The organism is Litchfieldella qijiaojingensis (assembly GCF_014651875.1).
Lineage (GTDB): Bacteria > Pseudomonadota > Gammaproteobacteria > Pseudomonadales > Halomonadaceae > Litchfieldella > Litchfieldella qijiaojingensis.
This window is the reverse complement of the sequence record NZ_BMXS01000025.1, coordinates 1-56,052: the sequence shown is the minus strand read 5'-3', so window position 1 is coordinate 56,052 and position 56,052 is coordinate 1. Positions and strand designations below refer to the sequence as shown.

57 protein-coding genes (1 of these 57 only partly in view) are annotated in these 56,052 nt (G+C 61.7%); 26 read left to right on the top strand and 31 right to left on the bottom strand.

Annotated elements, in window-relative coordinates:
- On the bottom strand, positions 1–45 hold the beginning of the coding sequence (locus IE093_RS18775; RefSeq protein WP_229803744.1) for an ABC transporter substrate-binding protein. 963 nt of this gene lie to the left of the window's left edge; only the first 45 of its 1,008 coding nucleotides appear in the window; the start codon lies at positions 43–45; the stop codon falls past the left edge of the window.
- Positions 46–127: 82 nt separating this feature from the next.
- On the opposite strand from IE093_RS18775, the gene IE093_RS18770 reads away from it, so the two are divergent.
- Complete coding sequence (locus IE093_RS18770; RefSeq protein ID WP_189471888.1) at positions 128–1,081, top strand: Gfo/Idh/MocA family oxidoreductase; 954 nt, start codon at positions 128–130, stop codon at positions 1,079–1,081.
- A 7-nt stretch (positions 1,082–1,088) separates the two neighbouring features.
- Here the strand turns inward: IE093_RS18770 and IE093_RS18765 are convergent, their stop codons facing one another.
- A complete protein-coding gene (locus IE093_RS18765; protein ID WP_189471886.1) occupies positions 1,089–1,448 on the bottom strand; it encodes a hypothetical protein in 360 nt (119 codons plus the stop codon).
- A 193-nt stretch (positions 1,449–1,641) separates the two neighbouring features.
- Between IE093_RS18765 and IE093_RS18760 the strand changes: the two genes are divergently transcribed.
- The 11 genes from IE093_RS18760 to tal all read left to right on the top strand — a co-directional run bounded on the left by IE093_RS18760 (position 1,642) and on the right by tal (position 13,401).
- Entirely contained in the window at positions 1,642–2,598 is a 957-nt protein-coding gene (locus IE093_RS18760; protein ID WP_189471884.1) for a sugar-binding transcriptional regulator, read from the top strand.
- 175 nt (positions 2,599–2,773) lie between these two features.
- A complete protein-coding gene (locus IE093_RS18755; protein ID WP_189471882.1) occupies positions 2,774–4,090 on the top strand; it encodes an ABC transporter substrate-binding protein in 1,317 nt (438 codons plus the stop codon).
- Positions 4,091–4,154: 64 nt separating this feature from the next.
- Positions 4,155–5,045: a carbohydrate ABC transporter permease gene (locus IE093_RS18750; protein WP_189471881.1), complete on the top strand. Its 891-nt coding sequence runs from the start codon at positions 4,155–4,157 to the stop codon at positions 5,043–5,045.
- Between the two features lie 15 nt (positions 5,046–5,060).
- On the top strand, positions 5,061–5,957 hold the full coding sequence (locus IE093_RS18745; protein ID WP_422730997.1) for a carbohydrate ABC transporter permease: 897 nt from the start codon (positions 5,061–5,063) through the stop codon (positions 5,955–5,957).
- A gap of 13 nt (positions 5,958–5,970) precedes the next feature.
- Positions 5,971–7,116, top strand: a complete 1,146-nt coding sequence (locus IE093_RS18740; RefSeq protein WP_189471879.1) for an ABC transporter ATP-binding protein — start codon at positions 5,971–5,973, stop codon at positions 7,114–7,116.
- Between the two features lie 11 nt (positions 7,117–7,127).
- On the top strand, positions 7,128–7,826 hold the full coding sequence (locus tag IE093_RS18735) for an HAD family hydrolase (protein ID WP_189471877.1): 699 nt from the start codon (positions 7,128–7,130) through the stop codon (positions 7,824–7,826).
- A gap of 44 nt (positions 7,827–7,870) precedes the next feature.
- Positions 7,871–8,665 carry an L-iditol 2-dehydrogenase gene (locus IE093_RS18730; RefSeq protein ID WP_189471875.1) on the top strand — a complete coding sequence of 265 codons (795 nt, stop codon included), beginning with the start codon at positions 7,871–7,873 and terminating at the stop codon, positions 8,663–8,665.
- 31 nt (positions 8,666–8,696) lie between these two features.
- A complete protein-coding gene (locus IE093_RS18725; protein ID WP_189471873.1) occupies positions 8,697–9,320 on the top strand; it encodes a nucleoside triphosphate hydrolase in 624 nt (207 codons plus the stop codon).
- A 55-nt stretch (positions 9,321–9,375) separates the two neighbouring features.
- Entirely contained in the window at positions 9,376–10,851 is a 1,476-nt protein-coding gene (locus tag IE093_RS18720; protein WP_189471871.1) for a mannitol dehydrogenase family protein, read from the top strand.
- Positions 10,852–10,923: 72 nt separating this feature from the next.
- Positions 10,924–12,411, top strand: a complete 1,488-nt coding sequence (xylB, locus tag IE093_RS18715; protein ID WP_189471868.1) for a xylulokinase — start codon at positions 10,924–10,926, stop codon at positions 12,409–12,411.
- A gap of 30 nt (positions 12,412–12,441) precedes the next feature.
- On the top strand, positions 12,442–13,401 hold the full coding sequence (gene tal / locus IE093_RS18710) for a transaldolase (protein ID WP_189471866.1): 960 nt from the start codon (positions 12,442–12,444) through the stop codon (positions 13,399–13,401).
- Between the two features lie 14 nt (positions 13,402–13,415).
- Here tal and IE093_RS18705 read toward each other — a convergent pair whose 3' ends face one another.
- Together IE093_RS18705 and IE093_RS18700 are read right to left on the bottom strand one after the other, a co-directional pair.
- Positions 13,416–13,733 carry an AzlD family protein gene (locus IE093_RS18705; protein ID WP_189471864.1) on the bottom strand — a complete coding sequence of 106 codons (318 nt, stop codon included), beginning with the start codon at positions 13,731–13,733 and terminating at the stop codon, positions 13,416–13,418.
- The gene (locus IE093_RS18700; RefSeq protein ID WP_189471862.1) at positions 13,730–14,440 is read right to left on the bottom strand and encodes an AzlC family ABC transporter permease; all 711 of its coding nucleotides are present in this window, start codon (positions 14,438–14,440) and stop codon (positions 13,730–13,732) included. Before IE093_RS18700 ends, IE093_RS18705 begins: the two co-directional genes overlap by 4 nt.
- 132 nt (positions 14,441–14,572) lie before the next feature.
- Between IE093_RS18700 and IE093_RS18695 the strand changes: the two genes are divergently transcribed.
- Positions 14,573–15,718, top strand: coding sequence for an RNA-guided endonuclease InsQ/TnpB family protein (locus IE093_RS18695; protein ID WP_189471860.1), 1,146 nt, complete (start codon positions 14,573–14,575; stop codon positions 15,716–15,718).
- A 34-nt stretch (positions 15,719–15,752) separates the two neighbouring features.
- Here the strand turns inward: IE093_RS18695 and IE093_RS18690 are convergent, their stop codons facing one another.
- From IE093_RS18690 to IE093_RS18680, 3 genes are all read right to left on the bottom strand, one after another.
- Positions 15,753–15,899, bottom strand: a complete 147-nt coding sequence (locus IE093_RS18690; protein ID WP_189471858.1) for a hypothetical protein — start codon at positions 15,897–15,899, stop codon at positions 15,753–15,755.
- Positions 15,900–16,025: 126 nt separating this feature from the next.
- The gene (locus IE093_RS18685; protein WP_189471856.1) at positions 16,026–17,072 is read right to left on the bottom strand and encodes a patatin-like phospholipase family protein; all 1,047 of its coding nucleotides are present in this window, start codon (positions 17,070–17,072) and stop codon (positions 16,026–16,028) included.
- Between the two features lie 54 nt (positions 17,073–17,126).
- The gene (locus tag IE093_RS18680; protein WP_189471854.1) at positions 17,127–17,897 is read right to left on the bottom strand and encodes a 3-hydroxybutyrate dehydrogenase; all 771 of its coding nucleotides are present in this window, start codon (positions 17,895–17,897) and stop codon (positions 17,127–17,129) included.
- Positions 17,898–18,303: 406 nt separating this feature from the next.
- Between IE093_RS18680 and IE093_RS18675 the strand changes: the two genes are divergently transcribed.
- Entirely contained in the window at positions 18,304–18,468 is a 165-nt protein-coding gene (locus tag IE093_RS18675; protein ID WP_189471852.1) for a hypothetical protein, read from the top strand.
- 33 nt (positions 18,469–18,501) lie between these two features.
- Entirely contained in the window at positions 18,502–19,428 is a 927-nt protein-coding gene (locus IE093_RS18670; RefSeq protein WP_189471851.1) for a D-2-hydroxyacid dehydrogenase family protein, read from the top strand.
- Positions 19,429–19,431: 3 nt separating this feature from the next.
- Here IE093_RS18670 and IE093_RS18665 read toward each other — a convergent pair whose 3' ends face one another.
- Positions 19,432–20,298: a PhzF family phenazine biosynthesis protein gene (locus tag IE093_RS18665; protein ID WP_189471849.1), complete on the bottom strand. Its 867-nt coding sequence runs from the start codon at positions 20,296–20,298 to the stop codon at positions 19,432–19,434.
- Positions 20,299–20,473: 175 nt separating this feature from the next.
- Entirely contained in the window at positions 20,474–20,638 is a 165-nt protein-coding gene (locus IE093_RS18660) for a YjiS-like domain-containing protein (RefSeq protein ID WP_189471847.1), read from the bottom strand.
- A gap of 168 nt (positions 20,639–20,806) precedes the next feature.
- Between IE093_RS18660 and IE093_RS18655 the strand changes: the two genes are divergently transcribed.
- A complete protein-coding gene (locus tag IE093_RS18655) occupies positions 20,807–22,243 on the top strand; it encodes an aminotransferase-like domain-containing protein (protein WP_189471845.1) in 1,437 nt (478 codons plus the stop codon).
- A 9-nt stretch (positions 22,244–22,252) separates the two neighbouring features.
- On the opposite strand, the gene IE093_RS18650 is transcribed toward IE093_RS18655, so the two are convergent.
- The 10 genes from IE093_RS18650 to IE093_RS18605 form a co-directional block, all read right to left on the bottom strand.
- On the bottom strand, positions 22,253–23,524 hold the full coding sequence (locus tag IE093_RS18650) for an MFS transporter (RefSeq protein WP_229803742.1): 1,272 nt from the start codon (positions 23,522–23,524) through the stop codon (positions 22,253–22,255).
- A 304-nt stretch (positions 23,525–23,828) separates the two neighbouring features.
- Positions 23,829–24,953 carry a Gfo/Idh/MocA family protein gene (locus IE093_RS18645; protein ID WP_189471841.1) on the bottom strand — a complete coding sequence of 375 codons (1,125 nt, stop codon included), beginning with the start codon at positions 24,951–24,953 and terminating at the stop codon, positions 23,829–23,831.
- A 72-nt stretch (positions 24,954–25,025) separates the two neighbouring features.
- Positions 25,026–26,528: a CoA-acylating methylmalonate-semialdehyde dehydrogenase gene (locus IE093_RS18640; protein ID WP_189471840.1), complete on the bottom strand. Its 1,503-nt coding sequence runs from the start codon at positions 26,526–26,528 to the stop codon at positions 25,026–25,028.
- A 55-nt stretch (positions 26,529–26,583) separates the two neighbouring features.
- Positions 26,584–27,483, bottom strand: a complete 900-nt coding sequence (iolE, locus tag IE093_RS18635; RefSeq protein ID WP_189471837.1) for a myo-inosose-2 dehydratase — start codon at positions 27,481–27,483, stop codon at positions 26,584–26,586.
- A 49-nt stretch (positions 27,484–27,532) separates the two neighbouring features.
- Positions 27,533–29,383 (bottom strand): 3D-(3,5/4)-trihydroxycyclohexane-1,2-dione acylhydrolase (decyclizing), encoded by a 1,851-nt coding sequence (gene iolD / locus IE093_RS18630; protein ID WP_189471836.1) that lies wholly within the window; start codon positions 29,381–29,383, stop codon positions 27,533–27,535.
- A complete protein-coding gene (locus IE093_RS18625; protein WP_189471834.1) occupies positions 29,380–31,332 on the bottom strand; it encodes a bifunctional 5-dehydro-2-deoxygluconokinase/5-dehydro-2-deoxyphosphogluconate aldolase in 1,953 nt (650 codons plus the stop codon). The genes iolD and IE093_RS18625 overlap by 4 nt, the downstream gene beginning before the upstream one ends.
- 234 nt (positions 31,333–31,566) lie before the next feature.
- Entirely contained in the window at positions 31,567–32,412 is an 846-nt protein-coding gene (locus IE093_RS18620; protein ID WP_229803740.1) for a TIM barrel protein, read from the bottom strand.
- Positions 32,393–33,271 (bottom strand): ATP-binding cassette domain-containing protein, encoded by an 879-nt coding sequence (locus IE093_RS18615; RefSeq protein ID WP_229803738.1) that lies wholly within the window; start codon positions 33,269–33,271, stop codon positions 32,393–32,395. Before IE093_RS18615 ends, IE093_RS18620 begins: the two co-directional genes overlap by 20 nt.
- Position 33,272: 1 nt before the next feature.
- Positions 33,273–34,403, bottom strand: coding sequence for an ABC transporter permease (locus IE093_RS18610; RefSeq protein ID WP_189471833.1), 1,131 nt, complete (start codon positions 34,401–34,403; stop codon positions 33,273–33,275).
- Positions 34,404–34,453: 50 nt separating this feature from the next.
- Positions 34,454–35,389, bottom strand: coding sequence for a sugar ABC transporter substrate-binding protein (locus IE093_RS18605; protein ID WP_189471831.1), 936 nt, complete (start codon positions 35,387–35,389; stop codon positions 34,454–34,456).
- Positions 35,390–35,676: 287 nt separating this feature from the next.
- Here IE093_RS18605 and iolG point away from each other — a divergent pair, with 287 nt between their 5' ends.
- The 5 genes from iolG to IE093_RS18580 all read left to right on the top strand — a co-directional run bounded on the left by iolG (position 35,677) and on the right by IE093_RS18580 (position 39,108).
- Positions 35,677–36,672: an inositol 2-dehydrogenase gene (gene iolG / locus IE093_RS18600; RefSeq protein ID WP_189471829.1), complete on the top strand. Its 996-nt coding sequence runs from the start codon at positions 35,677–35,679 to the stop codon at positions 36,670–36,672.
- Between the two features lie 40 nt (positions 36,673–36,712).
- Complete coding sequence (iolB, locus tag IE093_RS18595; protein WP_189471827.1) at positions 36,713–37,516, top strand: 5-deoxy-glucuronate isomerase; 804 nt, start codon at positions 36,713–36,715, stop codon at positions 37,514–37,516.
- Positions 37,517–37,799: 283 nt separating this feature from the next.
- Positions 37,800–38,669, top strand: coding sequence for a MurR/RpiR family transcriptional regulator (locus tag IE093_RS18590; RefSeq protein WP_189471825.1), 870 nt, complete (start codon positions 37,800–37,802; stop codon positions 38,667–38,669).
- A gap of 15 nt (positions 38,670–38,684) precedes the next feature.
- On the top strand, positions 38,685–38,810 hold the full coding sequence (locus IE093_RS18585; RefSeq protein WP_422730998.1) for a 5-deoxy-glucuronate isomerase: 126 nt from the start codon (positions 38,685–38,687) through the stop codon (positions 38,808–38,810).
- Positions 38,811–38,931: 121 nt separating this feature from the next.
- Positions 38,932–39,108, top strand: coding sequence for a hypothetical protein (locus IE093_RS18580; protein WP_189471823.1), 177 nt, complete (start codon positions 38,932–38,934; stop codon positions 39,106–39,108).
- Positions 39,109–39,182: 74 nt separating this feature from the next.
- On the opposite strand, the gene IE093_RS18575 is transcribed toward IE093_RS18580, so the two are convergent.
- From IE093_RS18575 to IE093_RS18535, 9 genes are all read right to left on the bottom strand, one after another.
- Entirely contained in the window at positions 39,183–39,422 is a 240-nt protein-coding gene (locus IE093_RS18575) for a glycine zipper domain-containing protein (RefSeq protein WP_189471821.1), read from the bottom strand.
- A gap of 88 nt (positions 39,423–39,510) precedes the next feature.
- Complete coding sequence (gene aguA, locus IE093_RS18570) at positions 39,511–40,647, bottom strand: agmatine deiminase (protein WP_189471819.1); 1,137 nt, start codon at positions 40,645–40,647, stop codon at positions 39,511–39,513.
- Between the two features lie 8 nt (positions 40,648–40,655).
- On the bottom strand, positions 40,656–42,002 hold the full coding sequence (locus tag IE093_RS18565) for a Na+/H+ antiporter NhaC family protein (protein ID WP_189471817.1): 1,347 nt from the start codon (positions 42,000–42,002) through the stop codon (positions 40,656–40,658).
- A gap of 73 nt (positions 42,003–42,075) precedes the next feature.
- Positions 42,076–43,482: an aminotransferase gene (locus IE093_RS18560; protein WP_189471815.1), complete on the bottom strand. Its 1,407-nt coding sequence runs from the start codon at positions 43,480–43,482 to the stop codon at positions 42,076–42,078.
- 314 nt (positions 43,483–43,796) lie between these two features.
- Positions 43,797–45,023 carry a metal-dependent hydrolase family protein gene (locus IE093_RS18555; protein ID WP_189471813.1) on the bottom strand — a complete coding sequence of 409 codons (1,227 nt, stop codon included), beginning with the start codon at positions 45,021–45,023 and terminating at the stop codon, positions 43,797–43,799.
- Between the two features lie 20 nt (positions 45,024–45,043).
- A complete protein-coding gene (locus IE093_RS18550) occupies positions 45,044–46,351 on the bottom strand; it encodes a TRAP transporter large permease (RefSeq protein ID WP_189471811.1) in 1,308 nt (435 codons plus the stop codon).
- A 9-nt stretch (positions 46,352–46,360) separates the two neighbouring features.
- A complete protein-coding gene (locus tag IE093_RS18545; RefSeq protein WP_189471809.1) occupies positions 46,361–46,870 on the bottom strand; it encodes a TRAP transporter small permease in 510 nt (169 codons plus the stop codon).
- A complete protein-coding gene (locus IE093_RS18540; RefSeq protein WP_189471807.1) occupies positions 46,867–47,496 on the bottom strand; it encodes a TetR/AcrR family transcriptional regulator in 630 nt (209 codons plus the stop codon). The genes IE093_RS18545 and IE093_RS18540 overlap by 4 nt, the downstream gene beginning before the upstream one ends.
- Positions 47,497–47,555: 59 nt before the next feature.
- Positions 47,556–48,692 carry a C4-dicarboxylate TRAP transporter substrate-binding protein gene (locus IE093_RS18535; RefSeq protein ID WP_189471805.1) on the bottom strand — a complete coding sequence of 379 codons (1,137 nt, stop codon included), beginning with the start codon at positions 48,690–48,692 and terminating at the stop codon, positions 47,556–47,558.
- A 236-nt stretch (positions 48,693–48,928) separates the two neighbouring features.
- On the opposite strand from IE093_RS18535, the gene IE093_RS18530 reads away from it, so the two are divergent.
- From IE093_RS18530 to IE093_RS18510, 5 genes are all read left to right on the top strand, one after another.
- Entirely contained in the window at positions 48,929–49,591 is a 663-nt protein-coding gene (locus IE093_RS18530) for an AzlC family ABC transporter permease (protein ID WP_189471803.1), read from the top strand.
- A complete protein-coding gene (locus IE093_RS18525) occupies positions 49,588–49,896 on the top strand; it encodes an AzlD family protein (RefSeq protein ID WP_229803736.1) in 309 nt (102 codons plus the stop codon). Before IE093_RS18530 ends, IE093_RS18525 begins: the two co-directional genes overlap by 4 nt.
- A 134-nt stretch (positions 49,897–50,030) precedes the next feature.
- Positions 50,031–51,272 carry a M20 family metallo-hydrolase gene (locus IE093_RS18520; RefSeq protein ID WP_189471801.1) on the top strand — a complete coding sequence of 414 codons (1,242 nt, stop codon included), beginning with the start codon at positions 50,031–50,033 and terminating at the stop codon, positions 51,270–51,272.
- Between the two features lie 239 nt (positions 51,273–51,511).
- Positions 51,512–52,159 carry a DUF1326 domain-containing protein gene (locus IE093_RS18515; protein WP_308427214.1) on the top strand — a complete coding sequence of 216 codons (648 nt, stop codon included), beginning with the start codon at positions 51,512–51,514 and terminating at the stop codon, positions 52,157–52,159.
- A gap of 24 nt (positions 52,160–52,183) precedes the next feature.
- On the top strand, positions 52,184–52,966 hold the full coding sequence (locus IE093_RS18510) for a DUF2182 domain-containing protein (protein WP_189471797.1): 783 nt from the start codon (positions 52,184–52,186) through the stop codon (positions 52,964–52,966).
- Between the two features lie 12 nt (positions 52,967–52,978).
- Here the strand turns inward: IE093_RS18510 and IE093_RS18505 are convergent, their stop codons facing one another.
- From IE093_RS18505 to IE093_RS18495, 3 genes are read right to left on the bottom strand one after another with little or no spacing between them, the layout of a single operon-like run.
- Positions 52,979–54,256: a GGDEF domain-containing protein gene (locus IE093_RS18505; RefSeq protein ID WP_189471796.1), complete on the bottom strand. Its 1,278-nt coding sequence runs from the start codon at positions 54,254–54,256 to the stop codon at positions 52,979–52,981.
- Positions 54,253–55,011 carry a substrate-binding periplasmic protein gene (locus tag IE093_RS18500; protein ID WP_229803734.1) on the bottom strand — a complete coding sequence of 253 codons (759 nt, stop codon included), beginning with the start codon at positions 55,009–55,011 and terminating at the stop codon, positions 54,253–54,255. Before IE093_RS18500 ends, IE093_RS18505 begins: the two co-directional genes overlap by 4 nt.
- On the bottom strand, positions 55,008–55,748 hold the full coding sequence (locus tag IE093_RS18495; protein WP_189471794.1) for a substrate-binding periplasmic protein: 741 nt from the start codon (positions 55,746–55,748) through the stop codon (positions 55,008–55,010). The genes IE093_RS18500 and IE093_RS18495 overlap by 4 nt, the downstream gene beginning before the upstream one ends.
- Between the last annotated feature and the right edge of the window lie 304 nt (positions 55,749–56,052).

Genomic DNA, 56,052 nt, shown 5'->3' with positions numbered 1-56,052 from the left:
TGCCGGATATCGGCGATGTCGGCGTAGCGGCGGGGTTCTCATCATCCTTGGGAAACTCCCTTGAGAGTCGGAAGATAGCCTCCTATACCATTGACTTACGCACCGTATCTTGCAAGGAGACGAAAGCATGACCAGCATTCCCATTCGTCTGCTGCTGGCTGGTGAAGGGGCCATCGCCGGCATTCACATGCAGGCCTTGGAGCGTATCGAAGATGTCGAGGTGGCATGCCTGGTCGGTGGCGTCGACGAGGATGCACGAATTTTTGCCCACGAATGGAAGATCCCCGAAGTTTCTCTGGATTACGAGGCGAGTCTGGCGCGCGACGACATCGATGCCGTGATCCTGGCCACACCGAGCCAATTGCATGCCAGCCAGGCCGCGCAGGCCATAGATAGCGGCAAGCATGTGCTGGCCGAGATCCCCATGAGCCTCAATCTTGCCGATGCCGAGCGCCTCACCGAACGGGCCGAGCGCTCGGATCGGGTGGGCATGGTGGCCCATACCCGACGCTTCAATGCTCCGCATCGCGAGATCAAGCGGCGTATCCAGCGCGGTGAGTTCCATCTCCAGCACCTGGTATCGGAGACTTACTTCTTCCGGCGCCAGAATCTCAACATGCACGGCAATCCGCGCAGTTGGACGGACAATCTGCTGTGGCATCACGCCTGCCACAGCGTCGACCTGTTCGCTTGGCTGCTCGACGACTTCGATCTGGAGGTATGGGGCAGCGCCGGGCCGCCACATGCCGAACTCGGCATCCCCATGGACATGAATATCGGCCTGCGCTCACATGCCGGAGTGATGGCCACCCTGGTGCTGTCGTTCAACCACCATGGGCCCTTTGGCGGTTTCTATCGCTACATCGGTGAAGAGGACACCCTGCAGGCCTTCCGCGACGAATTGAAGGACCACCGCGGGGCAGTGGTGCCCTTGGAGGGCAGCGGTTTCGAATATCAGGACCGGGAATTCATCGCGGCGATATGCGAAGGCCGGCGACCCGAGGCCGCCTTTTCCGATTGTTTGCCGACCATGCGTTTGCTCGACCGCCTCGAGGCACTGATGGCCAACTCCGGCGGTTGACGCCCGGCTAGCGGTTGCGGTCGTCGTCCTTCACCTCGTACTGGCCCTCCAGCACATCCTGATGGCGGCCCCTGCGGTCGTGGTAGCGGTCAAAGCCGCCGATATCCTCGGCCTGCTCGGCACGCATGCGCTCCATGCGCTTTTTCATCCGGTGGCGTAGGAACGGCAACATGGCCCATCCGACAAGCAGGAAGAACAGCCCCAGCACGGTGCCGACGACCATCAGGACGCCGAACAGCAGCCAGGTCGCCAGTAGGCGAAACCCACCGACATTGCCTTGAGGACGAGCATGGCGCGCACGTTCACGCCATTGCTGGGCAGCGTCCCAGGCGGCATTGCGCTGTCGATCGTTGCGATGGTCGGTCATGGAAAGCTCCCGTGGGTCGGGTGATGGGTACCGCCATTCGATACCAATGAGCCCCGTGCGTTCAATGAAAACACTGACGAGTCGGTAACGGTTGGTAAGTGTCGGTCCACGGCGTTTCGAACATGACGTTGTGAATTTCCGACTTGCTTGCGATGATTTCCAGCATCGAGTGCAACCGGAACGGTCGGATCACGTGGATAAATTCGAGCTGAAATTGGATCAGGCGGCGCGCGCGGCCTGGCTGTCGTATGTCGGTGGGCGCACTCAGGATGAGATCGCCAGCCAGCTCGGCGTGTCGCGCCCTGGCGTACAGCGGCTGCTGGCCTTGGCGCGTCAGGAAGGACTGGTCAAGGTGCACATCGATCATCCGTTGGCCAATTGCATGGTGATGTCGGATGCCATCCTCAAACGCTTCGGCCTGGAGTTCTGCGATGTCGTGCCGGCCGACCCCGACGCCGCCGACAGCAGCGCCCACTACCTGGCGGTGGCCGGCGCCGAACGCTTGTCCCGCTACCTGGACCGTTCCGAACCCTTGACGCTGTCGCTTGGCACCGGTCGCTCGGTGCGGGCCATGGTGGAAGCCCTGAGCCGTATCGACCGACCGCAGCATCGCTTCGTGTCGCTGGTCGGCAATGTCGCCCGCGACGGCTCCGCCAACCGCTACGACGGGGTCATGGTGCTGGCCGACAAGACCGGCGGTGAGCGCTTCCTGCTGCCGGCGCCGGTGGTGGCCGGCTCGGTGGAGGAAAAGCAGGCCATGCTCAGCCAGCACCTGTTCCAGGCCATCGCCGAGGTCGCCAAGCAGGCCGAGGCCGCCTTCATCGGCATCGGGCGCATCGATCGCCAGGCGACCCTGTTTCAGGATCACTTTATCAGTGAGACCGAACTCGAGGAGTTGTTGTCGCTTAGTGCGGTAGGCGAGCTGCTGGGTTGGCCGCTGAATCAGGCCGGCGAGGTGATCGACTGTTCCATCACCCGCCGCGTCACCAGCTTGCCGTTGGAGATGTTTCGCGACCAGTCGCTGGTGGCGTTGGCCGGTGGTCGTGACAAGGGCCCGGCGATCCTGGCTGCGCTGCGCGGCGGCTGGCTCAAGGGTTTGATCACCGACGAGAACGCGGCGCGCTTTATCATCGAGTCGGAAAATCTCTGACTGTCAGCGTTTCTCTAATCCGTTGGCCTAAAGTCTAATACCAGTTCCTTTGCGTTTTTTTGGTTCCTGTCCGATCATTTGATCGATCGATGAGTAAATTGATCAAAACAAGAATCCGGCTTTCTACAACAATGCCAAGCCCGAATACAGGGCAAGCCTCTAAAGGAGCCAACCGATGAAGCTCACAAGAGCACTCCCCCTTGCCGGCATCGCGGCCGTCGGCGCCACCGCTACGGCTGCCTATGCCGAAACCATCACCGTGGCCACGGTCAACAACAACGACATGGTCATCATGCAGAGCCTGACCGATGAGTTCGAGGCGGCGCATCCCGATATCGAGCTGGACTGGGTGATTCTCGAGGAGAACGTGCTGCGTCAGCGGTTGACCACCGATATCGCTACCGACGGCGGTCAGTTCGATGTGATGACCATCGGCACTTACGAGGCTCCCATCTGGGCCGAGCGCGGGTGGTTGGTACCGCTGAATGACCTGCCCGAGGACTATCGGGCCGACGATCTGCTCAAGCCGGTCCGCGACGGCCTGAGTCATAACGGCACCCTGCATGCCCTGCCGTTCTACGGCGAGAGCTCGATGATGTTCTATCGCAAGGACCTGTTCGAGCAGGCAGGAATCGAGGTCTCCAAGCAGCCGACCTGGGAGGAAGTCCGCGACTGGGCAAGCCGGGTCCACGATCCGGATAACGGCGTCGCTGGTATCTGCCTGCGTGGCAAGCCGGGCTGGGGCGAGAACATGGCCTTCGTCTCGACGCTGGTGAATACCTTCGGTGGGCGTTGGTTCGACGAGGAATGGAATCCGCAGATCAATTCGCCGGCCTGGCAGGAGGCGATCCAGTTCTACGTCGACCTGCTCAACGACTATGGCCCTGCCGGCGCCAGCTCCAATGGCTTCAACGAGAACTTGGCGCTGTTCTCGCGCGGCAACTGCGGGATCTGGGTCGACGCCACCTCGGCGGCGGGCAAGCTCTACAACCCCGGTGAGTCCTCGGTGGCCGACCAACTGGGCTTTGCTCCGGCGCCGATCGCCGAAACCCCCAAGGGCTCGCACTGGCTGTGGTCATGGGCGCTGGCCATCCCCTCCTCCTCGGAGAAGCCCGAGGCAGCCAAGACCTTTATCAGCTGGGCGACCTCCCAGGAGTACATCGAGCTGGTCGGCGAGACCCAGGGCTGGACCAGCGTGCCGCCGGGTACCCGCGAGTCGACCTACGCCAACGAGAACTACCAACGCGAAGCGCCCTTCGCCGACTTCGTGCTCCATGCCATCCGTAACGCCGATCCCACCGACTCGACCCTGGAGCCCAGCCCCTACATGGGCGTGCAGTTCGTCGGCATTCCCGAGTTCCAGTCGATCGGCACCCAGGTCGGTCAGATGGTGGCCTCGGCGCTGACCGGCGACTCCACGGTCGAGCAGGCCCTGCAGTCCGCCCAGCGCGCCACCGAGCGCACCATGCAGCGTGCCGGTTACCTGGATTGATCGGTCCCGGCTGGCCGGGGTTCACCCCGGCCACTCCCTTTCTCACGTTTTGCGGTAAACGACCATGAACAAGACACGAGCCTCCGGGCGGACCGTCGGTGGATGGCGAAACCTGTCACTGCAGGGACCCGCGGTCACCCTGTTGTTGCTGTGGATGCTGGTACCGCTGGGCATGACCCTGTGGTTCTCCTTCCAGCGCTACAACCTGCTGATGCCCGGCATGACCGGTTTCGCCGGGCTGGAAAACTACCAATACCTGTTCACCGACCCGGCGCTATGGACGGCCATGGGCAATACCTTGCTGCTGGTGGGCTCGGTGCTGGCGATCACCGTGATCGGCGGGACCCTGCTGGCGGTGCTCTTCCAGCAGGAGTTTCCGGGACGCGGCGTGGCCCGGGTACTGGCGATCTCGCCGTTCTTCGTCATGCCCACGGTCAGCGCCCTGGTGTGGAAGAACATGATGATGCACCCCGCCAACGGCGTGCTGTCCTGGGTGGCCGAATCGCTCGGCTTGCCTGCCCTCGACTGGTTTTCCTCGCTGCCACTGACCTCGATCGTGATCATCGTTGCCTGGCAGTGGCTGCCGTTCGCACTGCTGATCCTGCTTACCGCCATGCAGTCGCTGGACGACGATCAGGTGGAGGCCGCGCGCATGGATGGCGCCGGGCCGGTGGCGATCTTCTTCTTCATCACCCTGCCGCACCTCAAGCGGGCGATCAGCGTGGTGATCATGATCGAGATGATCTTCCTGCTGACCATCTTCGCCGAAATCTTCGTCACCACCTCCGGTGGTCCAGGGCTGGCGACCACCAACCTGGCCTACCTGATCTATATCCGGGCCCTGCTCGACTTTGATGTGGGCACGGCCTCTGCCGGTGGGGTGATCGCCATCATCCTGGCCAATATCGTCGCCATTTTCCTGGTCCGCATGGTGGCCAAGAACCTGGAAAACTGACGCGAGGAGACTCCCATGACTACGGCAAGAACCAAACCCCTCGCCTCGACCAGCAACCAGGCGGCGATCAAGGAAGGGCGCCACGCGGCCTTCATGAACACTGCCGCGCGTCGCCGCCTCGGGCTGACGGTGCTCGGCTGGACGATCGCCGGCGTGATCTTCTTTCCGATCTTCTGGATGGTGCTGACCGGCTTCAAGACCGAGGCCGCGGCCATCGCTGAACCCAGCCTGATCTTCTCGCCGACCCTGGAAAGCTACACTGCCGTCCATGGCCGTGCCGACTATTTCAAGTTTGCCATGAACAGCGTGGTGGTAGCCTTCGGCTCGACGTTGTTGGCACTGCTGATCGCTATTCCTTCGGCTTATTCCATGGCTTTCCTGCCCACCAAGCGCACCAAGGGCACGCTGCTGTGGATGCTGTCCACCAAGATGCTGCCGCCGGTCGGGGTGCTGGTGCCGATCTACCTGCTGTTCCGCGATGTCGGCCTGCTCGACACCCGTACCGGACTGATCATCGTGTATACGCTGATGAACCTGCCGATCGTGGTGTGGATGCTCTACACCTTCTTCAAGGATCTGCCCAAGGACATCCTCGAGGCGGGACGCATGGACGGTGCCAGCACTCTCCAGGAAGTGCTCTTCCTGCTGCTGCCGCTGACCCTGCCGGGCATCGCCTCCACCGGCCTGCTGTCGGTGATCCTGAGCTGGAACGAGGCCTTCTGGAGCCTCAACCTGACGTCTTCCAATGCGGCACCGCTGACCGCTTACATCGCCTCCTTCTCGAGCCCCGAAGGCCTGTTCTGGGCCAAGCTCTCCGCGGCGTCGACGATGGCCATCGCACCGATCCTGGTATTCGGCTGGCTGACCCAGAAACAGATGGTCCGTGGCCTGACCTTCGGCGCCGTCAAGTAACGAGGATTTCCCCATGGCAACGCTTCAACTCAATCAGATCGTCAAGCGCTTCGACGACACCCAGATCATCAAGGGCGTGGATCTCGAGGTCAACGACCGTGAATTCGTGGTCTTCGTCGGCCCTTCGGGCTGTGGCAAGTCGACCCTGCTACGCATGATAGCGGGACTCGAGAGCGCGACCTCTGGCGATATCCTCATCGACGGGCAGCGCATTAACGACGTGGGGCCGGCCGATCGTGGCCTGGCCATGGTGTTCCAGAGCTACGCGCTCTACCCGCACATGACCGTCGAGGACAACATGGGCTTCAGCCTGCGCCTGGCCGGGGTGCCCAAGGCCGAGCGCCGCGAGAAGGTACGCGAGGCGGCACGCATCCTGCAGCTCGAGCCGCTGCTCGATCGCAAGCCCAAGGCGCTCTCCGGTGGCCAGCGTCAGCGCGTGGCGATCGGCCGTGCCATCGTGCGCAACCCCAGCATCTTCCTGTTCGATGAGCCGCTCTCCAACCTCGATGCGGCGCTGCGCGTGCAGATGCGCATCGAGCTGGCGCGGCTGCACGAGGAACTCGACGCCACCATGATCTACGTCACCCACGACCAGATCGAGGCCATGACCATGGCTGACAAGATCGTGGTCCTGCAGGGCGGGGTGGTCGAACAGGTCGGCTCGCCCATGGAGCTTTATCATCACCCGCGCAACCGTTTCGTGGCGGGCTTCATCGGCTCGCCGAAGATGAACTTCCTCGAGGTCGGCGTGGACCATGCGAACTCCGAAGGCGTCAGGGTCAGACTTCCCGGAGGGGAGTCTTGCGCGATACCGGTCGACGGCAGTGATCTGGCCACGGGCTCGACGCTGGAACTGGGTATCCGCCCCGAGCACCTGATGCTCGACGACCAGGGCCCGATGGAGGGCGAGATACAGGTCATAGAGCGCCTGGGCGGGGTGACCTCGCTGTACGTGCGCATGGGCGAGAGCATGGTGACCGTGACCGCCGACGGCGATGTCGCCCATCGCGTGCACGACAAGGTGCGCTTCGGCTTCGAACCGCAACGCGCGCACCTGTTCGACAGCGAAGGTCTGGCCTTGCCCACTCTGCATCGACACCCCCTGGCCGGTCTCAATCGTCAGGACAACCGGGCGCCCTCCGCGGCCAACGGCCAATGAACGGAGCGCCCATGGAAACCCTGATCTTCGACTGCGATGGCGTGCTGGTGGATAGCGAGGCCATCGCTGAGGACACCCTGGTGCGAATCCTTGGCGAATGGTTGCCGGACCTCCACCCCGAGGAGGCGTTGGGGCAGGCCCTGGGCATGACCACCGCCAATATCCTCGCCCATATCGAGCAGCGCAGCATCCACGCGCTGCCCGATGATGCCCTGGAGCGCATCGACACTGCCATCGAGGCGCGTCTCGCCCGCGAGCTGCGTGCCATCGAGGGGGTGGCGGAGGCCGTCGCCAGGCTCGACATGCCATTGGCGATCGTTTCCAACAGCCGCCGCCGGCGCGTCCTTGGCTCGCTGGCTACCACTGGGCTGGATGCGCTGTTGAACGGCGCGCCGCTGTTCACCGCCGAGCAGGTAGAGCGGCCCAAGCCCGACCCGGCGGTCTATCGGCTGGCCGCCGAGACCCTGGGGTGCCAGCCAGGGGATTGCCTGGTGGTGGAGGATAGCGTTTCGGGAGTTACGGCGGCCCGCGCCGCGGGCATGACGGTGATCGGCTTCACCGGAGCCAGCCATATCCAGGCTGGCCACGACCATCGGCTAATCGAGGCTGGTGCCTGGCGGATCCTGCCGCACATGCGTGGATTGGAAGCGCTGACCGAAGAGTGGCGGCAACAACGCCTTGACTCCACTCAGCCTTCCATCCGGCAGTGACCGATCCGTGTGATCCACAACATCTTCGAGGAGGTATTGAGCGTATGAAACTCAAGGACAAGGTCGCCGTAGTGACCGGCGGCGCGCGCGGCATCGGTCTGGCCATCGTGCAACGCTATCTGGCCGAAGGAGCGGGGGTGGCGGTCGCCGACATCGACGAGGTCGCCATCGACGAGGCCCTGGCATCGTTGGAAGCGGAGCTAGGCGAGGAAGTCCGGTCGCGGCTGATGGGCGTACGCCTCGATGTCTGCGACCGGGCGTCGATCGCGGAGATGGTGGAAGCCGTGACAGGGCGCTTCGGCGGCATCGATATCCTGGTCAACAACGCCGCGGTATTCGATATGGCGCCGGTATTAGAAGTTACCGAGGCGAGCTACGACAAGCAGTTCAACGTCAACGTCAAGGGCTTGTTCTTCACCCTGCAGGCGGTGGCGAAGTCCATGGTCGATCGTGGCCAGAGCGGCAAGATCATCAACATGTCGTCGCAGGCGGGCCGGCGCGGCGAAGCATTGGTCAGCATGTACTGCGCGTCCAAGGCGGCGGTGATCAGCCTGACCCAGTCGTGCGGGCTGGGGCTGATCAAGCATGGCATCAACGTCAACGGTATCGCGCCGGGCGTGGTCGATACCCCCATGTGGGAAGAGGTCGATGCGCTGTTCGCCCGTTACGAGAACCGGCCGCTCGGCGAGAAGAAGCGTCTGGTGGGAGAGGCGGTGCCCTACGGACGCATGGGCCGCCCCGAGGACCATGCCGGGGCCGCGGTGTTCCTAGCCAGCGACGACAGCGATTACGTGGTGGCCCAGACGCTGAACGTGGATGGCGGCAACTGGATGAGCTGACCGATAAATGCTTGCGCGGGAGAAGACAAAAATGAATCCCGATATCCATGACATGGCCGTGCGGATCCTGGAGGCGGCGGGCAATCGTCGTCGCTTCGTGGTGGCCCTGGCGGGGCCGCCCGGTGCCGGCAAGTCGTTCCTCTCGGAATGGCTGTGCCGGGAGCTCAACGAACGCCAGCCCGGCGTCGCCGCGGTGGTGCCGATGGACGGCTATCACCTGGACAACGCCATTCTCGAGCCCCAGGGGCTGCTGCCGATCAAGGGCGCTCCCGAGACCTTCGACCCCGACGGCCTCAAGCACGACCTCGAGCGCATCCGATGTGCCGACAAGACGGTCGCGGTACCGGTGTTCGATCGTCCGCTCGACCTGGCCCGGGCCGGCGGCCGGCTGATCACCCTGGCGCATCGCATCGTCATCGTCGAGGGCAACTACCTGCTGCTCGACCGGGTGCCTTGGGACAGCCTGCGGTCCCTGTTCGACCTGACGCTGTTTCTCGAGGTGCCCGATGAGGTCCTCGAGGCCCGCCTGATCCAGCGCTGGCTGGGGATGGGCCAGGACCAGCAGGGGGCGCTGGAGCGTGCCCGCCACAAGGACATGCTCAATGCGCGGTTGATCAAGGCCGAGTCGATCGAGCCCGACGTGATCTGGCGCTAGTGTCCCGTTTTTTCTGTCACTTTCTTTATTGCCGCTTGCGGCAAGGAGTGCCCTCATGACCGCTCTCAACAACGACAACCTGAACAGGCTGGACCCCCAGGTCGTCAGTCCCCGCTATGATCGCCGCGACGTCACACCAGGGATCGTCCACTTCGGTGTCGGCGGCTTCCATCGCGCCCACCAGGCCATGTATCTGGACGACCTGATGAATCGCGGCCAGGCACTGGACTGGGGCATCATCGGGGTCGGCGTGATGCCCGGCGACCGTCGCATGCAGGAAATACTGGCCGCCCAGGACCATCTTTACACCCTAGTGGTCAAGCACCCCGATGGCCATTACGAGCCGAGGGTGATCGGCTCGATCGTCGACTATCGGTACGCGCCGGACGACCCTGGGGCGGTGATCGAGACGATGGCCGACCCGGCCATTCGTATCGTCTCGCTGACCGTCACCGAGGGTGGCTACAACTTTCATCCGGTCAGTGGCGAGTTCGACTTCGATAATCCCGATGTATGTCATGACCTGGACAATCCCGACTCGCCCCGAACCACTTTCGGTCTGATCGTCGAGGCACTCAGGTTGCGTCGCGAGCGGGGAGTGGCACCGTTCACGGTGATGTCCTGCGACAACATCCAGGGCAATGGCGAGGTCGCCCACTACATGTTCACCGCCTATGCCCGCCGTCGCGACGCCGATCTGGGCACTTGGATGGAAGCCGAGGTGCCGTTTCCCAACTCGATGGTCGATCGCATCACCCCCGTGACCGCTCCCTCCGATATCGAGGAACTGGCCAGCCGCTTCGGCGTCGACGATGCCTGGCCGGTGGTCTGCGAACCCTTCACCCAATGGGTGTTGGAGGACCGCTTCGCCAACGGGCGCCCAGCCTTCGAGGAGGTCGGCGTGCAAGTGGTCGACGATGTCGAGCCCTATGAACTGATGAAGTTGCGGCTGCTCAACGCCAGTCACCAGGCGCTGTGCTATTTCGGCTATCTGGCAGGCTTCCGCTATGCCCACGAGGTCTGCCAGGACCCATTGTTCGTCGACTTCCTGCTCGACTACATGACCCGGGAAGGCACCCCCACACTGGCACCGGTACCCGGGGTGGATCTCGAGGAATACCGACGCACGCTGATCCAGCGTTTCGCCAATCCCGAAATCAAGGACACCCTGGCGCGGCTGTGCGCCGAGAGCTCGGATCGTATCCCCAAGTGGCTGTTGCCGGTGATCCGCGAGCAGATCGTCCGAGGCGGCGAGATGCACCGTGCCGCCGCGGTAGTGGCGAGTTGGGCGCGCTACGTCGAGGGCGTCGACGAACAGGGCGAGCCGATCGCGGTGGTCGATCGCTTGAAGGAAGAACTGATGGCCATTGCCGCCAACAACCGGCGTCAACCGACTGCCTTCATCGACAATCGCGAGTTATTCGGCGACCTGAACGCAGAGGAACGCTTTCGTCGCGCTTACCTCGACGCACTAGACAGCCTTCATCACAAGGGTGCCCGTGCCACCGTGGAGGCCTTGGTCAAGTGCTAGGAGTGCTAGGCTTGTTACACCATCGTCGTGACCGCGAGCATGATGAATCATGGCCGGGAAGAGGAAAGCGAAATGTATATCGGGGTTGATTGCGGCACCCAGAGCACCAAGGTGGTGGTGGTCGATACGGAAGACGCCGCCATCCTGGGCGAGGCGAGCCGCCCCCACCAACTGATCGAGGGCGACAACGGTCGTCGCGAGCAGCACCCCAGCGAGTGGCTGGAGGCCTTCCGCGGCGCCTTCTCCGATGCCGTAGCGCGTGCCGGCATCGACACCCGGGCGATCCGCGCCATCGGCGTTTCCGGCCAGCAGCATGGCCTGGTGGCGTTGGACGCAAGTGGTGAACCGGTCTATCCGGCCAAGCTGTGGTGCGACACCGAAACGGCGGACCACAACGCCGCTCTGGTCGAGCGACTCGGTGGCGAAGCCGGCTGTCTCGACAAGCTGGGTCTGGTACTGCAGACCGGCTATACCGCCTCCAAAGTGGCCTGGCTGCGCGATACCCATCCTGGCGCCTACCGGAGCATCGACAGCATCCTGCTCCCCCACGACTATCTGAATTTCTGGCTGACCGGTGAGCGTGTCGCCGAAGCTGGCGACGCTTCGGGGACCGGCTATTTCGATACGCTGACACGGCACTGGCGCGATGATGTGTTCGCCGAGATCGCCCCGGAGCTGGACGCTGACCGTGTGTTGCCGCGGTTGATCGAATCGCATGAGCCGGCCGGGGTGGTGCGTCCAGCGCTGGCCAGGGAGCTGGGACTTGCCGACGACGTACTGGTGTCCAGTGGCGGTGGCGACAATATGCTGGGCGCCATTGGTACTGGCAACATCGCACCGGGGTTGGTGACCCTGAGCCTGGGCACCTCGGGCACGGTATGCGCCTACTCGAACGAACCGGTGCGTGCCGAGAGCGCAATGGTCGCTAACTTCTGCGCCAGCCACGGCGGCTGGTTGCCGTTGATCTGTACCATGAACGTGACTTCGGCCACCACTCGGGTGCGCGAACTGTTCGGCCTCGATCTGGCGGCCTTCGGCGAGCGGATCGCCAGCGCCCCGATCGGTGCCGACGGCATCACTATCCTGCCGTTCTTCAATGGCGAGCGGGTGCCTACCTTGCCGCATGCCTCGGCCAGCTTCCTGGGACTGACCAGCGTCAACACGACCCAGGCCAATCTGTGTCGGGCGGTAGTCGAGAGCGCCACCTTCGGCATGCGCTATGGCCTCGAGCTGCTCGGTGGCCTGGCCAAGGACGCCAGTCAGATTCGCTTGATCGGTGGCGGCGCCAAGAGCCCGATCTGGCGCCAGATGGTCGCCGATATCACCGGCACCCAAGTCATCTGCCCCGAAATCACCGACGCCGCGGCACTGGGTGCGGCGCTGCAAGCAGCCTGGTGCCATTGTCAGGCGACGACCTCGTTGGAGGCGGTCTGCGCACGCTTGGTGCATCTCGACGAGCGCTCCTTGGCTGAACCCGAGCCCACACGTGTCGAGGCCTATCACGATGTCTATGCCCGCTATCGCCAGGCACTGGCTGATGGCTATGCCATTCCGGCGTGAATCGAATCCACTTTACTTGGGAGGTAAGCCATGACGACTCGTCTCGATGCCCTGAAACGTCATTCGCTGGTGGTCGCTGATACCGGCGATCTCGAGGCCATTCGGCGTTACCAGCCGCATGACGCCACCACCAATCCCTCGTTGCTGCTCAAGGCCTTCGATCTGCCCGGTTACCAGGCGCTGATCGATGAAGAGCTCGCCGCGGTCAAGGCCGAGGGCGGCGATCGCCAGAGCCAGGTTGAGCACTGCGTGGACCGGCTCGCCGTGGTCAAGGGCAGCGAGATCGCCAAGCTGATACCGGGGCGGGTATCCACCGAGGTGGCCGCCAAGCTTTCCTTCGATACCCAGGCCAGCATCCGCAAGGCCCACGAGTTGATCGAGCTTTACGAGCGGCGAGGCGTGGGCCGCGACAGGGTGCTGATCAAACTGGCGTCCACTTGGGAGGGCATCCGTGCCGCCGAACAACTGGAGAAAGACGGCATCAACTGCAACCTGACGCTGCTGTTCAGCCTGGCCCAGGCGCAGGCCTGCTTCGACGTCGGGGTGTTCCTGGTTTCGCCGTTCGTCGGCCGAGTTACCGACTGGTACAAGAAGGAAACCGGACGCGACTATGCCCCGGAGGAGGATCCCGGCGTATTGTTCGTGCGTAGCGTCTGTCGACATGCCGGTCGGGGCGGTTACGACACGGTGGTGATGGGGGCGAGCTTCCGCAGCGTCGGCCAGGTCCTGGCACTGGCGGGCTGCCACCGGCTGACCATCTCCCCGGCGCTGCTAGAGGAATTGGCCGGGGCCGAGGGCAACGTGGAGCCCCAGGTGGTATTTCCGGCCGCCAGTGGCGAGCGTCCGGCACCGCTGACCGAGCCCGCCTTCCGGTGGGGACATAACCAGGATGCCATGGCCAACGACAAGCTGGCCGAGGGCATTCGCCGCTTCGCCGACGATCAGGCGCAGCTTGAGAGCCGAATAGCCGAGCGCTTGGATTCCCTTTGAGGAAAGCCTGGCTGTCACAGACTTACCCAGAATCTCCATAATGCGGCGCTGACGATGCCGGCGGCAATCGCCGGCAAGGGTTTGCGGAGGATGAGCATCACGCCCAAGGTGGCCAGCAGCGCCAGGCGCGCCGCGCCGTCGCCGTGGACGGCCATGGGCGTGATCACTGCCACCAGCACCGAGCCGGCCATGGCGTTGATGAAGCGTTCGACCTTGGGGCCAATGGGGACACGCGACATCACCAGCACCCCGCCGGCGCGCGTCAGGTAGGTGACCAGCGCCATGACGACGATGGCGGTGAGCGCCCCGATGAGTGTCATGGGCAGGTTCATGCCGAGGCCTCCCGTTTTTGTGGCTTGCCGGGCACCAATAGTCCGGCCACACCACCGGCCAGGGCGCCGACGATGACATGCGAGTTTTCCGGCAGCCAGGCCATCGCTGCCAGTGCACTGAGTGCGGCCACGCTCCACGGCAGCAGCATCGACAGGTCGCGCTTGCCGCCGACCAGCATGGCCAGCAGGAAACAGCCCATGATCACGTCGAGCCCATAGCGCTCGGGGTCGGTGATGCCGCTGCCGAACACCACCCCCATCAGCGTGCCGATCATCCATGCCAGCCATATCGCGAGGCCGCCGCCGACCAGCATGCCGACATTGGTCTCGCCACGTTGATGGTCCGCCGCCGCCATCGCCCAGTTGGCATCGCTGAGCACCGTCAGGCTGGCATAGCGCTGGCGCGTGGGTAGGTGGCGCAGCCAGGGATAAAGCGCGGCACCCATCAGCAGGTGGCGGGCGTTGATGGCGAAAGTGGTGGCGATCAGCGCGATCAGCGGAATCTGCGGCCCCCACAACTCCAAGGCCGCGAACTGCGACGCACCAGCGAACACCAGAGCGCTCATCAGCAACGTCTCCAGCCCCGACAGCCCCCGCTGCAATGCGGCCACGCCGAACGCCAGGCCGAACACGATCACGAAAAGCGACAGTGGTGCCATGCGCTTGATGCCGGACAGGGTCCCGGGCAAATCGAGTCGGGCGCTCATCAGTTTATGCGCGAGATACCCCGTACTTTGCGTGCGGGGAGGGATAGCGCGGTGCCGGCAGGCACCCCTTAATCTCGCTGCCTCCTTTTGATTGCTGGCTATCTATACAGTGATTGTTGTATCTTGGTTCGTATGACGAAATGCGCCTACAAATACCGCTTCTATCCGACGCCGGAGCAGGAACAACTGCTTGCCCGTACGTTCGGCTGTGTGCGCTTCGTCTATAACGCGGTGCTGAGACACCGCACGGATGCGTTCCAAGAGCGGCGCGAGAAGATCGGCTACACGGCCGCGAACGCTTACCTGTCCCGGTTGAAGAAAGCCGAAGAAACCGCCTTTCTCAACGAGGTCAGCTCGGTACCGCTCCAACAGTGCCTGCGTCACCAGCAAGCGGCATTCAAGCACTTCTTTGAGGGGCGCGCCAGGTACCCGCGGTTCAAGAGCAAGCGCCATCGCCAGTCGGCGGAGTTCACCCGCTCGGCCTTCAGGTACTGCGATGGTCAGTTGTTCCTGGCCAAGTGTGCCCAACCTTTGGCCATTCGCTGGAGCCGACCGCTGCCCAGCGAACCCAGCACCGTTACCGTTTCCAAGGACTCCGCCGGCCGCTACTTCGTCAGTTGCTTGTGCGAGTTCGACGCCGAGGCCTTGCCCGTCACGCCGGAAATGGTGGGCATCGACCTCGGCCTGAAAGACCTGTTCGTTACCAGCGACGGGTATCGAACCGGCAATCCCCGCCATACGGCCCAGCACGCTGCCAGACTGGCCAGAGCGCAACGCTGCCTGAGCCGAAAGAAGCTCGGCTCCAGCAACCGTGCCAAGGCCCGGCAGAAAGTGGCCCGCCTTCACGCCAAGATCTCCGATTGCCGGATGGACAACTTGCACAAGCTGTCCCGCAGACTGATCAACGAGAACCAAGTGGTCTGCGTCGAATCCCTCAAGGTCAAGAACATGCTGCGCAACCCAACTCTGGCCAAGTCGATCAGCGACGCGGGCTGGGGCGAGTTCGTGCGACAGCTTGAGTACAAGGCTGAGTGGGCAGGGCGCCAGGTAGTCGCCATCGACCAGTGGTACCCGTCGTCTAAACGCTGCTCGGAGTGCGGGCATGTAGTGGACGACATGCCGCTACACGTGCGGGATTGGGCGTGTCCCGAATGCGCCGCCGAGCACGACCGCGACATCAATGCGGCGGTCAACATCAGAGCCGCCGGGCTGGCGGTGTTAGCCCTTGGAGAGAATGTAAGCGGCATGGGGCAAGTCTCCATGTCCGGTTCTCGGTGAATTGGGAATCCCCTTCCTTCAGGAAGGGGAGCAGTCAACCTTTCCATACCTCCGCAACGATCCGGTAGCTGCGCATGGTGACGTTGTCGCCGCCGACAAGGCGATTCCAGCGCAGAGCGGCCAGGCTGGTGCCGTCGGAGTCCGGGGCAATGCTTGGGGTCAAGATCCGGTTACCGTCCATGGCGGGTTTCCTGTCAGTGTGGAGACCATATCCTGGCTCAGATCAGGGGACAAATTCCACATCCGACGTCGAAGCACCTCCTTTCCTGATATATCTTCGCCGCGGAGTGGCCGGGACGCCTGGCGCCTATCCTCCTTGATGTTTCGCCCCCATGTCCTGGAACATCTCGCGCAGATCGACGGTGCCGCGATGGCCGATGGACTCGAAATTCTCGTCGAGCCAGCGCGTGGCGGTGGCACGGCCGAGATCGCGCAGCTTGGTGAGAAATTCCCATTCGACGTTCATCTTCGACGAGGCACCCAGCGGTTTCAGTTCCGCCTGGTTCTCGATGATATGCACCCGCACCTGGCGGTAGTCGTCGGGCGATAGCTTGCCCTGGCGGATCAGCCGGTCGACGAAGTCGATCGCGCGCAGTTCCTTCAGCAGGCTGCCATTGAAGCTGATCTCGTTTATCCGGTCCTGGATCTCCATTGGCGTGCGCGGTGCGCCCTTGCGTTCGATCGGGTTGATCTGGATGACCACGACATCATCGGTGCCCGTCTTGCCATGAAACGGAAACAGCGACGGATTGCCCATGTAGCCGCCATCCCAGTAGGGCACGCCGTCGATCTCTACCGCCTGGTAGAGATGAGGCATGCAAGCCGAGGCCATCACCATGTCCGCCGTCAGCGCCTCGCGGGGGAAGACCTTGACCTTGCCGGTCTCGACATTGGTGGCGGAGATGAACAGCTTGAAGGCGCTGCAGGCGCGCACCATGCCGAAATCGATGCTCCTTTCCACCAAGTCGCGCAGCGGGTTGATGTTCATGGGGTTGAGCTGATAGGGCGATGACATGCGCGACAGCGCACCCAAGGCATGATAGACGGGGTTGTTTTCGAAGCCCCAGTTGCCCATCAACACATCGATGGGCATGCGCCGCAGTGGGCTGGATCGCGCGGCCTCGCTCATGCTTCGCCAGAAATGATCGAGCGCCGCGCGCCCGCCTTCGGGGCCGTTGCGGGTGAAGCCGTCGGCGAGGGCCACCGCGTTCATCGCCCCCGCCGAGGTACCCGATACCCCGGCGATTTGCAGTCGGCCATCTTCGAGGATGTGATCCAGGACCCCCCATGTGAAGGCGCCATGCGCGCCCCCGCCCTGCAGGGCAAGATTCACGGCCTTCGGTTTCCGCGCCATGTGTCTGATCCTTTTCGATTCGGGTTCTGCGGGGGTATCGGTGCCGTGCATGGCTCAGTCCATCCGCCAGCCATGGCTGACCACGATGCTCTGCCCGGTCAGTGCGTTGGTGGGGAAGCTGGCAAGAAACAGCGCGGTCTGTGCCACGTCCTCGACGGTGGTGAACTCCTTGTCGACGGTCTCGCCCAGCATGACCTCGTTGATCACTTCCTCCTCGGAGATGCCCAGATCCTTGGCCTGCTCGGGGATCTGCTTCTCGACCAGCGGGGTCTTGACGAAGCCCGGGCAGAGCACGTTGGTACGCACGCCCTTGCTCCCGCCTTCCTTGGCGATCGTCCGTGCAAGTCCCAGCAGCCCGTGCTTGGCCGCGACATAGGGGGCCTTGAGCGCCGAGGCTTCCAGCGAATGCACCGAGCCCATGAACAGGATCGTGCCGCTGCCCTGCCTGTACATGTGGGGCAGCACCGCCTTCGAGGTCAGGAAGGCGCCGCCGAGATGGATCGCAATGATCTTGTTCCACTCGGCGTACTCGAATTCCTCCACCCGCTTGACCATCTGTACCCCGGCATTCGACACCAGGACATCCACGCCACCGAAGGTGTCGACCACCTTGTCGATGCCGCGCTGCACCGCGTCGGGATCGGTGACATCCATCTCGACGGCTATATGATCCTGGCCGAGCTCGTCTGCCGCCGCTTCCGCCCCTTCGATGTCGATATCGGCGAGGGCTACCTTGCCGCCGGCCCCGGCGAAGTGCTTGGCGATGGCGAGACCGATGCCGCTGGCACCGCCGGTGACGACGCAGATTTTCCCGTTGAGTGTCATGTGGTTATCCTTTCTGGAAAACTTGAAAGTAGAAGGCGGGGGAGGCGTTCGGGGTGTGGGTTGTCGGGATCAGGCATGCGCCTCCGCCATCATGCGAGGGTGTGGCGGGGACTCCGGCACCTCGTGAATGGCTGCCCGTTGGAACGCTTGGCGTCATGATCGTTCCGGCCGGCGTTCATTTCCTCCCTCCCTCGGCGACGATCCGGTAGCTGCGCAGGCGATCCTCGTGAGCATAGACATCGGTGTTGAGCATCAGCTCGTCGGCTCAGGGGGTACCTGATAAAAGAAAAATTAGCCTGCTTGCTAGTTGTACGGTATGGGGTCGGAAACGGCAATGGCAATGCTTTTCCAGCTCAGCTTATGATGAAACCAACAAAAGCGCCTTCAGAAGCAGTGGAACGTCACCATGCCAGGCCGTAAGTCATTGCGCGGCGCCACGCGCCGCTCACGTCGGGTCGTCAATCATCGTCAGCCGGTGACGCTGGATCGTTGGCTGGATCGGCTGGTGGACATCGCCGTGATCACTGCATTGCTGGTGGGCTCCGTGGCACTGGTGGTGACGTTTTTCTGACCCCGTTCCCAAGAACCAGGATTGTTCTCCCTCATGAATATCGTAATCCCCGATGATTATCAGGATGCGGTCAAAACACTGGCCGCGTTCCGCAAGCTCGCCGGTCACGAGGTGACCATCTTCAACGATACCGTCACCAACCTGGACACCTTGGCCGAACGCTTCTCCGAGGCCGAAGCGCTAGTGCTGATTCGCGAGCGCACCGCAGTCGGCGCAGAGTTGCTTGCACGCTTGCCCCGGCTCAGGCTGATCAGCCAGACCGGCGCTGGCACGGCACATATCGATCTCGAAGCCTGCGAGCGTCATGGCGTGACTGTGATGACCGGCTCCGGATCACCCCACTCCACGGCCGAGCTGACTTGGGCGCTGGTGTTGGCGGGCATGCGTCATCTTCCCCAGGAAGTGGAGAATCTCAAGGCCGGGCGCTGGCAGCGCACCTTGGGCACCGGCCTGCATGGGCGCACGCTGGGCATCTTCGGTTACGGAAAGATCGGTCGGCTGGTTGCCGGCTATGGCCAGGCCTTCGGCATGTCGGTACTGGTCTGGGGACGCGAGAGCACCCGGCAACGTGCTCGTGAGGCCGGGCTCGAGGTCGCTGGCAGTCAGAGGGAACTGTTCGAGCGTGCCGACGTGCTCAGCCTGCATCTGCGCCTGAACGAGGGTACGCGTGGCATCGTCGGCCCCGATGACCTGGCGCGCATGAAGCCCTCGGCAGTGCTGATCAACACCAGCCGCGCCGGGCTGATCGCCCCCGGGGCATTGGAGGCCGCCTTGCGTGCTGGTTGCCCGGGGCGTGCCGGCATCGATGTGTTCGACGAAGAACCGCTCTATCGGCATCCCATGCTGTCGTTGCCTAACCTGGTCGCCACCCCGCATCTGGGCTACGTCGAGCGCGACAACTACGAACTCTATTTCGGCGAGGCCTTCGACAACGTGCTGGCCTTTGCTGCAGGCAAATAGCCTTTACCACATGCGTCCCTCACCGACGATTACTGCTTGGCCACCGATGCGGATCGTCATGGCGCCGGCGTCGTCGCGCCGAACCTCGGCCAGGATGTCGCTTGCGCGCCCCATCTCGACGCCTTGCTCGATTCGCCATTTCCAGTGACCCGGTCCCTCCTTGTGCGTCGCCAGGAAGCCAGCTAGAGCAGAGGCGGCACTGCCGGTAGCGGGGTCTTCGCGCAGGCAGCCGATCTCGGTGGAAAACATCCGAGCGTTCAAGGCTTCCCCGTCGTTCACATAGAGATAGATCTGCTCGACGTGGCTGGGTGAGACATGTTGCAACCAGAGCGATGGGGAGGGTTGTGCCTGGGCGAGCGTTTCCCGGGAGTCGAGCTCGATCAGATGGTAAGGCAGGCCACAAGAGGCCACCACCGGCTCACCGATGACCTGCGATGTCGCCACGCCGAGCAGGTCGGCGGCCGTCGAGCGAACGATCGAACTGGCGCCGACCTCGACGGGGCGTGCAGTGGTGAAATAGGCCAGCTCGTCTTCGAAGCGTACCTCCAGATCGCCGACCTTGGCTTGCAAGATCAGTGGCTGTTCTCGGTCGGCCATGCCTTGCGCCACCAGCAGGTGAGCGGTACCCACCGTGGGGTGGCCGGCGAAAGGTAGTTCGGTGGAAGGTGTGAAGATCCGGATCGGGAAGCGGTTCTCTGCCGTGGGCACCCCGACGAACACCGTCTCCGAGAGGTTAAGCTCATTGGCAATAGCCTGCATCTGGGAATCGGCCATGCCTTCCGCCTCGGGAAAGACTGCCAAGGGGTTGCCTGCAAAGGGCCGGCCGCTGAAGACATCCAGCAGCAAGTAGCGATAACTCTCCTGTTTCATAGGTTTCCTTTTTTCCTATGTGTGTTGAGAGGGTGTTTACAAATGTGACGAGCGATGGTCAGGCAAGGCGAAATCAGCCGAAAAAGCGGAGTTTACGAGGTTGTAAATGAGCATTTTGAGGCTGATTTCAACGCAGCATGGCCGAGCGCAGTAGTTTGTAAACACCCTCTGAGGGTCACTTCCAGAAAGGCTTACTTCCTTCGCGTTCAGCATCGCTGCGCTCGATGCCGATATCATCCAATAGATGATCGTCCAGTCGTAGCAGTTGGCGCCGTGAGCAGTGACGTTGACATTGCCGCCAGAAAGCAGCGCGTAGTTGTTTCAAAAGGTCGAGGAGCATAGTCGTGGTCTCCTGTCAGTGGCTCCATGACAGGCTACGACTGGTCTATGCATCGATACAGATTCAGATTTATAGTATTTCTGCGATACAGAATGAAAGGAAAACTAACTGTATCGCAGATTCTCACTGCATCTGTATTGGTTGCTTCGATATACCGAGATAACTGTAATGAAACGCTATGAGCAGGTGGTACAGACGCTGGCCCAGCGTATCGAGCAGGGGCTGTATCGCGTCGGCGATCGGTTGCCGTCGATTCGCACCTTGTGCCGCGAGCAGGGGGTGAGTGTCTCCACGGCGCAGGAGGCCTATCGCCGCCTGGAAGAAGCTGGCTTCGCCGAGGCGCGGCCACGCTCCGGCTATTACGTTTTGCCCAGGGCAACCCCCAGCGTGTTGCCCCGCGTCTCGCGCCCCGCCCAGCGGCCGCTTGACGTTTCGCAGTGGGACCAGGTGCTGGAACTGGTGGGGGGTCCGCCGGACGAAGACGAAATGCTGATGCTGGGGCGCGGTATCCCCGACCTGGGCGCGGCAACGTTGCGGCCGTTGCAGCGGATGCTGGCCACCCTGCACCGCCATGTCGACGTTCGCGGACTCAACTACGACAGCCTGGCGGGCAGCCGGGAACTGCGCCAGCAGATCGCGAGGCTGGCGACGACATCGGGCTGCCTGTTGCACCCGGACGACATTCTGGTCACCACCGGTTGCCAGGAAGCGTTGTCGCTCAGCCTGCGTACCCTCACTCAGCCCGGCGACGTGGTAGCGGTGGATTCACCGAGCTTCTACGGCACCATGCAGATTCTCAAGGCCCAAGGCCTCAAGGCGCTGGAGATTCCCACCGACCCGCAGACCGGCATCAGTCTGGAAGCCCTGGAACTGGCGCTGGAGCAGTGGCCGATCAAGGCCATCCAAGTCACCCCGACCTGCAACAACCCGCTCGGTTACACCATGCCCGAGGCTCGCAAGCGAGCCTTGCTGGCGCTGGCGCAGCGCTTCGATGTGGCGATCATCGAGGATGATATCTACGGTGACCTTGCTTTCACCACCCCGCGCCCCCGGACCATCAAGAGTTTCGACGACGAGGGGCGGATACTGCTGTGCAGTTCCTTCTCCAAGACCTTGGTGCCTGGGCTGCGGGTCGGCTGGATGGCGCCGGGTCGCTACCGCGATCAGGCACTGCACATGAAATACGTTTCTACCGGCGCTTCGGCGACGCTGCCACAGCGGGCGGTGGCCGAGTTCATCGCCCAAGGCCACTATGAGCGCCATCTGCGCGAAATGATCCGCCAGTATCAGCGCCACCGCGACATTCTGCTCGGCTGGGTCGAGCGCTACTTTCCAGCCGATACCGGCGTCAGCTACCCGCAAGGTGGATTCCTGTTGTGGCTTGAGCTGCCGGGTGGCATCGACTGCGTGCGTCTCAACGAGCGCCTGGCCAGCGAGCGTCTGTGGATCGCTCCGGGATCATTGTTCTCCGCCTCGGGGAAGTACCGTCACTGCCTGAGACTCAACTACGCCGCGCCGTTGACGGCTGCCATCGAAGCGGCGGTGAAACGTGTCGGCGAAACGGTCATGGCCATGCGCGATGAGCAGGCTGCCTTAGCTGGTTGATAGCGGTTTCTACCGCTGGTGGTGCTCCACCGTGGCGTCATCGAAACGGTCGACCTGGCGCAACGGGGCAAAGAGCCGCGACCACGCGCCGACCACCGCCAACGTACCGAGTCCCCCGATCACCGCTGCCGGCACCGCGCCCAACCAGGCAGCCATGCTGCCGGCACGGAACTCGCCGAGTTCGTTGCTCGAGCCGATGAAAAGCATGTTGACGGCATTGACCCGGCCACGCATCTCGTCCGGGGTGGCCAACTGGATCAGTGTCATGCGCACGTAGACGCTGATCATGTCGGCGGCACCAGCGGTCAACAAGGCCAACCAGGAGATCCAGAAAACCGTCGATAGCGCGAATACCAGGTTGGCGATTCCGAAGATGGCTACCGCACTGAACATCACCAGCCCGGCATGTCGCCGGATGCCGCGTATTCCGAGATAGAGTCCCATCAGCAGGGCGCCGATCGCGATGGCGCTACGCAGCGCCCCCAGACCCTCCGGGCCGACCTTGAGGATGTCCTGGGCATAGATCGGTAGCAGCGCCACGACCCCGCCCAGCAACACCGCGAACAGGTCCAGAGAGATGGCACCGAGGATGATCGGCTGCGAACGAATATAGCCGATACCCGCGGTGAAACGTTTCCAGGCGGTGGCTTCGCGTGCCTTGGTCTCCTGGGCCTGGCGGACGGGTACGGGCACCAGCAGTATCAACGCCGTGAGGAAGCAGCCCAGGCACACCGCATAGGCCAGACTGCCACCCACCGCGTAGAGAATACCACCCAGTAGCGGGCCGCCGATCACCGCAATCTTCATGATCGAGCTGTTGAGCGCGATGGCCTGGGCGAGCTGGGGGCGCGGCACGATATTGGGCAGCAGGCTCTGTAGCGTCGGCCCGGTGAAGGCCCGGGCGCAGCCGAACAGTGTCAGCACGACATAGTAGAACCTGACGTCGCCGTTGTCGGAGGCGGAGAGCGTGAGCAGCAGGGCGCTGCATAGCCCTTGCACCGCCCAGCTCAGTTGCAGGATGCGCTTGCGCGGGAAGCGGTCGACCAAGTCGCCGGCGGGCAGCAGCAACACCACCATGGGCAGGAACTGCGCCAGGCCCACATAGGCCAGCGACATGGGGTCGCGGGTGATGTCATAGACCTGCCAGGCAACCACCACCGCCTGGATCTGCATGGCGAACACCGCCGCCAGGCGCGATACCAGGAAGGACAGAAAGCCCGACTGGCGGTGCAGGGGGACGGGAGTGCTACCGGAATCGTAGGCCAGGGAGTCGGATCTCATGCGCATGCCGTTCTGCGAAGCGAACTTCGATTCTAAAGGCAGGCGCTGGGTTTATCATCAGACTAATCGATATTCTGCTAACGAATTGGGCGGCTGGCCAGGCTAGGCCACTGCATCACCCACTTCGACCTGCGAACGATTACGGTCCGTCGTGATCTTGGCGCTGATCGGGCCGGTAATAATGCCGGCCCGATGACGTGTTGGCGATAGGGCGTATCTAGCGGAAACGATGCTGACCGCTTCGGTTGCGAAGCATCGTCTCCTACTGCAGTCAGTTTCCGGTGGCAGGAGAAAGACATCTGGGTCAAACCACAACCCAGCCCCCTTCCGCGTGGGAGCGCTCGATGGCCTCGATCATGCGGTTGACCCGCCAGGCCTCACGGAAGTCCGGGAACAGGGGGCGGTTACCCACAATACCTTCCACCAGGTCGCGGACCTCGATGATCTTCTGGTCGTTGTAGCCGAGCCCATGGCCGGCCGCTGGGCTGAAGGCGGCATAGTCGGGATGCTCGGGGCCGATCAGCAGGGTGCTGAAGCCGCGACGCCCCTCGGGACCTTCGTGCTTGTAGAGCTGCAGTTCGCTCATCCGCTCCTGGTCGAAGATGATCGATCCCTTGGTGCCGGTGAGGGTGTAGGCCAGGCCCATCTTGCGGCCGGTGGCGACCCTGGAAGTCTCGATGTTTCCGATCAGACCGCCGTCGAAGCGCAGCAACGCCTGGGCCTGGTCGTCATTCTCCACCTCGCCCATGCCGCCGCTACCGTCGGCCAGGGGACGCCGGGGGATCACCGTCTGGAGTTGGCCGAATACCTCGCTGATGCGCTGGCCGGTAAGATACTCCGCCATGTTGAGGATGTGCGAGCCCACGTCGCCCAGAGCGCCGGCGCCGGCAGTCTCACGGCGGGTACGCCAGCCGTGAGACACCCTGGGGTCGGTCATGTAGTCCTCGTTGTGGCGGCCGCGGAAGTGGATGAGCTCGCCGATCTCGCCACTCTCGACGATCTCGCGCGCCAGTTGGGTCGCCGAGTTACGGATGTAGTTGAAGCCCACCAGAGTCTTGACCCCGGCCTGCTCGGCGGCCTCGACCATCTTTTGGGCATCGGCGGCGGAGAGGGCCAACGGCTTTTCGGAGTAGACGTGTTTACCGGCGGCGATAGCGGCCAGCGCCATCTCCTTGTGCAGGAAATTCGGCGAACAGATGTCAACGACATCGATGTCGGGGTCGGCGACCAGCGCTTTCCAGTTACCGGTGGAGCGGGCGAAACCCAGTTCCCGGGCCTTCCACTCGGCCAGCTCGTCGTCGACTTCGGCCAGCAGTTCGCATACCGGGGTAGCCGAAAGGGAAAAGACTGTCGGGGCGGCCTTGAGGGCGATGGCATGAGCCTTACCCATGTAACCGGTGCCGATCAGGCCGATCTTCAGAGTCTGCATCGTGATGATCCTGTTTCCAGACCAACGAGCGCCGGGCACATGGCCCGGCGCGAGTGCACACGCCTTGCCGGGTTAGTGCGTCGGCATGGTGAAGTGGTTGGTCTCGGCACGGATACCGCTCGGCCAGCGCTGGGTGATGGTCTTCATGCGGGTGTAGAAGCGCACGCCATCGGGGCCGTGCATGTGCAGCGGGCCGAACAGCGAGCGCTTCCAGCCACCGAAGCTATGGAAAGCCATCGGCACCGGGATCGGCACGTTGACCCCCACCATGCCCACCTGGATCTGCTCGCAGAACTGACGGGCGGCATCGCCGTCACGGGTGAAGATGGCGGTGCCGTTGCCATACTCGTGGTCGTTGATCATCTTGACCGCGTCGTCGTAGCTGTCGGCGCGGGCGATGGCCAGCACTGGGCCAAAGATTTCCTCGCTGTGGATGCGCATGCCCGGCTTGACATGATCGAACAGCGAGCCGCCAACGAAGTAGCCATTGCCGGCACCTTCGACCACCGCTTCGCGACCGTCGACCACCAGTTCCGCGCCTTCCTCTACACCGGTGGCGATGTAGCCCTTGACCTTTTCCAGGTGTTCCTTGGTGACCAGCGGGCCCATGTCGTTGTCGGGGCCATCGACGATCCCCGGACCGATGCGCAGCTTGGCGAGTTCGGCAACGAGTTTCTCGCGCAGGCGCTCGGCGGTTTCCTGGCCAACCGGTACGGCCACAGAGATCGCCATGCAGCGCTCGCCTGCGGAGCCGTAGGCGGCCCCCATCAGCGCACCGACGGCCTGGTCCAGGTCGGCGTCGGGCATGATCACCATATGGTTCTTGGCGCCGCCCAGGGCCTGGACGCGCTTGCCATGGGCCGAGCCGGTGGCGTAGATGTACTCGGCGATGGGGGTGGAGCCGACGAAGCTCACCGCCTGGACGCGCTCGTCGGTGAGCAGCACGTCGACGGCCTCCTTGTCGCCGTTGACCACATTGAACACGCCATCGGGCAGGCCGGCCTCCTTGAGCAGCTCGGCCAGGCGGATGGAGGTGGAGGGATCCTTCTCGGAGGGCTTCATCACGAAGGTGTTGCCGCAAGCGAGGGCGATGGGGAACATCCACATCGGGACCATGGCCGGGAAGTTGAACGGCGAGATACCGGCACACACGCCCAGCGGTTGCATCAGCAAGTAACTGTCGACGCCGGTACCCACGTTCAGCGAGTGCTCACCTTTCTGCAGGTGCGGGATACCGCAGGCGAATTCGACGACTTCCAGGCCACGGGTCAGTTCGCCCTTGGCATCGGAGAACACCTTGCCATGCTCGCTGGAGATCAGTCGGGCGATCTCGTCGGCATTGGCCTCCACCAGTTCCTTGAACTTGAACAGGATACGCGCGCGCTTGAGCGGCGTGACCTTGGACCACGAGGCGAAGGCCTCGTCGGCGACGCGCACGGCTTCGCGGGTCTCGTCAGCGGTAGCCAGGGCCACTTGAGCGCTCTGCTCGCCGGTGGCGGGATTGTAGACCGGGGCGAAGCGTTCGCTACGGCCCTCGACGATGTTGCCATTGAGGTAATGATGAATCTGGTTCATGAGATAACCTTCGGTGCTTCCGGTTGAAAATGGGGGGTTCGGTTCCCAGGGCACGTCATTCGTCGACGCTGAACCCTGCTTGTTCGGCCAGTGACCTGAGGTTGCGATACCCCATGCGGGCATAGGTCAGCGGATGCGCGACTTTCGGATCCTGCTCGGCTTCCACCACCAGCCAGCCCTGGTAGCCCTGCTCACTCAGATGTTTCAGGGTGGGCAGGAAGTCGATGTTGCCGTCGCCGGGCACGGTGAATACCCCATCGAGCACACCGTTGAGGAAGCTCTTGTCGCGGTTGCGCAGCTCATCCAGCACCGGGAAGCGAATGTCCTTGCAGTGTACGTGCTTGATACGTGAGGAATAGCGCTTGGCGATCGCCAGCGGATCGCCACCGGCGCCCACCAGATGGCCAAAGTCGAGCAGCAGGCCCACCGAATCACGGGTGTTGTCCATCAGCCGTTCGACGTCGGCCTGGCTCTCCACCACGGTGCCCAGGTGGTGGTGATAGGCCATGTGCACGCCCTGTTCCTTGAGGTAGTCGCCGACGATGTTGAGACCTTCGGTCAGACGCTGCCACTCGGCATCGCTCAAGTGGGGACGCTGGGACAGCGGGTGCGACTGGTTACCGTGCACGCAGTGGGTGACCTCGCAGAACACCATGGCCTTGGCGCCGCACTGCTTGAGCAGGTTCAGGTGATCCTTGACCGCCTCGATCTCCTCCTCGGGGCTGCGTTCCAGCAGATTGCTGGAGTACCAGCCGGAGACCAGCGACAGGTCGTGCTCGCCCAGCACCTCGGAGAGAGCCTCCGGAGTGCGAGGGAACTTGTGGCCGAGCTCGAAGCCGCTGAAGCCGGCTTCGCGACCTTCGGACAGGCAGGTTTCGAGCGGTGTCTCGCCGCCCAGGCTGGGCAGATCGTCATTGGTCCAGGTCAGCGGGTTGATTCCCAGTCTTACGCTCATGACGTACTCCTAGAATGAAAAATCTTGTTGTCGATGATCTGGTTTGGGCTTACATGTTCTGCCACTGGCGTGCCTTATAGCTCTCATAGCGCTTGCGGGCTTCCTCGACCTCGGAGCGCTCGGAAACCTCCGGTACCGCTACGTCCCACCATGAGCCGCCTTCCTTGGTATCGAGCAGCGGATCGGTATCCAGAGTGATCACGTAGCTGACGTTCGATGCTTTGGCTCGCTGCAGTGCCGCCTCCAGTTCCTCGATGTTGTTGACCTTCTCGGCGCGAGCCCCGAGAGCGGCGGCATGCGCGGCGAAGTCGGTCTTGGGCGCGCCGCCCTCGACGGTCAGGCAGTCGTCCAGCAGGTTGTTGAAGCCGGGGCCGCCACAGAATTGCTGCAGGCGATGGATACAGCCAAAACCCCGGTTATCGAGCACCACGGCGATGATCTTGTGACCCAGCATCACCGAAGTGGCGATCTCGGAGTTGAGCATCAGATAGGAGCCGTCGCCGACCATGACGAAGACTTCGGAGTCGGGCTTGGCCATCTTGGTGCCGAGACCACCGGCCAACTCGTAGCCCATGCAGGAGTAGCCGTACTCCATGTGGTAGCCGCGATCGAAGCGGGTACGCCACAGCTTTTGCAGCTCGCCCGGCAGGCCACCGGCGGCACACACCACGATGTCCTTCTCGCCGGCGGCGCGGTTCACGGCGCCGACCACCTCGGCATCGGTGGGTAGGTTGGTGCCGCGATCGGTGGTGGCGATGTCCACCGTCTTGTTCCACTCGGCACGCAGCTGGGCGGCTTTCTCGATCCAGGCCCCGTCGGGTTGCCAGTCTCCCAGCGCCCATTGGACTTGCGACAGTGTTAGCCTGGCGTCGCCGACCAGCGGTTGGCCCTTGTGCTTGACGGCATCGAAGGAGGCGACGTTGAGACACAGCAGGCGGGCGTCCGGATTGATCATGGCACGCGAGCCAGAGGCGAAGTCGCCCAGGCGGGTACCGACGGCGATGATCAGGTCGGCCTCGGCCGTCAGGGCATTGGTGGAAGCGGCCCCGGTCACGCCGATGGTGCCCATGTTCTGTTCATGGTCCCACGGCAGGGCACCCTTGCCGGCTTGGGTTTCGCCCACCGGTAGGTGATAGGTGGAGACCAGCGTGTCCAGCTCGCTCAAGGCGCCCGAGTAGTGAACGCCGCCTCCAGCGACGACCAGCGGCTTTCTGGATTGACGGATCAGCTCGATGGCGGCGGCCAGCTCCTGCTGGTCCGGCGACTGGCGGCGCAGGCGATGCACCTTCTCGGCGAAGAAGTGCTCCGGGTAGTCATAGGCCATGGTCTGCACGTCCTGCGGCATCGCCAGGGTCACCGGGCCGCACTCGACGGGGTCGGTCAGCACTCGCATGGCCTGGGGAAGTGAGGTCAGCAGCTGTTCCGGCCGGGTAATGCGGTCGAAGAAGCGGCTGACCGGCTTGAAGCAGTCGTTCGACGTCAATGTATGGTCGTGAAAGTTCTCGACCTGCTGCAGCACCGGGTCCGGCATGCGCGTGGCGAAGGTGTCGCCGGGCAGGAACAGTACCGGCAGCCGGTTGACGTGGGCCACGGCGGCGGCGGTGACCATGTTGGTCGAGCCGGGCCCGGCCGAGGCGGTGCAGGCCATCATTTGCCGGCGGTTCAGCGTCTTGGCGTAGGCGATGGCGGCATGCGCCATGCCCTGTTCGTTGTGCGCCCGGTAGGTGGGCAGTTCATCCTGGACGTGATACAGCGCCTCGCCCAGGCCGGCCACGTTGCCGTGGCCGAAGATGGCCCAAACGCCGGCGAACATGGGTTTCAGCTCACCGTCGATTTCTACTTTCTGGGCCATCATGTAACGCACGACGGCTTGGGCCATGGTGAGTCTAACGGTGTTCATGACAGGACTTCCTCTGCTTGGGGCTGGGCGGTGCGCAGCCGCTGCCATTCCTCGATCAGTTCCGCGTAGTTGCTCGCGACCTGGTCGACCAGTTGGGCATCGTCGATATCACCGGCCAGCCAGGCACGGCTGGGAGTGGAGAACAGCGTGCGGCCGACGGTGAACCCTTTACACTGGGCATGTTGGGCGGCTGCGGTGAAGCCGCTCTTCATGTCATCCATGGGAGCGTCCAGACCCAGCAGTACCACGCCACGACAATGTGGATCCTGGCTCTCGATGACTTGGCTGACTTCGTGCCAGGAGGCATCGGACATGGTCGGCAGTTTCCACCAGTCGGGGCGAATGCCCAGGTTGTAGAAACGCTGCAGGGCTCGCGCCAGGGTCTGGTCGTCGACTTCCTGATGATTGGGCGGAATCACCTCGATCAGTAGCTCCAGGCCGGTGTCACAGGCGGCCTGGTAGAGCTGGCGCAGGTGGGCCTCCTGGTCGAGTCGCAGCGATACCGGGTCATCCGGGTGGTAGAACACCAGGCACTTGATGATGTGCTCCTTGGGCCAATGGCGCAGGCGGCTGCCCAGGTCGTCGCCATGCTGGAAGCGCAGCGGACGCGAGCTGGGAAGCTCCACCGGGCGACCGATCCACCAGCCCTTGCCGGTGGCATCGTTGAGCGCGTCCTGGCCGAAGACGTCATCGACCAGAATCGCCGGTTTTTCGAGCCCGGTTCGACGCGCACCTTCCTCGGCGGCTTCTACCAGCAGGCGCTTGAGGGTCGGGATCCGACGGGGGTCGGCCTTGACCTCGCGGGCCATGTCGGTGAGCTGGCGGCGATGGTCGAAGGCCAGGCCGCAGACTTCGGGCCATTGCGCTGGAGTTCGAGTGGTGACCCGATGCAGGTGATTGAGCCGGATATCCTTGTCGGGACGCTTCACCGACTCGCGACGGCCCAGGTAGTCGAACAGTTCTTCCTCGGTGGGCATGGCCGGGGCGCAGCCGTGGCGCGAAACCACCAGCGCACCACAGGCATTGGCGTAGCTGGCGCTGGTGGCCCAGTCCTCGTCACGTAGCCAGCCACGCAGCAGACCGCTCATGAAGGCGTCTCCGGCGCCCAGCACATTGAGGACTTCGACCTTGACGCCTTCGACCAGGATGCCGTCCTCGATGCGGTCCGGAATCTCACCCTCGAAGACCACGCAGCCCTGGGGCCCCAGCTTGCAGACCAGGGTGGCGTCGCTGATCTTGCGCACCTCGCGCAAGGCTTCCAGGGTGTCGGTGCTGCCTCCGGCGATATGGAATTCTTCTTCGGTGCCGACGATCAAGTCGAAGTCGGGGAGCCAGGCCTGCAGGTCGGTGGTGACCTTGTCGTCGGCGATGAAGCGGGTCTCACCGTCGCCTGGCGTGGTCAGACCCCACAGCACCGGGCGGTAGTCGATGTCCAGCACGCGCTTGACACCATGCTCGGCCGCGGCGTCCAGCGCCTTGCGACAGGCTTTGCCGGTGGTTTCGGTGGACAGGTGGGTGCCGGTAATGGCCAGTGCCCGGGCACGGCCGATGAAGGTTGGGTCGATAGCATCGGCGTCGATGGCCATGTCGGCACAGTCACGGCGATAGAACAGCAGTGGGAAACTGTCGCGATCCTTGAGCGCCAGCAGCACCAGGCCGGTGTGACGTTCCGGGTCGGTCTGCAGGGCTGTGGTATCGACACCCACGCGCTCGAGCTCTTCGCGCACGAAGTTGCCCATCTGCTCGTTGCCGACGCGCGATAGCATGGCCGACTTCAGCCCCAGGCGAGCGGTGCCGTAGGCCATGTTGCCTGAACTTCCGCCCAGATACTTGGCAAAGCTCGAGACGTCCTCGAGGCGGCTGCCGATCTGTTCGGAATAGAGGTCGACGGCGACGCGGCCGAGGCAGATCAGATCAAGGGGTCTGTTATCCGTTTTCGAGTCATGCATATTGTCTCTCCACGTCGCATGTCGTATCGATGTCCATCGCCGGGGTAGTAGGCCCGACGTGCGCTTTCCCGCTCTCGCAGCGTTATGGCGCCACCAATCCATGGCGATGCCTCATCGCGGCCAGCCGCCTGCACCGGTTCATGGAAGGCTTGCGGGATGTTTTTCTTCGCGGAAGCTCATTCGGCGTAAAGCGCGGTTTTCCGTGGCGAGAAAGCGGCCATTCAATGCATCAAATTAAAGGCTGAATGCCTCTGCGAACCGTTGCAGGGCGAGTTCGTCGTCGTCCGATGCCCAGCCTTCCAGTCCCACGTTGCCTCGATAGCCGATATCAAAAAGAGCTTGGGCAATTGCTGGATAGTTGATTTCCCCCGTGCCTGGCTCACAGCGTCCCGGCACGTCGGCGACCTGGACTTCCCCGATATAGGGCGCACACCGTCGAATCAGCTCGATCAGGTTTCCCTCGCCGATTTGTGCATGGTAGAGATCCAGCATCATCCGGACTTCCTGGCGGTCTACGCTCGCCACCAGTTCCAGCACATCGGCGGCCCGTGCGAAGGGCACGCCGGGGTGATCGACGTCGGTATTCAGGTTTTCCAGGACGAAGGTGACGCCGTGTTCCTGGCCAAGGTCCGCCAGTCGGTTCAGGGTGTCATGGGCCTTGATCCACATGGCGCCGGTGACCTCCTTGGCGGGCTTGACGGGAAGCCCCTCTCCATCGAGGCCCGTGCCATGCAGGTTCAGTCGCGGTATGCCCAGCTCCTTGGCGACATCGATGGACTGTCTGGCCGTCCGGACCAGTTCATCCGCCCCCTCCCGGTCCGAGAGAGTGCCGCTCACATACCCCGTCATAGAAGAAAACGTCGCGCCCGTTCCGGCCAGCATCTTCAGGTTGTGCTTTGTCCAGTCCCAGAGCTCCACCTGAAAGCCGAGAGCGTCGATCCGCTGGACCCTCTCCTTCATCGGTAAGTCCCGGAACACCATCTCGGCACATACCGACAGGGTGAAGGGTGATGTCTTTCTCGTTGCGTGCATGGTCATCCGCTCTTGCTTCCGCTCTGTTTCAATGACCGCCGGCGGCATGGGCCTGGGGGGGGGCGCCTGGCGTAGACACTGGCGCCCCAGCGCCTTGCGCCGCCTTTTGCTCTTGGTCACTGCGCTGGAACTCGGCCAACTCGGCATCGAGGCTCTCCAGCTCCGCACCGCCGGCCATCATGTTGAGCACCTCTTCTCGCGAGATATCTTCCTTGCGGAAGGTGCCCAGGCTGGAGCCGCGCGCTAGCAGGGTGAAGGCGTCGGCAACGGGATAGGCGTGATGCACGTTGTGGGTGATGAAGATCACCGCCAGGCCGTCGGCACGCGCCTTGGCGATGTAGCGCAGTACCACAGAGGCCTGCTTGACCCCCAGTGCCGAGGTGGGCTCGTCCAGGATCAGCACCTTGGCGCCGAAATAGACCGCACGGGCGATGGCCACACACTGGCGCTCACCGCCGGAGAGCGTGCCGACCGGTTGGCTAGGGTCGCGCACATCGATGCCGATCTTGGCCATCTCCTGCTTGGCGATCCGGTCGGCATGCTTCCAGTCGATACGCTTGAAGGGACCCCAGCCGACGGTCGGCTCGCGGCCCATGAAGAAGTTACGGGTGATGGACATCAGCGGGATCATCGCCAGATCCTGGAAGACGGTGGCGATGCCGGCGTCCAGAGCGTAGGCCGGCGACTTGAAGCGCGTCGGCTTGCCACCCAGGAGCATATCGCCATGGGTCGGCTGGTGAACACCCGATAGGGTCTTGATCAAGGTCGACTTGCCGGCGCCATTGTCACCCAGCAGGCACATGACCTCGCCGGAATACACTTGCATCGAGATGTCACTCAGGGCGATGACGCTGCCGAAGTGCTTGCTGACGTTGCGCATCTCGATCATGGGCGTACGTTCACTCATCTCACTTGGCCTCCATCGCCTTCTTGCGCATAAAGTTGTTGAACAGCACGGCCACCAGCAGCATCACACCCAGGAAGACCTGGAACCAGTCGGTGTTGACACCGGTATAGAAGATACCCATCTGTACCAGGCCGAAAATCAGGGCGCCCAGCGCGGCGCCGATGGCCGAGCCATAACCCCCAGTCAACAAGGCACCCCCGATGACCACGGCGATGATTGCTTCTAGCTCCTTGAGCAGCCCGCGAATGGTGTCGGCCGAGCCGGTGTCCATCACCTGGAGGCAGGCGAAGACGGTGGCCGAGAGGGCGGTGAACATGAACAGCGAGATCTTGACTCGATGCACTGGCACGCCGGAGTTGCGTGCTGCGTTGGCATCACCGCCGCTGGCGAAGATCCAGTTTCCGTAGGGCGTGAAGAGCAGCACCCAGGTTGCTGCGGCGGTGAGTCCCAGCCACCAGACGATAGAAACCGGAATGCCCGTGACGACCGGGTTGCCCGCGAAGTTGGTGGCGATCCAGCCCTGTGCGGCCATCCAACTGAAGAGACCTGTGGCCACCTCGCCCGAGAACAGGGCCGCAAACCAGTCGCCGGGGATGTGGTCATGGATACCACCGATCTGGGTACGCCCGGTCAGCAGACGGCTGATGCCGATCGCCAGGCCGCGCAGAATGAACAAGAAGCCCAGGGTCACGATGAAGGAAGGCAGCCCAGTGCGGTTGACCAGGTAGCCGTTTATCCAACCCACCAGGGCCGCACAGGAGAAGGCCAGCAGGATGGCGGCCCACAACGGCCAACCGTATTCCACTGCGGGGATGGCGATCAGGATGCCAGCCAAGCCGATCATCGATCCGATGGAGAGGTCGAACTCACCACCGATCATCAACAGCGCTGCAGCGGTGGCGATGATCCCCAACTGGGCCGCCACTTCGAGGAAGTTGAGGATGCCTGCCGGCGTGAACATGCCGGTGCCGCTGGCGGCAACGATAAAGAAAGCAAGCACCAGAACGGTCCCGGCCAGTGCGCCCAACTCGGGGCGGCTCAGCGCCTTCTTCCAGAGGGGAACCTGGCGTAGGCGCTCATCCTGATGCCCGGCCGCTGCAGCGGTAGAATGAGTGGCTTCGTTGGATTTCATGACTCGACTCCCGGGCCCGGCCATGCCGGGCCCATGCAGTTAGGTGGATATCAGCGAATGCCCTGCTTGCTCAGCTCGATTACCTGCGCGGCGTTTTCCTGGGTCACGAAACCTGGGCCGGTCGGAACGTCCCCAGCCGGCAGCAGGCCATTCTTGGCGTACTGATCGAGGAACATCACGGGCAGATAACCCTGGAGGTACTGCTGCTGGTCGATAGCGAAGTCCAGCTCGCCCTGCTCGAGGGCCTCGAGGATGCTGGGGGAGAGATCGAAGGTCCCGAGCGTGAACATGTCCGTGGCACCCTGCTCACGCATGGCGCGCACCAACGGTTCGGCGGCCAGCGTGCCCAAAGTCAGGATTCCGCCAACATCGCCGTTCTGGTTGAGATAAGCGACGATGGCATTGCGGATCTCCACAGGGTCGTGGGTCGTTGCCAGCTGCTCAGCGTTGCCATCAAAGCCTGCAATGAAGCCATCGCAACGCTGGTCGAGTCCCTGGTTACCCTGCTCATGATTGACGCAGAGGCCTTTTTCAACACCCATTTCCCGCATGCGTTCGGCGGCCTGCTTGCCGGCTTCGTATTCGCTTTGGCCGATATGGAGGCGGGTTCCGTACTTGCCTGCGACGTCACCGCCGGAGTTGATGGTGATGACTGGAATGCCATTGTCGGCGGCTTTCTGAACGACGCCACCCAGTGCATCCTCGTCAGTGAAGGAGACGATCAGACCATCTGGGTCCGAGGCCACAGCCGCCTCGATGAGCTGCTGCATCTTGGCCATGTCGAAAGTGGACGGGGCGCGATACTCCAGTGTGGCACCTATCTGGTCAGCGGCCGCTTCGGCTCCATTTTTGACCACGGACCAGAACGGGTCGGAGGGAACGCCATGCGTAACCATGACGAACCGATTGCCGTCCGCGTGAACGGAACCGCTCATAAGGGCAACGGTAGCGGTCGAGGCGAGCAGCCATTGAGAGAGACGTGTCATGGATCATATTCCTCGTGGTTGTCGTTATGTCGTTCTCAGCGCTGTAGAGCTAGCTGATGCAATATGAAATATAGATTCCATTTATGCGGATTTTCAAACCATAAATTCTATACTTTGGTATTAATGGAATTTTTATTCCGCTTGTCTAGACTGACCCACAAGCACTCAAGCCTAGGTCATGGCTGGGCAAGGTCCGGTATGCCCTCCCGCGGGATGACGGTATAGGACGGGCCTGAAACGTACCGCAACGACAATCCATGTCCCAGCGACAAACAAGAGGAAACCCTATGAGACTCGCCCTGATTGGCGCGGGCCGTATCGGCAAGGTCCATGCCGGTGCCATCGACAGTCACCCTCGGGTTACCCTGGCGGCGGTCGCCGACTTCCATCACCCCGCGGCTGAAGCGCTTGCCCAGGAGTATGGCTGCAGCGCCCTGAGCGTCGATGACATCTTCGCCGATGATGCCATCGACGCCGTGCTGATAGCCTCGAGCACACCGACTCATGCCGAATACCTGGAGCGGGCGGCGCGGGCCGGTAAGGCGGTGCTCTGCGAGAAACCCATCGCCTTGGACTTGGAGCGAACCCGAGAGGTCCTGGAGGTATTGGCCAGCCATCCGGTGACCTGTGCCCTGGGCTTCAATCGTCGCCACGATCCCCAGTTCGCGGCCTTGAAGCACGCCTTGGTAGAGGGGCGTATCGGTACCCTGGAGACGTTGACCATCATCAGCCGGGATCCGGCGCCGCCCCCCGCCGACTACGTCGCTGCCTCGGGCGGCCTGTTCCGTGACATGATGATCCACGATTTCGACATGGCACGCTGGCTGCTGGATGAGCCAGTTACCCATGTGCAGGCCAGTGGCAGTTGCCTGATCGATCCGGCCATCGGCGAGGCAGGGGATATCGACACCGCCATGGTCACCCTGACGACGGCGAGTGGTCGACTTTGCCATATCAATAACTCACGCCGTGCCTGTTATGGCTACGATCAGCGCATCGAGGCGTTCGGCAGTGCCGGTATGCTTCAGGCGCAGAACGAAACCGATACGCGGTTGCGTTTCACCGGCGAAGAGGGGCAGGTCGAGGACAAGCCGAAATGGTTCTTCCTGGAGCGCTATGCGGTGGCCTATCGCAACGAGATCGACGATTTCGTGACGGCCTGGCAGGAGCACCGCCCTCCACTGACCAGTGCCCAGGATGGGCTGGAGGCCCTGCGACTGGCTGAGGCAGCCGAGCGCTCGCTGCGCGAAGGTTGCCGCATTGCCCTGAATGACATTCGCTGAACCACCGACTGACTAGTGAAGACTGTAAAGGAGGGCATCGATGACATCGCTTCTGGTACGCCCCCAGCAACCTGATGAGCAGGGTAAAATGCTCGAAGTCACCCCGGAATCCGCTGGCTGGGACTATGTCGGTTTTCGGGTTCACAAACTCTCCAAGGGCCAGCAGATTGAAGGCAACACCGGTAACCGAGAGCACTGCCTGGTGCTGCTATCCGGCCGCGCCACCGTGACCAGCGGCAACGACCGCTGGGAGGATATCGGTGAGCGTATGGACATCTTCGAGAAGATACCCCCATATGCCGTCTACCTGCCCAATGGTGTCGGTTTCAGTGTCGAAGCGACCACCGATCTGGAGCTGGCGGTATGCAGTGCGCCTGGCAAAGGCAGCTATCCGGCACGGTTGATCGCCCCCGAGCAGGTCAAGCGCAGTACCCGAGGAACCGGCAGCAATACCCGCCATATCCAGGACATCCTCCCGGAAACCGAGGCAGCCGACAGTTTGCTGGTGGTCGAGGTCTATACGCCGGCGGGCAACTGGTCGAGCTATCCGCCGCACAAGCATGACGTGGACAACCTTCCGGAAGAGTCCATTCTCGAGGAAACCTACTACCACCGTTTGAACCCATCTCAAGGATTTGCCTTCCAGCGTGTCTACACGGACGACCGCTCGCTGGACGAGACCATGGCGGTAGAGGATGGCTGTTGCGTTATGGTGCCACGTGGCTATCACCCGGCAGGGGTGCCGCACGGTTACGAACTCTATTACTTGAACGTGATGGCCGGCCCGAAGCGCGAGTGGAAATTCCAGAACGACCCGGTTCACGAGTGGATCGTCAAGCGGTGAGATAACCTCCAGTTCTCTCCGAGGCACAGTGTGGACGCCTTGTTTCCCCGCCTGATGGCGGGGTTTTTTGTCTCTTTTCCCGTCACTGGGAAACGTGGCTTATCCGCAGCCGTTGGTCATCGAGAAATTCGTGGTCGCTGGCTGGAAATATCCACTTCCTGTACCATGGAAATCGTACATTCTACACTAGCGTATACATGAAATTTCTATTTCATTGCCACTGGACTGCACTCGCGATCATGTCAAAACCGGGGTGCCGTGGCCTCGGAAGGAAAGTTCGACCATGTCTCAGACCCCACAGGACTTCGCTGAACTCGAAGCGCGTATTACTGAGGAATACGCCTCCTTGAGTCGACGTCTCCAACAGACAGCACGCTTTCTGCTGGACCACCCCCAGGAAGTGGCCTTCGCCACTGTTGCCAAGTTGGCCGAAAGGGCGGGGGTTACCCCTTCGACGCTGATCCGTTTTGCCAATAGCTTCGATTTCAAGGGCTTCTCGGAGATGCAGCAGTTATTCCGCTCGCGTCTTGTCGATGAGTTGCCCAACTATGCCGAACGCATCCGTGCGGTGCGCTCCGCGACTGGGGAAACGCCCGATAGCACTCAACTGCTGTGGGAGTTCGCCGAAGCCAATCGCGAGGTCCTGGAATTGTTGCCTGGACGTATCGACCCACGTGACCTGGAGCGGGCGTTGGACATCTTCGAGCGGGCGGAGAGTGTGCATGTGATGGGGGCACGGCGCAGCTTTGTGGTCGCCAGCTATTTCACCTACGCCTTGCACCATATCGACAAGCGGGCCTTTCTGGTCAATGGGTTGGGGGGAATGCACGGTGAGCAGATGAAGTCCGTCGGCAAACGGGATGCCCTGCTGGTGATCAGTTTCTCGCCTTATGCCCAGGAGTCACGTGAGATTGCCGCCGAGGCCAGGGAACGCGGCATACCACTGGTCGTGATTACCGATTCCAACCTTAGTCCCTTGGCACGGCTGGCCGATGTCTCGCTCGTGGTGCACGAGGCGGAAGTCAAGAGTTTCCGCGGCCTGACGGCCTCACTGTGTCTGTCCCAAACGCTGGCGATCGCACTCGGTGTTCGGCAGGACAAGGCCCGTGAGGCTACCGGCAAGGACGATAACTCGGCCAGTGGTCAGGGATGATTCCAGCTTCGATCACTGACAAGAAAAGAAAATAGCGGTACCCGCGGTTACGAACTCAATTACCTGAATATGATGGCCGGCCCGAAACGCGAGTGGAAATTCCAGAACGACCCGATTCACGAATGGATCGTCGAGCAGTGATTTAACCTTTGTTGCTCTCCAAGGCACAGTGCGATTGGGCTGATCAGTCCCGAGGCCCTCGAGGCCAGGAAAATCGCGTAACCCGGTGTCCAAGATTACTGGGTAAGATCACTCCGATGCCTTGGCCTCGCTGGAGCAGCGCGAACTGGCGGTCACGGTGTTTCAGGATGCCGCCGGCCAGGGGGCCGGTGCGGTGGAAGCGGCAATGCGCCTGATCGCTGGCGAGGCCGTCGACCGCAAGATCATGATTCCGTTCGTATTGGTGACCAGGGAGAACCTGGAGTCTTTCCAGCAGTAGGCATGACGACGTCTCCCTCGCTTGGCTTGCCCCGCTTTCGCGGGGCATTTTTTGCCAGGCGCTGACGCATGCCGCTAATCCCTTTCGAGGTTGATGTCCTCTTCATCGGTCAAGGCTCCGGTGGCAGCTCCAACGCCAGCACCGATCACCGCACCACGGATCACACTGCCTCCTGTGACGGCGGCGGCTCCCGCGCCGGCAGCAGCTCCCACCCCAGCACCGCTGGTGGCGCGCTCGGTGGGAGTGGTACCGCAGGCAGCGAGCCCAATTGCCAGAGCGATAGTCAACAGTCCAGTTGTGAGTAACTTCCTCATGATGTCCCTCCTTCCGTTGAGGATCGCAACATTGGACTGTCAATTCGTCGTCGGAGTTTCAAAACGCTGTTTCTTTATTCTTATTGCCTCATGCCTGATGGGAAGACGCAAGTGGCTGCTGCTGGGTGATGCAGTGGATATTGCCGCCACCGAGCAGGATCTCGCGCGCGGGCACGCCGATTACCCGCCTGTCGGGGAATAGACCCTGAAGTGTCGCTTTGGCTTGGTCGTCGCGAGCCGGGTCGAGCAGTGGCATTACCACTACCGAGTTGCCGATGTAGAAGTTGACGTAGGAAGTGGCCATGCGATCGCCTGGCTGGCGTGGATGAGAGCTGCTCAGGCGATCGATGCCGCTGGCTTCTTCCTCGGCGATGAAAAGCGGCCCGGGCTGGAGCAGCTTGTGGACCTTTAACGCGCGACCGCGGGCATCGGTGGCGTTTTCCAACACCTTCAGTGCTTCACGCGAAATGGCATGCTGCGGATCCGTCTCGTCATCGCACCAGTTCAATGCCACCTCGCCGGGAGCCACGAAGCAACACAGGTTGTCGATGTGGCCGTCGGTCTCGTCGAGATGGCAACCGCGTGGTAGCCAGATGATCTTTTCCACCCCTAGATAGTCGCCGAGCAGGCGCTCCATGTTGGCCTTGTCGACCTCAGGATTTCGGTTGGGGTTGAGCAGGCATTCTTCGGTGGTGATCAAGGTGCCCTCACCATCGACGTGGATGGCGCCGCCCTCCAGCACCACCGGTGCCTCGAAACGCGGGATACCCAGTATCTCGGCGATCTTGGTGCGAATGCGGCGATCCTTGTCCCAGGGAAAGTAGAGCCCGCCCTTGAGTCCACCCCAGGCGTTGAACTCCCAATCGACCATTGCCAGCCGGCCGTCGGGGTGAGTGACGAAGGTCGGGCCCACATCGCGCATCCAGGCGTCGTTGCTGGAGAGTTCCACCACGCGCACATCGGCGGGCAATTGATTACGGGCGTTTTCATATTGCTCGTCGTTGACGCCCACATAGACGGTTTCGCTTTCGGCAATGGCCGTGGCCACTTCGACGAAGGCCCGTTGCGCGGGCTTGGCGCCATAGCGCCAGGTATCCGGGCGCTGCGGCCACAGCATCCAGCAGGCAGTGTGGGGGGAAAACTCGGCGGGCATGGCAAAGCCCAGGTCCGCGGGTGTGGCGGCTGCCGTGGAACTCGTATGGGTAGTGGTCGATATATGGGTCATGACAATTCTCACAGATGGCCCACCACCAGAAATACACCAGTGGCGAGGGTGGCGGCAATCAGTACATAGGGCAGCTGGGTCAGGGCATGGGCCATTGGCGTGCAGCCGCTGCCTTGGGCGGAGAGCACGGTAGAGTCGCCGTAGAAACAGGCATGGCTGCCGAAGGAACTGGCCGAGATCAGCGCGCCGATCACCAGTGGCATGTTGGCGTCGACGCTGGCTGCCAACGGCAGCACGATCGGCATGGCCACGGCGAACAGGCCCCAGAAGGAGCCGGTGGCGAAGGCCAGGAAGGCCATGGTGACGAACACTACCGCCGGCAGCATGCCCGGTGTCATCAGCGGCTGCACCGTGGCGATCACGAACTCGGTCAGGCCCAGCACATCGTTGACCTCCTTGAGGGTGAAGCCGGCGACCAGGGTGCCGAGCGGCATGATCATCGCCTTGAAGCCTTCCAGCGCCGTGTCGAAGGTGTCGTGAAAGCTCAGCAGGCGCTGGCTGAAGATCAGTGCCAAGGTCACGGCGAGTGCTACGATCACCCCGCGTAGAATGTCGATCTCGAAGTACCAGGTGAAGCCGATCAGCGCGGCGATGGGCAGCAGAAAATTGAGCAGGTGAGGTCGGCGGCGACCGTCATCCTCCACCTCCAGGGCGGCGTCATCGACACCTTCGGGCATCGACTGGCCGGAAGCGGCGCGCGCCTCGGCGGCCTTCATCGGCCCCAGGGCCGGTATTACGCCCAGTGCCACCAGCGGCACGATGGCGGCGGCGATCCAGGCATAGAACATGAATGGAATCGCCTCGATATAGAGATTCATTCCACTCCCGGTGACGTCGTTGTCTTCCAGCAGACCGGCGAAGAACACCGCCCAGGTGGAGAAGGGGACCAGGATGCAGATCGGTGCCGCGGTGGAGTCGACCACATACGACAGCATCTCGCGCGAGACCTTGAAGCGGTCGGTGATCTTCTTCATCGAGGCACTGATGGTCAGTGCATTCAGATAATCGTCGACGAAGATCACCAGGCCCAGCAGCCAGGTGGCCAGCAAGCTCTGCTTGCGGGTATGGATGCGCCGGGTCACGGTGTCGCCGAAGGTCAGCACCCCGCCGGTCTTGACCAGCAGTGCGATCAGGCTGCCGAACAACCCGCAGACCAGTATGATCCAGGTCACGGTGTCGTTGCCGAGCACCTTCAGCAGGATATCGGAACCCTGACTGACCACCGTGGTGGGGTCGATCATCAGCAAACCGACCAGGGTGCCGGCCATCAGCGATTCGATGGTGCGGCGGGTAATAATCGCCATGCCCAGCACCACCAGGGTGGGCAGCAGGCTCCAGAGTCCAAAGCTTTGCATGGGACAATCTCGTCTTGTCGTTGTAATGGAGCTTCCTGACGGACCTGGGCCGGTCCGTCCCTTGCGGCTCAAGTCAGAGATAACCGTCGCGTTTCAGCGTGGCGGTGGTTGCGGCCAGCGACTCGTCGAGGGTTTCCACTACCCGGTCGACCACGCCGCGATCCCAGATCAGCGGTGGCGAGACGATGTTCAGGTGCCCCACCGGGCGGACGATCAGGCCGCGTTGCTGGGCCTCGAAGGCGATGCGGTCGCCAACTCGCGCTTCCACCGGCAGCAGCTTCTTGGTTGTCTTGTCGGCGACATTTTCGATGCACAGCATGAAGTGGCTGCCACGCACGTCGCCCACTGTCGCGTGGTGAGCCAGGGTCTTGAGCCGTTCCTCCAAGTAGGGGCCGACCTCGCGGACGTTGTCGCAGATCGACTCGCGCTGCATGATCTCGATGTTCTTCAACGCCGCGGCGCAGCTCACCGGATGCCCGGAGTAGGTGAACCCGGTACTGAGCACGCCGCCCTTACGCTGCGGCGTGCCGAGCACTTCGTAGAGTTCGTCGGAGATCAGCGTGGCGCCCAAGGGGGCATAACCCGATGACAGGCCCTTGGCGACGTTGATGATGTCCGGCTGGGTGTCGAACATCGCCTCGGAGGCGAAGAAATGCCCCAGACGGCCGAAGCCGGTGACTACCTCGTCGGCAATGTAGAGGATGTCGTGAGCACGACACACCGCCTGCATGCGCTTGTGATAACCCTTGGGTGCCATCAGCACGCCACCGGCGCCCATGATTGGTTCGGCGATGAAGGCGGCGATATTGTCGGCGCCGATCCGCTCGATGGTGTCCTCGAGTTCCTTCACCAGATGGTCGCAGTACTCGGACTCGCTCATGCCTTCCGGGCGGCGATAGCAGTTGGCCTCGCTGAGGTGGGTCACCAGGTGGTCGAGGGTATCGAAATCCCAGTTGTTGCTCTCGATACCGGTCAGGCTGGCGGCGAGATACGTCGTACCATGGTAAGCATTGCGGCGTGACAGAATGCGTTTCTTGTTGGGTTTGCCGAGGCGGTTGAAGTAGTAGTGCACCAGGCGGATGGTGGCGTCATTGGCTGCCGAGCCGCCACAGCTATAGAACACGTGGTTGAGATGCGCGGGAGCCAACTCAGCGAGCTTGGCGGCGAGTTCCGCCGCCGGGGCATTGGAGAGATTGTTGAAGGTCGAGAAATAGGCCATGCGCGTGGCCTGTTCGGCCATGGCCTGGGCGATCTCGCTGCGGCCATGGCCGACGTTGACGCACCACAGCCCGGCGATACCGTCGATGAAGCGATTGCCGTGGGAGTCTTCGACATGAATGCCTTCACTACCGGTGATCAGATCGCAACCCTGTTCGTGGAAGACGCTGAAGTCGGTGAAGGGGTGAATGAAGTGGTCCTTGTCCTTCTGCCACAGCACCTCGGTATCGTAGGCTCGGGGTGCCTTGAGGATCTCGTTCATGGTCTCGGCCTCTTATTGTGTGAATCGAAGGGAGCCGAGAGCAGACTAGCGAGGTCCGAACGTTCGATGACATATCCCGATTGGGGTATATCGGCGCATGAGGTCTGTTCGGATGTCTCATGCACCGATCCGGGAAACACGGGGCGCTTCCCTAATGGGGCGAGGATACTTGGGAAGCGCTGAATAAATCGACGAGCGGAGTGAAGCGCAAGGCGCCCGGAGCACAGGAACCGGAGCATATGGGGTATATGTGAGGCTTCCGAGCACCGCGTAACGCAGCGATTCGCCCGCGCAGGCAATTATTCAGTGTTTCCCTAGAGTAGGTTCTTGTAGAGGCGTCCAGCTTTCATGATCATCAGCAGTTGCTCATTTGGCTGTGTCAGGGCATTGATGTCATCCAGCGGGTTGTCCTTCAGCACGAGCAGGTCGCTGCGAGCCCCCGGGATGACCTCACCGAAGTCACCTTTATACCCATAGGCATCCGCGGCGTTGCAGGTGGCGGAGCGAATCAGTTCCGCGGCCGGTACGACGTCCTTGCGCAGGTGGAACTCGTTGAGCTGATGGCGCTGCATGCGCCCGAGCAGATCGGAACCGTAAAGCATCTTCACACCGTGGCGATGGGCCATCTCCAGCGCTCTGCCACCGGCATCCAGTACGTCAAAAACCTTTTGCTGCAGGTGAGCCGCCATTCCGGCCTCGACGCCTTCCTTCGCTAGCGCATCGTAGGTCGACAGTGTCGGCGTGAGATAGGCGTCGTGCTCCAGGAAAAGCCGACAGCTCTCTTCATCCATCAGATTGCCGTGCTCGATGGTCCTGACGCCTCGGGGAATCAGCCGGTTGATGGCACGCGCGGTATAGGCGTGCGCCATGGTATGGATATTGGCGGCGGTGGCCTCCTCGACGATGGCATCGATCTCTTCGATGGAGAATTGCGTGCTATCGATACGATCGGTCGGTGAAGAAACGCCCCCCGAGGCCATGATCTTGATCTGAGTGGCCCCTTTGCGAATTTCATCGCGTGCGGCGCGGCGAACTTCACTGACACCGTCGCACACGCGTCCGAGCCCAGCACAACAGAAGCAGCCCTCGAAGGTTTGCTGCCCCGGACCGCGCATGTCGGCATGACCACCGGTCTGGGAGAGGGCATTACCTGCGTAGAGAATGCGCGGGCCGAGCAGGCTGTCTTCCTCCACAGCCTTGGCCAGGCCATAGTCGGCACCGCCAGCATCGCGAACGGTAGTGAAGCCGCGCATGAGCATGTTTTCGAGCAATTCGCTGGATTTGGCGCCGACATAGAACGGCGATAGCGTTTCCAGCAAAGCGAAATTGGGCGTAATGGCGGTGACGTGGACATGCGAATCCACCAGCCCGGGCATCAGGAAATGGCCTTTGAGGTCGATGGTTCTGTCGTCTTCACCAGTCAGCGGCGTGTCACTGATCTCGACGATACGTCCACCCTGAATGCGGACTTCCTGATCGGTCAGAATCTCGCCGCGTCGCGTGTCGACCACGTTGGCGTTGATGAGGCGTGTCGTTGTCATTGGCATTCCTTGAGTGACGGTTAGAACATGCGTTGGGGGAGGTAGAGCGATAGTGCCGGGATCAGCACGATCAACAGCAGGGCGATGATGTCCATGACGATGAACCAACTTACGCCCCTGAAGACTTCCGGCAGGGTCACGCTCTTGCCCAGCGCGCCCTTGATGACATACACGTTGAGCCCGATCGGTGGGGTGACCAGGCCGACTTCGAGCAGCTTGACGACGATGATGCCGAACCACACCAGATTGAGATCGGCGCCCTGTACCAAGGGAAGGATTAGCGGCAGGGTGAGCAGCAGCAGGCCGATGGAATCGATGAACATGCCGAGCACCAGGTAGATCAGCGTCACGGCAAGGATGATCCACCAGGTGTCGGTGCTGACATCGAGGATCAGCTCCGAGAAAGCGGCGGGTACGCCACTCATTGCCAGAAACCGGGTGAAGAACAGCGAGCCGATCAGGATGATGAAGATACTCGCGGTGCTGACGGAGGTGCGTACCAGGGCCTCCCTGATGGCTTCCATGGTGAGGGAGCGTCGGGTGAAGGCGATCACCGCGGCGATGGTGGTACCCACGGCACCGGCTTCGGTCGGCGAGAAGACGCCCAGGAAAATGCCACCGAGCACGGCTCCGATCAGTAGTGGCAACGGCCAGATATCCTTGAAGGCATCCCACTTCTCGTCCCAACTGGAGCGAACATCGGTATTGCCGGCCAGGCTCGGGTCGAGTCCGGTCCTGACCATGATCATGACGATATACAGCAGTGCCGAGAGCAGGCCGGGCAGGAAGCCAGCCATGAACAACTGGCCAACGGAAACCTGGGCGTAAACGCCATAGAGCACCAGCAGCACACTGGGTGGAATCAGCGAGCCCAGGGTGCCGGAAGCGGCCACCGTGCCGGTGGCCAGGCCCTTGTCGTAGTTGTGCTTGAGCATTTCAGGCACGGCGATGCGGGACATGGCCGCGGAAGTAGCCACGCTCGAGCCCGAGGCAGCGGCGAAAAAGGCCGATGCCATGACGCTGGACACCGCCAAGCCACCGGGCAGGCGCGCCAGATAGAGGCGCATGGCATGGAAGAGCCCCTGGGTCATGTTGGTGGTGGTGCACAGGTAGCCCATGAATAGAAACATGGGAGCGGCAGTCAGCTCCCAGGTGCCGGCGAAATCGAAGGGAGTGGCGGAGATCATGCCCCAGGCCACACGCATGGTGGTCATTTCGCTGATACCGAAGATGGATACCAGGCCCAAGGCAATGCCGATTGGTACACGCAGCGCGATCAGGGCCAGGGCAATGGCAATACCGGCCACGCCGATCTCGAGATGGCTCATGAAGGATTCCTACAGCGCTTGACGAAGGCGTAGTGCCTTGATCATGTTGGCGAAGATGGCGAGGCACATGGCAGCGAAGCCAATCGGTAGCGCCCAACGGCTTGGCCATAAGTAGAATGTGAAATTGGCCATGGCCGTTTCCATCCGTGAGGTGGCTTGCACGGCATCCAGGTAGCTCTGATGGCAGAGCATGCCGAAGTAGATCAGTCCGAGTGTGCCGGCAAACAGGTAGAGTGCGAGTTGCACTCCCACTGGGAAACGACCCACCAGTACGTCGACGCTGATATGCTCTTGCTTGAGTTCGACGTAGGCCAGTGGCAGAAAGACCACGGCAACCATGTAATAGAAGGACACGACTTCCAGGGTGCCGGGAAACGACTTGCCGAGGAGGTAACGTAAGGCGACATCCAATGTCACGTGCAGCGCCATCAATACCAGGAAAATGGTCGATAGCGTCAGGACTCCCTTGCTGAGCCATATGCTTAGGGTTTCCAGACAAGTATCGAGGCGCCCCGTCATGCTGGTTGCCTCCCCGTCTCGGATGAAGCGGTGAATCCCAGGTCGAGCAAGGTTTGCTTCCAGAACTCCAGCATGTCGCGATAAAGCTCGGGGTCATCGCGCCAGATGCTCTGTGCACCCATCCCACGCATCATGCACAGTGTGGCATTGAGCGCGACCCGTTTGTGGTGCGAGGTGTGTTCGGCACTGACAACCAATTGTTCCCAGATATGCTCCAGCGAGGCGTTGAACTTTGCCGCCAAGGGCTGAAGGACATCCATGATGGCGGTATCGGTGCGCGCCGTGGTGAGGTATTCCAGAGTGACCATGTACATGTCACCTTTGAAATGTTCGTGGAGTGCCTGAAGCAGAGTGTCGAAGTTCAGAGAACCTGATTTGACCTGCATGGCCATGTCGCGAACGCTATCGACTTCCTTGTTCAGCAGATCCTCCAAGGCGGCCTGCATCAGTGACTCCTTGGATGGGTAATGATGGACCAGCGCTCCCCGTGATACCCCTGCCTTCCTGGCGACATCGACCGTCGAGGTGGCGCGAATGCCTTTTTCCAGAATGCATTCGAGTGTCGCCTTCATGATCCGGGACTGGGTTTGCCGGGACCGATCCTCTTGCTTCTGGCGCTTTGTCATGGTGGCTTCTCTTCGTCAAGCGGGGTCGCACTTGTCGACCCCTGATATACCGGTAGGTATCAATAAATACCGTAGTCAGCCGGCAGCTTATCGAAGATTTCACGGCTCGCCAGTTCGGCCAGCGCTTCCTCATCCTCGCGGTCGACACTACCGACGAGCTCTTCCCATTTCGCGTAAGTCGCCAGGAAGTCATCGATCAGCGATTCCGCGTCTGCGATCCCGTACTTATCGCGAGCGGTGTCATATACGTTTCCCAGGGCACGTTCGCGGAAGTCTTCCACCGAGGCCATCAGGTCTGCACCAGGCTCGTAGACGTTATTGCCCTTGGCGATGGCTTCTTCGAGCGCGGCATCCGCAGTACCCAGGTACTGCACGATCATGCGCGTCATCGCCTTGGCGGTAGCCTCCTTGAAAACGTCTCGGTGTTCATCGCTGAGGCTGGCCCAGAACTCTGGATTGAAGCCCCACTGTGGGCCTGACCAGTACATGCCGGTCGGTAGCAGGGTGGTGTGCTCGGCCACTTCCCAGAGTGAACGATCGATCAAGTCGTTGGCGGCGTTCGATGCACAGTCGAGTGAGCCACGATCGAGGCCGCTGTACATCTCGCTGGAAGGTACGTTGACCGGGATACCGCCGGCTTCCTCGACCCATGCGGAAACCGTGGAGCCCGCGGTACGGATACGCTTGCCGCGCAATTCATCGAGCGTGCGCACCGGTTCGCGGCAAAACAGCACGTAGGGCGGGGTGTTATAGGCCCCTAGATAGACGATACCCAACTCTTCCCATTCTTCGAGTTGAGTAGGGTTGTTGAGGCTGAAGTCGGTTACGGCAAGGATGCCGATGAGCGGGTCATCGAAATTGAAGCCCAGTTCCTGGATCGCGTTGGCAACCGGCATCTCGGAGGGGGTATACACGGCGGCATGGTGTGCGACCTGTGCGATATTGTCCTGAATCCCCTGTAGGCTGGCGCGAGGAGCCAGCAGGACGGTGCCCGTATAGACCTCGGGTTGCAATTCGCCGTTGGACAGTTCCTTCACCGTTTCCGCCCACTCGATATAGCCGTAGCGGGAATGGGGGTGTTGCTGATCGTAGAAGGAATTGGCAATGAACGAAGTGGAGGCCATTGCTGACGTCGTTATGGCAGGGATCGCTAAGGCGGCGATGGCCAGCGTCAGCTTGTTAGAGTGGAAGGTCATGTAGTTCTCCAGTCCGTGACGGTCGGCAATTTGTTGCTATTGTGGTACCAGTCATCTGGTCAGCGTGGTGCTCGGGTGACGACCACGCTCGGTTCAGCCTAGACTCGGCTTAACAAAAAAAACAAGCAGGTCTGTTTGTTTTTATGGGGAAACTTAACACGAAAGGCTCTAATGGCATGATGCAAGAGGAAAAATCGACGCGACTGGATCTTCCTGGAACCTGGAGAGGCATTCGCATGATGCTGCCGCTGGCAGCGTTTACCGTGGCTTTTGGGGTGGCCTTTGGGGTCGCAGCAACGCACCGCGGATTGGCTGACTGGGAAGCGATGCTGATGAGTGTGTTCATGTTCGCCGCTCCCTCGCAGTTCGCGGCCCTCGAGCTATGGCAGTCGCCACTGCCGTTGCTGGCTCTGGCGGCCACCACCCTGACGATCCATACCCGTCATGTGTTGATGAGTGCGGCTTTGTACCCTTGGTTATACCCGCTGCCACGCCGGCAGCAGTTCGCTACGGTGGGATTCTTGACTGACTCCAGTTGGGCCATGGCGCTCGGTGAGTATCAGCGTGGCGAGCGTAACGTAGGGGTTCTACTGGGCGGTGGCATAGCGCTGTGGTCGGCATGGGTAGTCGGGACGGCGATTGGCCTTGAATTCGGTGGCGGTATCACTGCACCGGAACGCTTCGGACTCGACGTGATCATGATGTGTTTTCTGCTGGTGATCATCGTTGGCTCAAGCCCGCGTGCGGCGATGTGCTTGCCTTGGGCCGCTGCAGCGGTCAGTGCCTTGCTCGCTTACTGGTGGTTGCCTGCTTACCTGCATGTCGTGGTCGGTGCCTTGACGGGTGGGCTGGTTGCGGTTCTTGCTTCGGGCAAAGAACGGCAAGAGGTGGGGCAGTGAGTTGGCTGGCGGCAAGCCAATCGCTGTTGGCGATTGCGATCATGGTGGCGATCACGACTTTGTCTCGAGCGGGCGGGTTGGTGATCATGTCGAGGGTGCCGATTGGGCCTCGCGTCAGGCGTTTCGTCAATGCCATGTCGAGTTCGGTGCTGATTGCCGTGATTACCCCAATGATCGTGCATGGTGACGGTGGAACTCGACTGGCTGCCGTGGCTGCTGGTGGCACGGCGTTATGGCTCAGGAACCCCTTGCTGGGAATCGCATCCGGCATATGTAGTGCCAGTCTATGGCGCTGGCTCGTGTGAGTTTCATATGAACATAGTCGACCGATATGGCGGTCTTGGTCATCGATCATATCCCGATTGGGGTATATCGGTGCTGGGGTGTCTTGCCTAGGCTGAAAGCGATTTCCGTTCAGCAAACAACAAGCGAGGCGATCATGTCAGTTTCCATTGATTCCCAACGGCTGTGGGACAGCCTGATGGCCATGGCCGAGATCGGCCCCACCGAGAACGGCGGCAGTTGCCGTCTGGCGCTGACCGAGGAAGACGCTGCCGGTCGACGGTTATTGATCGAATGGTGCGAAGCGATCGGTTGCACGGTGAGGGTGGACCGAGTCGGCAACCTGTTCATTCGCCGTGCCGGGGAATGTGATGACCTGGACCCGGTGGCTACCGGCAGTCATCTGGATACGCAGCCCAAGGGCGGGCGTTTCGACGGCGTGCTCGGTGTGCTGGCCGGACTCGAGGTGTTCCGAACCCTGCATGACCAGGGCATTGTCACCGAGAGGCCCCTGGAACTGGTGGTATGGACCAACGAGGAGGGCTGTCGCTTCGCTCCCGCCATGGTCGCCTCGGGCACCTATGCCGGCGAGTTCAGTGTCGAATCGACCTTGGCCCGCAAGGATCGCGATGGCGTAACCCTGGGCGAAGCACTCGACGCCACCGGCTTCGCGGGTCCGGTGCCGGTGGGCGAACCGCGCCTGGCCAGTTTCTTCGAGTTGCACATCGAACAGGGCCCAGTGCTGGAAGAAGAGGGCGAGAGCCTAGGGGTCGTGACCGGCGTGCAAGGAATGCGCTGGTTCGACGTGACCTTCACCGGCCAATCCGCCCATGCCGGGCCGACCCCGATGCGTTATCGCCACGATGCGCTTGCCGCCGCGGCGCGTCTGATCGACCGCCTGCAGGCCCATGCGTTGGCCGATGAGAGTGGCGACACCAAGGTCACCTGCGGTTGTCTGGATATCGAGGCGGCATCACGCAACGTGATCCCCGGCGAGGTGCGCCTCACCGTCGACTTGCGCCATGTGGTGGAAGCCGAGCTGGATGCCCTGGAAGCCGTTTTCGAGTACGAGCTGGCCGTTGCCGGTGAGGCCTTCGGCGTAGCGGTCCATAGCGAGCGGATCTGGAAATCGCCGGTGGTGCATTTCAACACCGGCTGCATCGAGTCGCTGGAAACCGCCGTTCGGGCCCAAGGGGTGCCCTATCGCCGGATGATGAGCGGCGCCGGCCACGACTCTGTGTACGTTTCGCGGGTGGCGCCGACCGCGATGATCTTCATCCCCTGTCGCGATGGCATCAGCCACAATGAGGCCGAATATGCCACACCCGAGCACTGTGCGCTGGGCTGCCAGGTGTTGCTGGAAGCCATGCTCGAGAAAGCTGGAATGGCCACGGCATGATGCTCTCATGACCGCTAGGTTCTGTCCGAAAACTGTCTGCGCTTGCCCATGCGGCGTTAAAAATCATCTCAAAATGCTCATTTACATCCCCGTAAACTCGCACGCGAGCCCGGTCCGTTTCTCGATGATTTTTGCCTTGCCTGGACTTCGCTCGCCGACTTTTCAGACAGAACCTAAACTACGGAGATGACCAGGGAGCAAGGCATCGTCCAAGGAAGGTGTTCCTCTGCCGATAAAAAATGGAGGCTGCGGTTATGGCACAGGCAAACTGGCGGCTTGAAGGTCGATGGATCAAGAATTGCAACTGCGCATTTGGTTGTCCCTGCGATTTCAATGCTCCCCCGACCCATGGGGAATGTTGGGGGTTTCTGGGCATGCAGATCGACAACGGGTTTTTCGAGGATGTCCGCCTGGACGGTCTGGGATTCTTTGTCGTCGTGCATTTCCCGGGGCCGCTTCACGAAGGCAACGGCGAGGCTCAGCCGCTCATCGATGAACGGGCCAGCCCGGAACAGCGCGAGGCATTGTTCGCCATCATGTCGGGGGAGCACTCGGACGAAGGCACGCTGTTCCACATCTTCAGCCTGATCGTGACCAAGATGCACGATCCCATATTCACCCCGATCTCGGTCGAATTCGACCAGGAAGCGCGGACGGCCCGTCTCGACATTCCCGGTGTGCTCGAAAGCGATGTGGAGCCGATCAAGAACCCGGTAACCGGCGAGCCGCATCGGATACGTGTCGTGATGCCCGAAGGGTTCGAGCATCTTGAAGGCGAGGTCGCCGCGGCGAATATCCAGAGTAGCGGAGCGATCGCCTTCACTACCACCGGGTCGCACAGTACGCTGGCGCATGTGGTGCAGACACCGCAAGGGGTGGCGGCGTAGTGCGGTGAAGTCGGCGCTCTAGCGATGAGCACTTCGACGATGGAAAGCGTACTGCGGCGCGACCGGCTGCTGGTGATTACCGGGCTGAGCGTCGTCATTGCCTTGTGCTGGGGCTATCTGCTCGTGGAGGCCGCGTCCATGGCGAGGGTGGGCACCATGCTGATGCCCATGAGCCTTGCACCCTGGACGTTGGCCGAAGCGGGTCTGATGCTGGTTATGTGGGTGGTGATGATGGCAGCGATGATGTTGCCTAGTGCCGCGCCGATGATCCTGTTGCACGTCACCATATCACGCCGGTGTCGGGCGCGTGGACAGGGAGCCTTGACCTCGGGCATCTTCGCTTCGGGATATCTCGTGATCTGGGTGCTGTTCAGCGTGCTGGCGGTTGCGTTGCAGTACGCGTTGGAGCGCGTCGCGCTGCTCTCGCCGATGATGACGATGACCAGCCTGATTGCGGCTGGCGTGGTGTTGATCGGAGCGGGAATCTACCAGTGGACGCCGTTGAAATACGCTTGCCTTCGGCACTGCCGCTCGCCTCTGGACTTCATGCTGACGCAGTGGCGCAAGGGAGCGGGAGGTGCCTTCATGATGGGCCTGCGGCACGGCATGTACTGTGTCGGCTGCTGCTGGGTGCTGATGCTGCTGCTGTTCGTCGGCGGCGTCATGAACCTGGTCTGGATCGCCGGCCTGGCGCTTTGGGTGTTGGTCGAAAAATTGGCCCCTGCAGGGCATTGGCTGGGACGCGGTTTGGGCGTGGTGCTGGTTGGCTGGGGAGGTGCCACCCTGTGGGTGGCGCTCCCCTGGTGAGACCCAGAGGCTCTATGGCTGACAGATCACGCAGTTGCGACCGTCACTCTTGGCCTGGTAAAGGTGCCGATCCGCGGTTTCCAGCAACTGGTCGGGGGTGGCGCCTTGCTTGTTTGGCGTCGCGCTGGCTACGCCGATGCTCAGGCTGATGCAATCGTGTGTGTCGGAAAAGGCGTGGGGTATTGCCAGATCCAGAACGGCTGCGTGGATTCTACGTGCCACGGCTAGTGCGCCATGGAGGTCGGTATCGGACAAAACACAGACGAATTCTTCGCCGCCGTAACGCGCCACCAGATCGGAAGCCCGAGATACTGTCTGAGTGAGGGCTCGGGCCACATCGCGCAGACAATCGTCTCCCATGACGTGACCGTAGTTGTCGTTGAAGGCCTTGAAGTTATCGATGTCCATGAACAGGATCGACAGTTCTTGACCCGAGCGTTTGGCGCGGCGCCACTCCTCGGAGAGAAAGGCATCGAAACGGCGCCGGTTGGCGATGCCCGTCAGCCCATCGATGGTGGATATCTGGTGCAAGTGGTCACGTTGGTTCAGGCCTCGCTGGAAGGCATTCAACAGATCGTCCAGACCTTCCACCAGATGGCCCAGTTCATCGTTGGCATGGTGTTTGAGTCGGGGCTTTGGCCAGTTTCCCGGCCGTTGTGGGTCGACCTCCGAGATGGCCGCATGCACCTTGAGCAACGGACGTGTTATCAGGAAATAGAACGCCATCACGACCAGGGCGGCAATCGCAAGGGCTTTCACCACACTTAGCGTGAAGATGAGCAGGCCCCGTTCAAGGAAGGAGCGACCAAGACTGTCGAGTGCTAGCGTCAGCTCGATTTCCCCCACTGGCTCGGGAGGTATGCCGCTGCCCATCTCATACTCGAGAATGCCAGCATAGTGGATGATGTCTCCGAATAACGCGCTCGAGAACCAGCCGGCCCCGGTGTCACGCTGCAGTTCGCGCCGGGCCATGGTGCGGCCGAAATCATCGCGCAGCTCTACCCGCTTCACGTCACCGCCTTCGAACAGACCATTCGCCACTTGCTGCGCCAGGTCCGGATTGAGCTGAAAGGCTGCTTCGGCCGCGGTACCGTCCACCAACTCGAGCAGCTTTCGAGTCTGCACCTGCACTTCTTCTCGCATGATGCGCACGTCTGTCGTCAGCTCGGCCATGCCGGCGAGAATGCTCAGCAGCACGGCGATGATCAGGGTCAACACTGCCTGTTTGGCGGTAATGCCTCGCCAGCGTGAGATACCCTTGCGCCGGCCCGTCGGAACGAAATCGCTCATGGCTCCCGCTCCCACTGCCTCAGCACACGCTCGCGAATGCGCTCGTAATGGCCTTCGCTACGTAGCGTATCCAGCGATGTCTGAAGACGCGTCAATATGGTTTCAGGCACTGAGAGGTGGCAGGCCAGGTACATTTCCGCTTGGTTGAAAGTGAATAGTCGTTCTATCGATACCCCGGCCTCGGCGGCGATATGACGGGCAACCGTTTCACTGCTGACCCAGACGTCGATCAGACCGGCCTCCAGGCGTGAGATATTCTCCCGGTCGGCGGCGGTGACCAATATCGGCACACCACTATTCTCGACGAAACGACCCACGGCATCCCCCCGGAAGCTGCCGACGCGCAGGTTTTCCAGTTCGCTTAGACGGCTTGCCTGGATATCGATGTCGGTCAAGGCAAAGGCGGCCCAGTCGGTCACGACAAGTGGTCCGACCCACTGAAAAAGGGATTCGCGCTCCGGTGTTCGGGCCGTGGAAAAAACGCAGTGGTGCTCACGAAGCTGCGCTTCGGTATAGGCCCTTGCCCACGGCAAGAGACGAAAGGTGGCCGAGAGGTTTGCCTCGTCCAATGTCGCTTCGAGGAGGCGCGTGGAAAAGCCGTCGATATTGCCGGCCGAGTTGACGAAATTGAATGGCGGGTACTCTTCCGTATTGAAGATCAGTGTCCCTGCTTGGGAGAAAGGGGATAGCAGAAGCAGGGGGATGACCATTAACGGTGCCAGTCGTTGACCGATCCTAACCGTCTTTTTCTTCATCGATGCTCCGAGATGACTTCGATGACACCCTGCTCACGCAGTCTGTCCAGAGCCGCCTGCATGGCGTCAACCAAACGGTCCTCCGTGTCCCGGTGCAGTGCGAAGTATAGATACGATTCACTCAAGGTATATATGGACTCGAAATCGTCATTATTCAGCCCGTTTTCCTCCATGAGCCAGAAGGCGACGTCTTCGCTGTAGGCCCATAAATCGACCCGGCCTCGGTTGAGCATTTTCATGGCGCTGACATTGGATATCGCACTAAGAATCTTTTCTTGATCAACACCCGATTCGAGCAGGCGTTGGGCGCCGATATCTTCGCGAATGACCGCCACTTGATAGTTCGACCGGTTGAGGTCTTCGATGGAAGCAATGTCGATATTTCGGTCCCGGCGTGCGAGCAACGTCACCCGGTCCCGGACAATGGGGCCTACCCACTTGAACAGTGTCTCGCGTGATGTCGTGCGTGTGGTGGAAAACAGCACCGTGTTGGGCTCTTTAAGGGCCGTATCGTATCCCCGAGCCCAAGGCAGGATGCGAATGTCATCATGGCTCAGGTCGGAGTCGGTTGCTTCGAATATGGCGGTCAGTACATCAACGGAAATGCCTTGCACTTCCCCATTTCTCTTGAAGTTATAGGGAGGATATTCTTCCGTAATATAGGTTAGGCCGTTCAAATCTGCGGATGCGGTCGTTGCGACCAGCAGGCAGCATGCGAGCCATGAAGACTTTTTCATTCCCTTTCCCGCCCAAGCTTATTAGTTATAGTTGATATATATAGAGAGCCACACTCTCAGCTTGGCCTCCTTTTTGATGAGTACCGTTTCAACATAAATCAGGGCTTTCCTGCTGTCATCCCTGAAATTCAGTATCGAATGAGATAGTGGCGGGTGTGACATACTTGTGACGAAAATCCTTGGCCGCAGAAACTGAGTGCAACACCTGACCATTCCGGTAAGGTGTTGCCTCCATGGCCTATTCAGAACTCAGCATCGAAGAACGCGCCACGATCCAGGTCAGCCATGCGCAAGGCATGAGCAT

Coding starts and splice junctions, on each gene's coding strand:
- IE093_RS18770 (WP_189471888.1), top strand. CDS start 128: ATGACCAGCATTCCCATTCGTCTGCTGCTGGCTGGTGAAGGGGCCATC.
- IE093_RS18765 (WP_189471886.1), bottom strand. CDS start 1,448: ATGACCGACCATCGCAACGATCGACAGCGCAATGCCGCCTGGGACGCT.
- IE093_RS18755 (WP_189471882.1), top strand. CDS start 2,774: ATGAAGCTCACAAGAGCACTCCCCCTTGCCGGCATCGCGGCCGTCGGC.
- IE093_RS18750 (WP_189471881.1), top strand. CDS start 4,155: ATGAACAAGACACGAGCCTCCGGGCGGACCGTCGGTGGATGGCGAAAC.
- IE093_RS18745 (WP_422730997.1), top strand. CDS start 5,061: ATGACTACGGCAAGAACCAAACCCCTCGCCTCGACCAGCAACCAGGCG.
- IE093_RS18740 (WP_189471879.1), top strand. CDS start 5,971: ATGGCAACGCTTCAACTCAATCAGATCGTCAAGCGCTTCGACGACACC.
- IE093_RS18735 (WP_189471877.1), top strand. CDS start 7,128: ATGGAAACCCTGATCTTCGACTGCGATGGCGTGCTGGTGGATAGCGAG.
- IE093_RS18730 (WP_189471875.1), top strand. CDS start 7,871: ATGAAACTCAAGGACAAGGTCGCCGTAGTGACCGGCGGCGCGCGCGGC.
- IE093_RS18725 (WP_189471873.1), top strand. CDS start 8,697: ATGAATCCCGATATCCATGACATGGCCGTGCGGATCCTGGAGGCGGCG.
- IE093_RS18720 (WP_189471871.1), top strand. CDS start 9,376: ATGACCGCTCTCAACAACGACAACCTGAACAGGCTGGACCCCCAGGTC.
- xylB (WP_189471868.1), top strand. CDS start 10,924: ATGTATATCGGGGTTGATTGCGGCACCCAGAGCACCAAGGTGGTGGTG.
- tal (WP_189471866.1), top strand. CDS start 12,442: ATGACGACTCGTCTCGATGCCCTGAAACGTCATTCGCTGGTGGTCGCT.
- IE093_RS18705 (WP_189471864.1), bottom strand. CDS start 13,733: ATGAACCTGCCCATGACACTCATCGGGGCGCTCACCGCCATCGTCGTC.
- IE093_RS18700 (WP_189471862.1), bottom strand. CDS start 14,440: ATGAGCGCCCGACTCGATTTGCCCGGGACCCTGTCCGGCATCAAGCGC.
- IE093_RS18695 (WP_189471860.1), top strand. CDS start 14,573: ATGACGAAATGCGCCTACAAATACCGCTTCTATCCGACGCCGGAGCAG.
- IE093_RS18690 (WP_189471858.1), bottom strand. CDS start 15,899: ATGGACGGTAACCGGATCTTGACCCCAAGCATTGCCCCGGACTCCGAC.
- IE093_RS18685 (WP_189471856.1), bottom strand. CDS start 17,072: ATGGCGCGGAAACCGAAGGCCGTGAATCTTGCCCTGCAGGGCGGGGGC.
- IE093_RS18680 (WP_189471854.1), bottom strand. CDS start 17,897: ATGACACTCAACGGGAAAATCTGCGTCGTCACCGGCGGTGCCAGCGGC.
- IE093_RS18675 (WP_189471852.1), top strand. CDS start 18,304: ATGCCAGGCCGTAAGTCATTGCGCGGCGCCACGCGCCGCTCACGTCGG.
- IE093_RS18670 (WP_189471851.1), top strand. CDS start 18,502: ATGAATATCGTAATCCCCGATGATTATCAGGATGCGGTCAAAACACTG.
- IE093_RS18665 (WP_189471849.1), bottom strand. CDS start 20,298: ATGAAACAGGAGAGTTATCGCTACTTGCTGCTGGATGTCTTCAGCGGC.
- IE093_RS18660 (WP_189471847.1), bottom strand. CDS start 20,638: ATGCTCCTCGACCTTTTGAAACAACTACGCGCTGCTTTCTGGCGGCAA.
- IE093_RS18655 (WP_189471845.1), top strand. CDS start 20,807: ATGAAACGCTATGAGCAGGTGGTACAGACGCTGGCCCAGCGTATCGAG.
- IE093_RS18650 (WP_229803742.1), bottom strand. CDS start 23,524: ATGAGATCCGACTCCCTGGCCTACGATTCCGGTAGCACTCCCGTCCCC.
- IE093_RS18645 (WP_189471841.1), bottom strand. CDS start 24,953: ATGCAGACTCTGAAGATCGGCCTGATCGGCACCGGTTACATGGGTAAG.
- IE093_RS18640 (WP_189471840.1), bottom strand. CDS start 26,528: ATGAACCAGATTCATCATTACCTCAATGGCAACATCGTCGAGGGCCGT.
- iolE (WP_189471837.1), bottom strand. CDS start 27,483: ATGAGCGTAAGACTGGGAATCAACCCGCTGACCTGGACCAATGACGAT.
- iolD (WP_189471836.1), bottom strand. CDS start 29,383: ATGAACACCGTTAGACTCACCATGGCCCAAGCCGTCGTGCGTTACATG.
- IE093_RS18625 (WP_189471834.1), bottom strand. CDS start 31,332: ATGCATGACTCGAAAACGGATAACAGACCCCTTGATCTGATCTGCCTC.
- IE093_RS18620 (WP_229803740.1), bottom strand. CDS start 32,412: ATGCCGCCGGCGGTCATTGAAACAGAGCGGAAGCAAGAGCGGATGACC.
- IE093_RS18615 (WP_229803738.1), bottom strand. CDS start 33,271: ATGAGTGAACGTACGCCCATGATCGAGATGCGCAACGTCAGCAAGCAC.
- IE093_RS18610 (WP_189471833.1), bottom strand. CDS start 34,403: ATGAAATCCAACGAAGCCACTCATTCTACCGCTGCAGCGGCCGGGCAT.
- IE093_RS18605 (WP_189471831.1), bottom strand. CDS start 35,389: ATGACACGTCTCTCTCAATGGCTGCTCGCCTCGACCGCTACCGTTGCC.
- iolG (WP_189471829.1), top strand. CDS start 35,677: ATGAGACTCGCCCTGATTGGCGCGGGCCGTATCGGCAAGGTCCATGCC.
- iolB (WP_189471827.1), top strand. CDS start 36,713: ATGACATCGCTTCTGGTACGCCCCCAGCAACCTGATGAGCAGGGTAAA.
- IE093_RS18590 (WP_189471825.1), top strand. CDS start 37,800: ATGTCTCAGACCCCACAGGACTTCGCTGAACTCGAAGCGCGTATTACT.
- IE093_RS18575 (WP_189471821.1), bottom strand. CDS start 39,422: ATGAGGAAGTTACTCACAACTGGACTGTTGACTATCGCTCTGGCAATT.
- aguA (WP_189471819.1), bottom strand. CDS start 40,647: ATGACCCATATATCGACCACTACCCATACGAGTTCCACGGCAGCCGCC.
- IE093_RS18565 (WP_189471817.1), bottom strand. CDS start 42,002: ATGCAAAGCTTTGGACTCTGGAGCCTGCTGCCCACCCTGGTGGTGCTG.
- IE093_RS18560 (WP_189471815.1), bottom strand. CDS start 43,482: ATGAACGAGATCCTCAAGGCACCCCGAGCCTACGATACCGAGGTGCTG.
- IE093_RS18555 (WP_189471813.1), bottom strand. CDS start 45,023: ATGACAACGACACGCCTCATCAACGCCAACGTGGTCGACACGCGACGC.
- IE093_RS18550 (WP_189471811.1), bottom strand. CDS start 46,351: ATGAGCCATCTCGAGATCGGCGTGGCCGGTATTGCCATTGCCCTGGCC.
- IE093_RS18545 (WP_189471809.1), bottom strand. CDS start 46,870: ATGACGGGGCGCCTCGATACTTGTCTGGAAACCCTAAGCATATGGCTC.
- IE093_RS18540 (WP_189471807.1), bottom strand. CDS start 47,496: ATGACAAAGCGCCAGAAGCAAGAGGATCGGTCCCGGCAAACCCAGTCC.
- IE093_RS18535 (WP_189471805.1), bottom strand. CDS start 48,692: ATGACCTTCCACTCTAACAAGCTGACGCTGGCCATCGCCGCCTTAGCG.
- IE093_RS18530 (WP_189471803.1), top strand. CDS start 48,929: ATGATGCTGCCGCTGGCAGCGTTTACCGTGGCTTTTGGGGTGGCCTTT.
- IE093_RS18520 (WP_189471801.1), top strand. CDS start 50,031: ATGTCAGTTTCCATTGATTCCCAACGGCTGTGGGACAGCCTGATGGCC.
- IE093_RS18515 (WP_308427214.1), top strand. CDS start 51,512: ATGGAGGCTGCGGTTATGGCACAGGCAAACTGGCGGCTTGAAGGTCGA.
- IE093_RS18510 (WP_189471797.1), top strand. CDS start 52,184: ATGAGCACTTCGACGATGGAAAGCGTACTGCGGCGCGACCGGCTGCTG.
- IE093_RS18505 (WP_189471796.1), bottom strand. CDS start 54,256: ATGAGCGATTTCGTTCCGACGGGCCGGCGCAAGGGTATCTCACGCTGG.
- IE093_RS18500 (WP_229803734.1), bottom strand. CDS start 55,011: ATGAAGAAAAAGACGGTTAGGATCGGTCAACGACTGGCACCGTTAATG.
- IE093_RS18495 (WP_189471794.1), bottom strand. CDS start 55,748: ATGAAAAAGTCTTCATGGCTCGCATGCTGCCTGCTGGTCGCAACGACC.